The organism is Halomonas kalidii (genome assembly GCF_030010475.1).
Lineage (GTDB): Bacteria > Pseudomonadota > Gammaproteobacteria > Pseudomonadales > Halomonadaceae > Halomonas > Halomonas heilongjiangensis.
The window spans coordinates 279677-320886 of the sequence record NZ_JASCQN010000040.1; the positions used below are offsets into that span (position 1 = coordinate 279677).

Here is a 41210-nt window from a genome sequence, read left to right on the forward strand (position 1 = left end):
GAACAGCCCGGTCCGCATCAGCACACTCCCGGCATCAGCGAGTGCCCAGCGTCTTGCCACCCGAGGCGCGCAGCAGTGGCATCCAGGCGTCGCCGCTGCGATAGGAAGAGCCCTCGGCGTGACGATCGAGGTAGGACTGCAGCAGGCGTGCCTGCTCCTCGTCGGCCCGCAACGACTGGCGGGGATTGGGCGCCATGAACATGGGTGACTCGGCCCCCGCGCCGACGGTCATCAGCCCCTGGCCGCCACCGGAAGCCCCCATGGGCGCCTGGAACAGCGGCAGGTCGACCAGCGACGGGCGCGCCGAAGTGCCGGAGCCCCCCTCGGTCGTGGCAAGCGAGGCCGGCGCCGATTGACTGGTCGGGCCGGAAGCCAGGCCGGGATCGTCGCCTCCACCGCCCTGGTAGAACTGCACCCCGGAGATCACCATCAGCGACACCGCGGCGGCGATGCCGGCACTGCGGGCAAACGGCAGCGAGCGGCGAACCGCCGGTGCCACGGACTCGAGGCGTGGCGCCTGCTCGTCCTGGAGTCGCGCCATGATACCGGCGGAAAGATCGGTGGCGAGATCGACGCCCGGCTCGCGTCGCATCAGGCTGCGCATCAGATGGTAGCGTCGCCAGGTCTCGGCCGCGTCAGGAGAGTCGTCCAACGACTTCATCACCCGGCGCAACTCGAGCTCATCACCTTCGTTGTCCATCAGGGCAGAAAGCGATTCCCGTGCGTTCTGACTCATTCTTCACACCCTCGCACTCGCAAGGCGCCCTGCCTTGCGTCCATTGACAGCCTGGAAGATCGGCATTCCAGGCCACGGCCTGGCGATACCGACATGTTAGAACCCACTACCGGTGGGCCGGTCACTGCTTCTGACGCCGTAAGCGCCGGACAGTTCAGCAATTCGTCAAAAACCTTGATCGAGTCGCTCATTCGGGAATCGGCTCACGGTTGCGCGACGTGGTCACCAACGGCTGGATATGCTGATCCACCGCCTCCCGGGCACGAAAGATGCGCGAGCGCACCGTCCCCACCGGACACTGCATGATCTGGGCGATGTCCTCGTAGGAGAGCCCATCGAGTTCGCGCAGGGTGATGGCGGTGCGCAGGTCGTCGGGCAGGTTCTCGATCGCCTCGAAGACGGCGGCCTCGAGCTGGTCCCGGGCGATCGCCGCCTCCGGCGACTCGATGTCGGCCAGGCGGCCACTGTGATCGACGATCTCGGCATCGACGATGTCGAGGTCGCTGCCCGGGGGACGACGCCCCTTGGAGACCAGGTAGTTCTTGGCGGTATTGATGGCGATCCGGTACATCCAGGTATAGAAGGCACTCTCGGCGCGGAACTTGCCCAGCGCCCGGTAGGCCTTGATGAAGGCCTCCTGGGCCACGTCCTGGACCTCGGCATGATCGTGCACATAGCGACCGATCAGCCCGATGATCTTGTGCTGGTACTTTCTCACCAGCAGGTCGAAGGCACGAGTGTCCCCCTTCTGGGCGCGCTCGACGAGTTGCTGATCGGTCTCCCGAGTGCCCATTCACGCCCTCCCCGGCCGAGAGAAGCATGACGGGTTGCCAGGGAGTCGCCGCGAGCGGACTAGTAAAGCATGCATAGTGTCAACCTGAAGCCCTGAGGCAGCTGATAGTCGAAGGCCGGAGCCGAAGTGGCACAAGTGTTCCCGTTTCTGGCGCGTGCATCAAGCCGAATCCCTCGCCGACGATGCCCGCGCTGGGACACGCCGGGATCTCAACGGTTCCCGGCGCGATTGATTTTTGCCATGCCCACGGGCGATAGTAGAGCCCACTATTCTTATTCATCGCCATCAGCGCAGACACGACACAGGTAGCACAATGTCAGAGCAGCAGGTCAACAACCTCAACGTCCTCGCCCAGGACGTCCTGATCTCTCCCGAGGCCCTGAAGAACGAGATCCCGCTCACCGAGGCCGCCGAACGCACGGTGATCGAGGGCCGCGAGACGATCCAGCGGATCCTCGACGGCAGTGACCCACGCCTGCTGGTGGTGGTCGGCCCCTGCTCCATCCACGACGTCGATGCGGCGCTGGACTATGCCCGCCGCCTGCGCCGCCTGGCCGATGAGGTCAAGGATAGCCTCTATATCGTGATGCGCGTCTACTTCGAGAAGCCGCGCACCACCGTGGGCTGGAAGGGGCTGATCAACGATCCGCACCTCAATGACTCCTTCGAGATCGAGGAGGGCCTGCACATCGCCCGCCGGCTGCTGGTGGAACTGGCCGAGATGGGCCTGCCGCTGGCCACCGAAGCTCTCGACCCGATCTCGCCCCAGTACCTGCAGGACTGCATCAGCTGGTCGGCGATCGGCGCCCGCACCACCGAGTCCCAGACCCACCGGGAGATGGCCTCGGGCCTCTCCTGCCCGGTGGGCTTCAAGAACGGCACCGACGGCAGCCTCGACGTGGCCGTCAACGCCCTGCAGTCGGTGGCGCACCCGCACAACTTCCTCGGCATCGACCAGGCCGGCCAGGTGGCGATCATCCGCACCCGCGGCAACGCCTACGGCCATGTGGTGCTGCGCGGCGGCAACGGCAAGCCCAACTACGACAGCGTCAGCGTGGCGCTGGCCGAGCAGGAACTCAAGAAGGCCGGGGTCAAGCCCAACATCATGATCGACTGCTCGCATGCCAACTCCAACAAGGACCCGGCCCTGCAGGCGCTGGTACTGGAGAACGTCACCAACCAGATCCTCGAGGGTAACCGCTCGATCATCGGCCTGATGGTGGAGTCCAACATCGGCTGGGGCAACCAGAAGATCCCCGAGGACCGCAGCCGGCTCCAGTACGGGGTATCGATCACCGATGCCTGCATCGACTGGGATACCACCGTGCAGACCTTCAAGCAGATGCACGACAAGCTGAGCCCGGTACTGACCCGCCGTACCGCGGCCTGAGCAGGCACCGCTCCGCAACCGCACAGGCCCGCCGATCTGAACCGGCGGGCCTGTTGCGTGATGGGGCGAACGCTCAGGCGTCCTGGCGCACCCCGTCGATCTCGCGCACGAAGGGCGGCAACGCATCGAGCAGCGCCCGGCCATAGCGACGGGTCAGCACCCGGCGGTCGAGCAGGGTGATGCGTCCGGCATCGGCCTCCTTGCGGATCAACCGGCCACAGGCCTGGACCAGCTTGATCGAGGCATCCGGCACGCTGATGCGCATGAAGGGGTTGCCGCCGCGACTCTCGATCCACTCGGCGAGGGTCGCCCCCACCGGGTCGTCGGGCACCGAGAACGGCAGCCGGGTGATCACCACATGGGTCAGGTAGTCACCGGGCAGGTCGATCCCCTCGGCGAAGCTCGCCAGGCCGAAGATGATGCTGCCCTCCCCGGCGTCGATCCGCGCCCGGTGGCGGGTGATCAGCTCGCGCTTGGGCAGCCGGTCCTGGGCCAGCACCCGCTCGCGACGGGGGGCCGACAGCGCCTTCTCCACGCCGCGCAGCTGGGCCCGCGACGAGAACAGCATCAGTACCGCCTCCTGCTCGCCGAGGGCCTCGACGAAGTCGACGATGGCCCGCTCGTGGCCCTCGCGGTCGGCCGGGTCGACCGCCTCCCGGGGCACGCTGAGCACCGCCCGAGAGTAGTCGAAGGGGCTCGGCAGGCGCTGGTAGCGGTAGCGGTTGGCCAGTCCGGCGCGCTCCTGCAGGCGCTCGAAGCGCCCCAGGGCCGTCAGCGTCGCCGAGGTGACCACGGCGCCGAAGCTGCTGCCCCAGAGCGTCCTGGCCAGGGTATGGGCGGCGGAGACCGGGCTCGCCGAGAAGGTCAGCTCGGGATCGCCACCGAAACGCTCGAGGGTCAGCCAGCGCGCCCGGGGCGGCTCCCCGGGATCGTCCTGCTCACCGAAGGCCAGCCACAGGGCATGGGCCTCGAGCGCACGGCCATGCAGCAGCGCCACCAGCGGCAGCCAGGCCTCGGCCTGCTCGCGGGGCAGCCCGGTGTGCTTGTCCGGGTCGAGGCTCTCGCGCAGGATGTCGCCCATGCTCTCCAGGGTGCGCGCGAGCTCGGCGAAGATCACCACCAGGGCGGCGGCGAGTTCGCGCAACGCCTCCGGCGCCCGGCCCATCTCGAAGCGGTGGTGGCGGCCCTCCTCGCCGTCGGCGAGCCCCTGGGGACGCTCGGCCAGCTGGTGGCCCAGGGCGAAGGCCTCGCCGAGCCTCGGCTCCAGGGCGTCGATGGCCTGGGGCAGCCCGGCCAGCAACCGCGCCAGGGTCGGCTGTACCGCCAGGGCGGTGTTGAGCTCGGTGAGCGACTTCTTGAGGGTGCGCAGCCAGCGCAGTGCGCCGCCCACGGCGAAGCGGTGGGTGAAGTGCTGCAGCGCCTTGTCGGGCAGGTGGTGCCCCTCGTCGAACACGTAGATGCAGTCACCGGGGGCCGGCAGCACCACCCCGCCGCCCAGGGCGAGGTCGGCCAGCACCAGGTCGTGGTTGGCGACGATGACGTCGGCACTGTCGAGGTGGCGGCGGGAGCGGAAGAAGGCGCAGGCCCCGAAGTGGCCGCAGCGGCGGTTGGTGCACTGGCGATGGTCGACGGTGAGGCGCCGCCAGTGGCTGTCGTCGATGGCCTCGGGCCAGCTGTCGCGGTCGCCCTCCCAGCGGCCGTTGCCGTAGGCCTCGCCCAGCGACTGCGCCAGGGCCTGGAAGGCGTCGCCGCCGCTGGCGAGCGACTGCTCGAAGAGCGACAGGGTCGGGTTCTCCTCGCCGCCGTCGAGGGCCTGGTCGAGGCGCGCCACGCAGATGTAACGCCCCCGCCCCTTGGCCAGGGCGAAGTCGAAATCGAGGCCGCTGTGGGCCTTGAGGGCCGGCAGGTCCTGGTGCAGCACCTGCTCCTGCAGCGCCACAGTGGCGGTGGCGATCACCAGCCGCTTGCCGCGGGCCTTGGCCACCGGCAGCGCGGCGAGCAGGTAGGCCAGGGTCTTGCCGGTACCGGTGCCGGCCTCGAGCACGCAGACGTGTTCGTCGCTGGTCCGCCGGCCGGCCTCGTCGCTCTCGATGCCGGCCAGGGTACGGGCGATCTCGGCGATCATCAGCCGTTGGCCGTAGCGCGGCGTGAGGTCGAGCCCCTCGAGCACGCGGCGGTAGGCGGTCTGGATCTCGCCCTTCAGGACCTCATCGAGCATGCTGGCGCCTGTATCATTAGGGGGACCACGAGAGAAACGCGGCTTTCCCGGCGACAGGCCTTCGCGGAGGCGCTGTGAACCCTTCCCTGGGCGCTACATTCTTCATCCATGAAGAATGACCTCCGCTCCGACCCGTCCCCGACGCCGCTCAGTGGGGTGGCTTCTCGGGCGCAGCCCGAGCGGTCCTTTCTTCGAGCGGCGCAGCCGCGTCTTCCAGCTTCCAGGCGCGGAGCGCCGCTCTTACCACTTACAGCAGCCCTTCGGGCGGATGCTCGCAGGGCAGCTTGGCGTTGATGAAGCGCTCGATCTCGGGCAGCGAGAAGGCGTCCTCCTCGCCCACGAAGCTGATCGACACCCCCTTGGCCCCGGCCCGGCCGGTACGGCCGATGCGGTGCACGTAGTCCTCCGGATCTTCCGGCAGGGTGTAGTTGATCACGTGGCTGACATCCTCGATGTGGATGCCGCGACCCGCCACATCGGTAGCCACCAGCACCTGGATCTCGCCCTCGCGGAACTGCTCGAGGGTACGGATGCGCTGATTCTGCGGCACGTCACCGGAGAGCATGGCGGCATTGATGCCGGCCTTGCGCAGCAGGTCGTCGAGCCGGCGCACCAGGTCGCGGCGGTTGCCGAACACCATCACCCGGTCGAAGCTCTCCTGCTGCAGCAGCTTGACCAGCAGCCGCTGCTTGTCCTCGTCGCTGACCATGTAGACGCGCTGGTCGATGTCGGCGGCGTTTTCCACCGTGACCTCGATCTCCACGTGGGCCGGCTCATGGGTCCACTGGCTCGCCAGGTTGAGGATGTCCTCGGTGAAGGTGGCCGAGAACAGGAAGGTCTGACGCTCCTCCTTCTTCGGCGTATGACGGATGATGCGCTTGACGTCGGGAATGAAGCCCATCGACAGCATGCGATCCGCCTCGTCGAGCACCAGCACCTCGACCTGGGTCAGGTCGACGTCGCGCTTCTGGTGGAAGTCGAGCAGGCGCCCGGGGGTGGCCACCAGGATGTCGAGCCTCTTGCCCAGCCCTTCGCGCTGCTTCTGGTAGTCCATGCCGCCGACGACGCTGGCCACGTTGAGGTCGGTGAAGCGCGCCAGCGCCTTGGCGTCCTTCTCGATCTGCAGGGCCAGCTCACGGGTCGGGGCCACGATCAGCGCGCGCGGAGCGCCCGGCTTCTGGCCGTTGGGCACCTCCTCCTCGAGGAAGTAGGCAAGGATCGAGATCAGGAAGGCGGCGGTCTTGCCGGTACCGGTCTGGGCCTTGCCGACCACGTCGCCACCCAGCAGGGTGTGAGCCAGGGCCTCGGCCTGAATCGGCGTGCAGTACTCGAAGCCCTGGGCGTGGATGGCCCGCATCAGCGGCAGCGGCAGGTCGAAGTCGTGGAAGCGCCACTTGCCGGCCACGGCCGGCACCTGGAACTGGCGCAGGTCCCAGCTCGACGACTGACGACGCCGCGGCTTGCGGCGGCGACGCTTGGGCTTGCGATCCTGGGCCGGTGCCGGTGATGTGATCTGTTCCGACTCGCTCATAGGCTTGCTGTCTAGTCCGTTTCAGTGGATAGGATGCATGACACAAACGCGTATTGTACCAGTCTACGGCGCCGAGGGCCCGTCTCGCGCATGCACCGCGCACGGATCGCTGTCGAAGCACGCGGACCGGCTGGTAGAATGCCCCCGGATACGCAAGGAGTCTGCGTCATGACACGCCGCAAGAAGACACGCTCGCTGGCCGACAAGGTGCAGATCCGCACCGGCAAGCGCAAGGATTTCAAGAAGTGGCGCCACGAGAATCCCGACCAGGTGACCTCGTCGACCCGTTTCACCCAGAAGAAGCGCCAGCAGCGCAAGCTGCAGGCGGCCCGCAAGCTCGCCCGTCAGGAGGCCGGCGAGAGCATCGCCATTCACCCCGACGAGAAGGACGGTGGAACCACCGGCGAGGAGAGCAACGACTGATGCGCCTAGTCTCGTTCAACATCAACGGCATCCGCGCGCGCCTCCACCAGCTCGAGGCGCTCGTCGAGAGCCACCGGCCGGCGGTGATCGGCCTGCAGGAGACCAAGGTCCAGGACAGCGAGTTTCCCCGCGAGGCGGTGGAGGCGATGGGGTACCGGGTCGACTTCCACGGCCAGAAGGGGCACTACGGCGTGGCGCTGATGGTCGACACGACCCAGTGCGGCGAACCGGAGGCGGTGCACTTCGGCTTCGCCGACGACGGCGACGAGGCCCAGCGGCGCATGATCGGCATGCGTCTGCGCCCGGCCGGCGGCGACCCCCTGACGGTATGGAACGGCTACTTCCCCCAGGGCGAGAACGTCGACCACCCCGTCAAGTTTCCTCACAAGCGCGAGTTCTATGCTCGGCTCAAGTGCCTGCTCGAGGAAGACCACCGCCCCGACGAGCGTCTGGTGGTGATGGGCGACTTCAACATCTCGCCCGAGGACATCGACATCGGCATCGGCGAGGCCAACCGTCGGCGCTGGCTGCGCGAGGGCAAGACCAGCTTCCAGCCGGTGGAGCGCGAGTGGCTCGAGGGCATCAAGGCCTGGGGGCTGACCGACAGCTACCGGGTCCGCTACCCCGAGGTCGACGACCGCTTCAGCTGGTTCGACTATCGCTCCCGCGGCTTCGAGCGCGACCCCAGGCGCGGACTGCGCATCGACCATATCCTGGTCACCGCGCCGCTCGCCCAGCGGGTGATCGACGCCGGCATCGACTACGACCTGCGCGGCATGGAGAGGCCCTCCGACCACGCCCCGGTATGGACCGATTTCAGTCTCTAGCCGGCTCCCGCGCGGCGGCCTCAGCCACCAGGGCCTCGAGCCAGGCGTCGGCCTCCTCCCGGCCTCGGGCGCGGGCCGCCCGCAACGCCCGGATGGCCAATTCCTCTTGCCCCCAGGCATGGGCGAGTTGGCCCAGGCGTAGCCAGTCATCGCCGGCGTCGCTGCGCTCGGCCACCGCCTCCCAGGCGGCCAGCGCCCGCTCGCGATCCCGGGCCGCTTCCCAGGCCTGGGCGAGCAGCCGACGGTTCTCGCCGTCGTCGTCCAGGAGCTCCTCGGCGAGCCCTGCCTCCAGGTGCTCGGCGGCTCGGGCCGGGGTACCACCGGCCAGGTGCAGGCGTACCAACTGGCGCAGGTCGTCTCGCTCCGACAGGATCCCCCGGCGCCAGCCCGCCTCCCAGATCGCCGCGGCACGCCCGGGCTCGCCGAGTCGCTGGGCCAGGGCCGCGGCACGACGCCATGACGCGGGCGACTCGTCCCCCTCGAGCCTCGCCTCGAGCAGGGCCAGCGCCTCATCCGACTGGCCGGCCCGCTGGTAGACCGTCGCCGCCAGCGCCTGACGGGAGGCGTCCGGCGGGTCATCGCTTTCGAGCGCTCGCGCGATCCACTCGGCCGCCGCCTCCCAGCGCTGCAGTTCGGCCAGCTGCCGCGCCATGCGCCAGTGGTCATCGGCCTCGCCGGCATGCTGTGCCAGCCACTCGCCGAGCAACTCGACGGCGCGCTCGGTCTGCCCCGCCGCACGGCGCAACTCGGCCTCGTCACGCAGACGCGCCGCCCGCCAGTCGCCAGGGGCCGCCTCGATACCGCGGGCGTGGCTGAGCAGGTCGGCGGCGGTGGCCGGCCGCCCCCGGCGCGCTTCCGCGCCGGCCGCCAGTTGCAGGTAGAGGGCGCGTGCCCAGCGGTCGGCGGCATTCCCGCCCTCGAGGCGCATGGCCTGGGACCGGGCCCGCTCGGCCACCGCCTCGCCTTCGCCTTGCCGGAGCCGTTGCTGGAGCGACTCCAGGTCGGCGATCCGATCCCCGGGCAGGGCCGGCCCGCTGTCGGCCATCGACGGCACCGCCAGCAGGGAGCCGGCGGCAACGAGCACGGTCAACAGGATCGCGAGTCGACAGGGTCTCATGGGGTTACCTCAGCTGGAATTCGAGACGCTGCTGTGCACGGCGAAGCTCCCCGGTCGCTTCGAACCGCCACTGCGCCACCGCCCGCTCGGCGGCCTGCTCGAAGACACGCCGCGGGCGGGCCTCGACCACCCGGATCGAGGAAGGATCGACGCTGCCGTCGGGGCGGATCAGGAACTCCAGTTCCACGTGCCCCTCGAGACCACGGCGCTGGGCACGCACCGGGTACTCCGGCGGCACCCGGCTGGTCGGCGTCGCGGCCCCCACGTCCACCGGCCCGGGTTCGGGCGCGGCCTCGTCGGACGCCCCGTCGCGCGCCTCGCCCCCCTCCGTCGATGGCTCCGCCGAGGCCGTCTCGGCGGGTGCCGGGGGGGCCGGCTCAGGGCGAGGCTCGGGGCGAGGCTCGGGTTCGGGCCGCGGCTCCGGCACCGCCTCGCTGAGTTCCGGCAGCGAATCATCGAGTGCCGGAGACTCGGGTACCGCCTCGGGCAGTTCCGGTTCGGGCAGGGAGAGGGTGCTGTTGGGCAGCGGCGCCGGCTCGGGGGGAGCGGGCGGAGGTGTCGGCTCCGGTGGAGGTTCGGGCGGCGCCTCGGTAGGTGGCGCCGGCTCCTCCTCGGCGGGCGCTTCGATGCTGCTCAGCTTGATGGGCTCATCGACCAGCTCGTACGTCTCCTCGGGTGGCGACACCACCAGGGCCAGCAGCCAGAACAGCACCAGCGCCATGAACGTACCGGCCAGGGCCGAGACGGGCCCTCGGATCATGGTGCCCCCCGGATCGCGGCCACCGCGACGTCCTCGACACCGGCCTGGCGGATACGGTCCATCACCTCGATCAGCAGCCCGGTGGTGGCCTCGCGATCGGCCTGGATCACCACCCCGCCATCGCCACTGACCAGGGCGGCCACCTCCTCGCCCACCCGATGGGCGTCCACCGGCCGACCCTCCACCCAGACGGCCCCCTCGGGGGTGATCGCCACCATCAGTTGGGCGTCCGGCCGGGGACTCGCTGCGCTGGACTCCGGCCGCTGGATCTCCACCCCGCTCTCCTTGATGAAGCTGGTGGTGACGATAAAGAAGATCAGCATGATGAAAACCACATCCAGCATCGGGGTCAGGTTGACCTCGCCGGTGTCGCCTTCGTCGGCAGTGAAACTACGACGTCTGCGCATGAGTGTCCTCCACGGCTTCGGCCATGCGGTCGTGGAGCCACTGGTCCTCGCGCCGAATGACCTGTTCGAGTCGGCTGGTGAAGAGCAGCCCGACCACCGCCACGGCCATGCCGGCCAGGGTCGGCAGGGTCGCCCGGGCCACGCCATCGGCCATGGCGCGGGCCTGGCCGGTACCGGCCATGGCCAGGCTATCGAAGACCGCGATCATGCCGGTCACGGTGCCCAGCAGCCCCAGCAGCGGGCAGAGCGTCACCAGCAGCTTGAGCCAGGGCAGCGGACGGCGCAGCCGGGTGATCAGCTCCCGGGTCCAGACCTCGCGCAGGGTCAGAGCGCTCCAGCTCAAATGGTCGGGGCGTGCCACCCAGCGTGTGATCAGCCGCTGGCGAGCGCGCAGGTAGGTAATGTGGAAGAAGAGCCCCCGCTCCAGCGCCAGGCTGAACAGCAGGGCCGCCACCAGGGCGATCACCACCAGGATGGTGCCGCCGGCCTCGACCAGCCATTCCAGGGGCTCGAGCCAAAGCGGTAGCATGGCCGTCACTCCCGTTCTTCCCCGAGGCGGGGCCCACGCCGCTCGAGCCGTCCGGCCAGGGCCTCGCTGGCCTGCCCTTCCACTACACAAGCCAGCTGGCGGCTCCGAGCGACCATGGCGGTATAGGCGAACAGCAGGGGTACGGCGGTGATCAGCCCCAGCACGGTGGTGACCAGCGCCTGACTGATACCGCCGGCCATCAGTTGGGGATCGCCGGTGCCGAACACCGTGATCGCCTGGAAGGTGACGATCATGCCGAGGACGGTGCCGAGCAGGCCCAACAGCGGCGCCACCGCGGCCAACAGCTTGACCAGCGCCTGGCCGCGCTCGAACCTGGGCAGCTCGGCCAGCACCGCCTCGTCGAGGCGTGCCTCCAGCGCCTCCGGCACCGGGTCATCGAGGGACTCGAAACGCTGCAACACCCGCCCCAGGGGGTTGTCGACGCGCAGCTGCCTCAGGTCACGCAGCTGGCGACGCATCGTCCAGCTGACCCGCAGCAGATAGGTGTACTGGGCCAGGGCCACCAGCAGGCCGACGAGCCCCAGGCCCACCACCACGTAGCCCACGACCCCGCCCTGGTGGAAACGCTCCACCAGGCTGGGGCGCTGGGACAGCGCATCGATCACCTGGCCCCGGGTCGGATCCAGCGCCAGGGTACGGCTCTCGCCGGCCTGGAAAGCGGCCAGGCTCTGCGACACCTCCCGTGGGGTCCGCGCGACGGTCGACAGCACGCCCTCCTCGGCGCCGCGGCGCAGCAGTTCGCCGTCGCTGAAGGCGACCAGGTCGCCCAGGCGCACCACCTCGCGCGTGGCGATATCGCCGCTGCCGTCGGCCACCGACACCTCGAAGCGCATCACCCGGCCGGTCTCGGCGGTGAGCGCCACCAGGGCATCGCCCAACGTTTCGAGATGGCCGCGCTCGAGCACCTCGGCCTCGTCCAGCCGGGGCGGCAGTTCCGTGCCGCCCACCGTCACCCAGCTCTCGGCCAGGCCGTCGCGCAGCTCACCGCTATGCCGGGCCAGCACCGAGAGCACCGCCGAGAGGTCGTCGCCCTGCTCACGCTGGCGGGCATCGAGTTCATTCTGGCGTTCGGCCTGCTCGGCCTGTTGCGCCTGCAGCGCGGCGTGGTGAGCCTCGGCCTCGGCGTAAGCGGCCTGGGCCTCGTCCAGGGCGGCCTCCAGGGCCTGACGATCCCCGAGCAGCGCATTCAGGCGTTCCAGATCCCGCGCCTCGGCGGCCTCGCGCTCGGCGCGCAGCGTCATCAATGCGTCCGTACCGGACCCCGTTTGGTCCTGGGCGAGCGGGGCCGTTCCCGGCAGTGAGCCGAGCAACGCCGCCAGCAACACGCCGGTTATCCACCGCCTCATGAGCGCTCCCCCCTGTCAGGCTCATCGGCCGACTGCAGCGGCTGCGAGACCGGCAACCTCAGCAGTTCGGGCGCCCGCTGGTCGCGGGCGATGCGCAAGCCATGGCGCACCTCGCGGCGCGCCTCCTCGTCGAGTTCCGCCCAGCGCCCTTCGTCAGCCTGCCAGACGCCGCCTTGACGGCCGTCCGGCGTCAGATAGTAGTAGCCCACCCGGCCGAGACGCAGGAACTCCACCTCGCGACGCGAGCCGCCCTCCTCGAGGTTGCCTCGCCAGGCATCGAATTCACGGCCGTAATCGAGCTCGGCCCGCCAGGCGGACAGGATACGGTCCAGGCGATCGGCCGCCGACGCCTCTGGATCGGCCAGACCACTTTCCAGGCTGGCGACCCGGGCCCGGCGCTCATCCACCAGGAACGGCAAGTCCTGGTTCACCCAACTGGCGAGACGCTCCACCAGGCCCCGCTCCAGCGCCGGCAGCGCCTCGCGGGTCTCGGCCAGGGTGGCCAGGGCCGCCTCGCGGCGCTCCAGAGTCTCGGCCTGGCGCGCCAGGCGAGGGGCCAACAGGTCGTTCTCGGCGTCGAGCCGGCGCGTCTCGCGCTCCAGCCGGCGCAGCTCCTCGAGCCGCTCACGCATCTCGTCATCGGCGGCATCGATGCGCGCCTGCAGCTCGGCCTGGGCACGCTGTGCCTGGCCAGCCTCCTCCAGCAGCGTCTCTGCGGACGCCATCGGGGCGACCACGAGCCACCAGAGGGCTGCACCACACAAGAGTGGATGTCGAAACGTCATTACGACCGGGCTCCCTTGATGTTCACACGATTCATTGATTAGACGAGTGGCTGGCCTGGAAGGCAAGCGGCCAAACGATGCCACCAATGAAAACAATTATCAATCATACCCCCCCTTGAGCGTCTCCGGACAGCCGAGTCGGGGTGCCGGATCCGCCCTCTCACATCACAAACGCAAATCAATCTCATTGAGATTATTCTTCATGATGCTATTCTTGCCCGCGCTCGGCCGGAGCACGACAAGCCATCCAGCAAGGGATCCACAATGAAGAAACGAGTCAGCCTCGGTCTCGCCATGATCGCCGGCTCGGCCACCATGGCCCTCCAGGCCCAGGACGTACAGGACACCATGGTGGTCGTGGGGTCACGCACACCGACCCAGATCAGCCAGATCCCGGGCGCGGTGTGGGTGATCGAGAAGGAGGAGCTGCAGCAGCAGGTCGACGCCGGCGCCGACCTCAAGACCGCGCTTGGCAAGCTCGTGCCCGGCCTCGACATGGCCCCCCAGGGACGCACCAACTTTGGCCAGAACCTGCGCGGCCGCACGGTGCAGGTGCTGGTCGACGGGGTGTCGCTGAACAGCTCGCGGGGCCTGTCCCGCCAGTTCGACGCCATCGATCCCTTCAACATCGAGCGCATCGAGGTGCTCTCGGGTGCCAGTAGCCTCTACGGCGGCGGCGCCACCGGCGGCATCATCAACATCATCACCCGCAAGGGCCGGGCCGGCGGCCCGGACTGGCGCACTGAGGCCGGCATCACCACCGGCGTCAACCACAGCGACGACCTCGACAAGCGCATCGCGCAGTCGGTCGACGGGGGCAACGACCGGGTGCAGGCCTATCTCGGCACCGCCTTCCAGGACAACGGCCGCCAGTTCGACGCCGGCGGCAACGAGATCTTCCCCGACATCGCCCAGACCGACCTGCAGGACAACCGCAGCATCGACGTGCTGGGCAACCTTACCTTCAACCTGGATACCAATCAGACCCTGGAACTCGGCGCCCAGCTCTACCGGTCGGGCTACGAGGGCGACCGTGGCGTCTACTTCCCGCACCTCGCAGCCGACAGCCCCAGCCTGGAGGAGGCCGAGATCCGCGACGGCTATCGCTCCGACCGCGACCCGGCCACCGACCGCAAGATGGTCAACCTGCAGTACCATCACGGCGACCTGCTGGGCCAGAACTTCTACCTGCAGGCCTTCCATCGCGAGGAGGAGGCCAGCTTCCAGGCCTTCCCCTACCCCGCGCCCAACTGGCAGACCCCCGTGGCCCATGACTTCGCCGCGTCCAAGCAGAACACCCGTCTCAGCGGCCTCAAGGCGCTGTTCGACGCCCGCTTGACCGACAGCGTCGACCTCACCTACGGCCTGGATCTCGACCGTGAGAGCTTCGATGCCAGCCAGATGACCTTCGACCGGGCCGTGTCAGACGCGACCGGCGGCCTGGTACAGGAGCAGGCCAGCATCGCACCACGCTATCCCGGCTACCGGGTCGACAGTCTCGCCGCCTTCGCCCAGACCGACTGGCAGGCGACCGACGCGCTCAAGCTCTCGGCCGGCGTCCGTCGCCAGCACTCGGATGTCGGGGTCGACGACTTCAACGGCATCCCCGGCGGCGAGAACGATTACGACGCCACCCTGCTCAACGCCGGCGTGCTCTACGACTACGGCAACGGCCACCAGAACTGGCTGCGCTACAGCCAGGGGTTCGAGCTCCCCGATCCGGCCAAGTACTACGGCCGGCCGGGCATCAGTGTCGATGACAACCCGCTCTCCGCCATCGAGACCGACCAGGTCGAGCTCGGCTGGCGCTACCGGGGCGGCGACTGGGTGGCCCAGGCGGCGGCCTACTACGCCTGGTCCGACAAGGCCCTGGAGATCAACAGCGGTGATCTGAGCGTCGACGTGATCGACGACAGTAAACGCGACTACGGCCTCGAGGGCGCCCTGACCCACTACTTCGACAATGGCTTCGAGGCCGGCGGCACCCTGCACCTGGTGCGCTCCGAGCGGGAGAACGACGCGGGCAAGTGGGAGAAGCGCGACGCCCGCGATGCCTCGCTGTCCTCGGCCACGGCCTTCGTCGGCTGGCGAGATCGGGTGCGTTCGGCACGCCTGCAGGCCAACCATGCCTTCGACCTGGAAGATGACGCCGATCGCAAGATCGACGGCAATACCACCCTGGACCTGTCGCTCAGCCAGCGGACCGAGGTCGGCACGTTCAGCCTCGGCGTGCAGAACCTGCTGGACGAGAGTTACTCCACCGTCTGGGGCCAGCGCGCGGCGATGTTCTATTCGCCCTACTACGGCCCGGAATACCTCTACGACTATCAGGGCCGCGGCCGTACCTACACCCTGACCTGGTCGATGGACTACTGACGGGACCGTGCGATGCCATCGCCCCTGGATCGCCTCTATGTCGGCTGCCTGGCGGCCCTGACGCCTCCCGAGGTCGCCACGCCGCCCGCCGACGCCCTGCCGGCGGTGGCGCTGCTCGACCCCGGGTGCCTGGACCGGGTGCTGACGGGCTTCGCCGCCCAATACGGGGCGGGCGACCGGCGGGCGGTGGCATCGCTGTGGTCGAAGTGGCACTTCAGCGCCCTGCTCGCCCCGGGACTCGCCGCCAATCTGCTGCTCGAGCGCGACCTGCCCCTGGGCCTGCCGGACCTGCACCTGGGGCTCGCCCCCGACGGCCATACCGCGCGGCTCTGGCTGGCCCACGAGGGGCGGCCCCTGGCCTCCCTAGACGCGGCGGAGCGCTTCGCCACCCTGATCGAGCACCTGGCACCGCTGATCGCGGCCCTGGCCGACCTCAGCGGCGCCGCGCCACGGGTCTTCTGGAGCAACGCCGGCAACTACTTCGAGTACTTCGCCCGTGCCCTGGCCGAACACCCCATGGCCCTGCCGGGCACCAGCGACGAGGCCCTCGACCTCCTGGAACGCCGCCATACCCCGGATGGCGCGCGCAACCCCCTCTACCGGCCGGTACGCTATCTGGAGGCCGGGCAGGACACGCCCTGCCGCATGCGACGCCTGTGCTGCCTGCGCTACCTGCTGCCCGAGCTGGAACTGTGCGGCAACTGCCCGCTGACCCGACGCGACGATGCCCCCCGAGCGGCCCAATGATCGGAGATCCGCCATGGCGCCAGCCTCCACACCACGTCAGCATACCGTCGGCGACTTTCTCGGCTATGGCCGGCGCCACCATATCGACTACCGTTTCCTGACCGGCGAGCGCGAGGAACGCGCCGGCGACTCCCGGCGCCCCGTGGCCCGCGGCCGCGTGGACGAGTTCGGGCCGGCGCGCGGCGCCCGGCTGACCGCCTCCGACCTGGAGATCCTGACCCCCTATGCCTCCCGTTCCCGCGGCAGCACCGCCCTGCTGCTGGTGGCGGTGCTCGAGGGACGCATCCGCCTGGGACTCGACGACGACCTGCGCTGGCTGGGTGCCGGCGAGGCCTTCACCACCCGGCTGGACGGCGACCTTCCCCTGCAGGCCCACCAGGGTGACGGCCAGCGACTGCGCACCCTGAGCCTGGCCCTGGACGCCGAGGCCATGGCCTGCTGGGTCGGTTCGACCGCCTCCGCCGGCGCCCCGCATGCCTGGCGGCTCGGCCCCGTGCTGCTCGCGACCCTGGAGCAGGCCTTCTCGAGCCCGCTCCAGGGACAGGCCAGGTGCCTGCTTCACCAGGGACTGGCCCTGCAACTGCTGGCCCATGGGCTGGCCGGACACACCGGCCCCGGAGCGGTCGACTCCGCCCGGCGGCGTCTCGAGGCAGTGCGCCGCCGGCTGGACGAGACACCGGCCCAGGCGCACCGCCTCGATGACCTCGCCCGGCAGGCCGCCATGAGCCCCAGCACCCTGGTGCGTCGCTTTCGCGCCGCCTATGGGCTCCCCCCCTTCGACTATCTGCGCCGCCGCCGGCTGGCGTTGGCCCGGGAGCTGCTGCTGACCGGCCACAGCGTGCAGCAGGCCGCCCAACTGTGCGGCTATGGCCATGCCAGCAACTTCATCACCGCCTTTCGCCGGGCCTACGGCGTCTCACCCGGTTCCCTCGGCTGAGCCGGTTCGCGCCCCCGGCATAATCACGTGCGTGGGGTGCATAACGTCTTGCGACCGCAAAGATGGAACAATTCTCACTATCATCCACATCGCGACGAGACCGCATGCCATGCCCCGCCCGCATCGCCTTCCACCCATCATCGCCCTGCTGGCCGCCGGCCTGTCCGTACCGACCGCCTGGGCCGTGGACAACACCACAGGCCTGGAGACCCTGACGGTGACCGCCAGCGCCGCCACCAAGACCGAGACGCCCTTTATCGAGACGCCCCAGGCGATCTCGGTGATCGAGCGCGACGACTGGGAGCCACGAGCCGCCGAGACGGTGCAGCGGGCCGCCGACTATACCCCCGGGGTCTTCACCAACCAGATCGGCGCCTCCAACCGCTACGACTACCTGGTGCTGCGTGGTTTCGCCGACGGCAGCATCAACAACACCTTCCTCGACGGCCTCAAGGTGATGAGCGATGGGGGCTCCTTCAGCTCCCTGGTGATCGATCCCTGGTTCCTGGAGCACATCGAGGTGGTCAAGGGCCCCGCCTCGGTACTCTATGGTCGCGCCTCCCCGGGGGGCCTGGTGGCCCAGACCAGCCGCCGCCCGGCGTTCGAGCCCGGCGGCGAGCTGCGCCTGCGTCTCGGTAACAACGATCAGCGGGGTGCCGCCTTCGACCTCACCGGCCCGCTGGATGCCGAGCGTCGCCTGGCATTCCGCCTCACCGGCCTGGCACGCAGCGCCGACATCCAGTTCGGCCCGGTGGAGGAGGAGCGCTACGCCATCGCCCCGCAGCTCACCTGGGACATCACCGATGCCACCAGCCTGACCCTCCACGCCTATCTGCACCGCGACCCGCAAGGCGGCTATCACGCCGGCCTGCCCTTCGAGGGCAGCGTGGTGGATCGCCACGGCCGACGCATCGCCAACGACTTCTTCGAGGGCGAGGAGGCGTTCGAGCGTTTCGAGCGTGACCAGACGATGCTCGGCTACGAGTTCGAGCACCGTTTCAGCGAGACGCTGAGTGCCCGCCAGCGGCTGCGCCGTACGGAAGCCGATGTGCAGCTGGCCCAGGTCTATGCCTATGGCTGGGCCTCCGCCACCGAGCTCAACCGTTTCTTCTCCGGCGGCGAGGAGTCCCTGGAGGCGCTGACCGTGGATAACCAGCTCGAGGCACGCCTGACCGCTGGCGGCGTGGATCACACCCTGCTGCTGGGCCTGGACCATCAGCGGCGTGACAATGATGTGCTCTGGACCTCGGGGGCCTTCCCGCCCATCGACGCCTTCGACCCGCGCTACGGGGCCCAGCCCACCATGATGTTCCCCGAGGTGCGTCAGCATCGTGAACTGGAGCAGAGCGGCGTCTATCTCCAGGATCAGTTGGCCTTCGGCAACTGGCGCGCCAACCTGGGCGGCCGCCACGACTGGGTCGATATCACCAATACCGACCCGGACAGCGGGGCGGCGAGCGCCCTGGACGACACCCAGTTCAGCGGACGCGCCGGGCTGCTCTACCTGTTCGATAATGGCCTGGCCCCCTATGCCAGCTACTCCACCTCCTTCAGCCCCAACAGCACCACCGACCAGAACGGCGACCTGCTGTCGCCCACCGCGGGCGAACAGCTGGAATTCGGCCTCAAGTACCAGCCGCCGGGTACGCAGGATCGCTACAGCCTGGCGCTGTTCGATATCACCCAGGAGAATGTCTCCACCAAGCTGCCCAACGAGACCTTCTATCGCGCCACCGGCGAGATCGCCTCCCGGGGCCTCGAGCTGGAGGCGCATAGCCAGCTGACCGAGGCCCTCGCCGTGCAGGCCGCCTACAGCTATACCGACGTGACCCTGGAGAAGACCGGCGATGCCACCCAGGGCAACCACGACAACCAGGTGCCGCGTCACCAGCTCGCGGTGTGGGGCAACTACGCCTTCCAGTCCGGGGCCCTGGCCGGCCTGGACGCCGGACTCGGCGTGCGCTATCACGCCGATATCCATGCCGACGATGCCAATACCGAGCAGGTGCCGGACTATACCCTGGTCGACGCCACCCTGGGCTATGACCTGGGCCGGGTGGGCCTCGAGGGCGTGTACGCCCGGCTCAACGTCAACAACCTGCGGGACGAGGAGTACGTGGCCTCCTGCTTCGACCTGAACTTCTGCTACTTCGGCGCCGAACGCAGCGTGACCGCCAGCGTCAGCTATTCCTTCTAACCCCCGAGTCTTCGCAGTCCCGACAGCGCGATGCCGCCAAGGGCCGGGCATCGCGCCTTGCCGGGCCCACCGGGCGCGACATCATTGATACTGCAAATAATAAGGATTATCATTCGCTTTGGTTTCGACTGACCTGTCCCGTCGCCTCGTCGAAGCCTCCAACGTTCACTGCCAACTCCAAGCAAGGGAACCACTCGAGATGTCCCATCCCGTCAAGACGCGCATCGCCTGGCTGATTCCGGCAATGCTCGGCTCCACCCTGCCGTCCCTGGCCATCGCCCAGTCCACCGGCGACGAGACCGCGACCTCCCGCGACCTCTCGCCGCTGGTGGTGACCGCCACCCGCAACAAGAGCCAGGCCGGCCAGACCCCCCAGAAGGTCACGGTGATCACCCGCGAGCAGATCGAGCAGCAGCTGGCCATCACCCAGGATCCCGGCCAGGTGCTCAGCAACCTGATCCCGTCCTACTCCCCCAGTCGCCAGAAGCTCTCCAACGCCGGCGAGAGCTTTCGCGGCCGTTCGCCGCTGTTCATGATCGATGGCGTCCCGCAGTCCAACCCGCTGCGTGACAGCGCCCGGGACAGCTACACCATCGACCTGTCCATGGTCGAACGCATCGAGGTGATCCACGGCGCCAGTGCCGAGCACGGCCTGGGTGCCACCGGCGGTATCATCAACTACGTCACCAGGCGTGCCGACACCGGTGAGCTCAACCAGCACGCCGGCGTCAGTCTGACCACTGACGATGACTTCGAATCCGAGGGTTTCGGCCACAAGCTGGACTACCGCATCAGCGGCCAGAGCGGCGACTGGGATTACCTGGGCGCCGTCAGTCGCCAGGAGCGCGGCGTCTTCTTCGATGGCAACGACGAGATCGTCGGCATCGCCTACCCGGGGGAACTGCAGAACTCCACGAACTACGACCTCTTCGGCAAGCTCGGCTACTGGATCGATGACAATCAGAATCTCGAGTTCTCCCTCAACCATTTCGACCTGGAAGAGGGCGACGATTACGTGCCGGTGATCGGAGATCGCGCCGCGGGTATCCCGACCACCGCCCGCAAGGGCGACCCCGATGGCGACCCCGGCTTCAACGAGGTCACCACGGCACGGTTCGCCTACTCGCATGCCGACTGGTTCGGCAACGAGCTGGATGCCCAGGTCTACCGTCAGCGCTTCCGCGCCCGGTTCGCCACCACCCCCTTCTTCCCCTACCTGGATGGGGCGGGCAACACCCAGTTCGACCAGACCCGCAACGAATCCGACAAGCTGGGTGGCAAGTTTACCCTCAGCCGTGACGGCCTGCTCGACGACCGCCTGAAGCTGACCACCGGCCTCGATGTGCTGCAGGACGAGACCCGGCAGATGCTGGTCCACACCGACCGCACCTACGTGCCCGAGACGCAGTTCCGCAACTATGCCGCCTTCCTGCAGGGCGACCTCAGCCTGACCGACTCGCTGACCCTGCACTCCGGGGTGCGGCACGAGTACGCCGAACTCGATGTCGATACCTTCTCGACCATCGATCGCAGCAATGTCACCCAGGACAACGTCACCGTCGAGGGCGGCACCCCAAGCTTCGACGAGACCCTCTACAACCTGGGGCTGGTCTACCAGGTCACCGACTGGGCGCAGCTCTATGCCAATTATTCCGAGGGCTTCGGCATGCCCGATGTGGGTCGGGTACTGCGCGGCATCGGGGAGCCCGGCCAGGACATCGACACCTTGCTGCAGCTGCAGCCGATCGTCACCGAGAACCGCGAGATCGGGGCACGCTTCGACTGGGACCGCTACGGCCTCGAGCTGAGCTACTACGAGTCGGATTCCGATTTCGGCGAGCGTCTCACCGAAGAGAACGGCGTCTTCGTCGGCAGTCGCGAGAAGACCGAGATCCGGGGGGTGGAGGCCACCGGTGAGATGCGCCTCGGCGATGCCCACGACCTGCGGCTCTCATACACCCATGCCGAAGGCAAGTCGGATACCGATGGCGACGGCCGCGTCGACACCAAGCTGACCGGGCTCAACATCGCCCCGGACACCCTGCGCCTGAGCTGGAGCGCGGCCTGGAGCGACCGGCTCTCCTCGCACCTGCAGACCAGCTACTACTTCGACCGCAGCGTCGACGATCCCGAACTCGAATTCGACGGCTACCCCCTGGTCGACGCCTCCCTGGCCTATCGCCTGCCGGTGGGCCGTGCCACCTTCGGCATCGAGAACCTGACCGACGAGGATTACGTCACCTACTACTCCCAGTCGGCGCGGATCAGCGACGAATATTACTTCAAGGGCCGCGGACGCACCTTCACCCTCGGCTACCAGCTGGATTTCTGATCGCCGGCCCCAGCGGGGCCCGGCTTACTGTGTGACGGCGCCTGCGGGCGCCGTTCTTTCGTCACGGCAGTCAACGCCACCAGTCGGGATACGCGGCCATGAGTTCCCCACGCCGCGCCGCTTCGCCGGCCTGCTTGTCGAGGGCGGGCGCCAGCAGTGCCGCGGCGCGCTCGGGCGCAAGCGCGAAGAGGCCGTCGTCATCGCCGATCATCAGGTCACCCGGGCGGATCGCCACGCCATCGATGGCGACCGGCACATTGACCTCGCCCTCGAGGTCCAGGGCGCGGGTGGTCAGCGGGCTCGCGCCCCGAGAGTAGATCGGCAGCGACAGGCGAGTGAGCTCGGCCGTATCGGTCACACACCCCGAGGTCACCACCCCCGCCAGTTCCTTGCGCAGCGCTGCGTAGGTTCTGAGCTCACCCCAGCAGGCGCGACGCTCGTCGCCGGCCACGTCGATCACCAGCACATCGCCCGGTGCGGCCAGCTGCAGCGCCCGGCGTATGACGCTGCCGTCGAGATGCGGAATGCGCACCGTCAGCGCATTGCCCAGCAGTCGCACCGGGCGCCGCACGGGAATAAGACCGGATATGGCGCCGAAGTCGGTGAAATGCCCCAGGGTGGAGGTGGCCACCTCCCGGTAGCGCGCCTGCAGCTCGGGCGAAGCCCCCACCACTCGGGGACGAATATCGAACATGGTCAGGTTCTCCAGCGATGGAGCAGATAGACGAAGAACGGTGCCCCGATGCCGGCGACGAAGATACCCGCCGGCAAGTCACGGGGCAGAAAGGCGAGGCGGCCGAGCAGGTCGGCATGCAGCAGGATCAGCGCGCCGACCAGCGCACTCGCCGGCACCAGGCCGGTATGGCCGCGCGCCACCAGTCGCCGCGCGATATGGGGCGCGATCAGGCCGATGAAGCTCAGCCCACCGGCGAACGCCACCGACGCACCGGCCAGGGCCACCGCCAGCAGCAGCAACGCCAGACGGGTCCCCCCCACCGCGTTGCCGAGCCCTGTGGCCAGGTCGTCACCGAGCGCCAGCACGTCCAGGCGTCGCGCCAGCCCCAGCGCCAGGGGCAACCCCAGCACCACCCAGGGTGCCAGTGCGGCCACCTCACGCCACTGGGCGGCATAGAGGCTGCCGGTCAGCCACACGTAGGCCTGCATCGCCGTGGTATCGGGGCTGAGCACCAGCACCAGGGTGGTGGCCGCGCTCAGGGCGGCGGCGATGCCGATACCGACCAGCACCAGCCTGGCTGGCATCATGCCGCGGCCGGCCAGGGCGACGATGCCCAGCGCCACCATCAGCGCGCCGCCCAGCGCCGCCAGCGGTAACCAGGCCTCGCTCAGGACCGTCCCGCCCAGTGCCAGGAAGGTGACCGCTGCCAGGGAGGCGCCGCCGGTGATGCCGATCACGTCCGGCGAGGCCAGGGGGTTGCGCACCAGGCCCTGCAACAGCAGCCCCGCCACGCCCAGGCAAGCCCCCACCATGATCGCCAGCAGCACCCTCGGCAGGCGAATCTCGTGAACGATCAGGGCGATGTCGCTGCGTTCGGGGAACAACAGCGCCTCCAGCACCGCCGCGGGCGGCGTGGTCTGGCTGCCGAGACTCAACGAGACCAGGGCGCTGATGGCAAGTGCCAGGGCCAGCAGCAGCGTCACCGTCAGGGTTCGGCGCTCGAGGGACAGCGACAGCCGGCCACCGGCGGCACGCAGGACAAGGGGATGGCTCATGGCGCCAGGCTCCGGCGGCGGGCGAGAGTGAGAAAGAACGGGGTGCCGAGCAGTGCCGTCATCACGCCCACCGGCACCTCCTGGGGCGGCATCAGGAAACGCGCCAGGGTGTCGGCGCCGAGCAGCAGGCCGGCCCCCAGCAGGGCGCATCCCGGCAGTACCCAGCGATGGTCGCGACCGAACAGGGCACGCACCATATGCGGCACGATCAGCCCCACGAAGCCGATCATGCCGGCCAGCGCCACGGCACCACCGGCCAGTACGATGACCACGGCCCCGGCCAGCAGCTTGACCCGCCCGGTGCGCTGCCCCAGCCCCTTGACCACCTCGTCGTCCAGCACCAGCAGGTTGAGCTGGCGCACCAGCAGCAGGCAGACGCCGGCGGCGATCAGGAAGAACGGCAGCAGCGGCGTCACCACCTCGAGGTCGCGTCCCGCCACGGAGCCTGCCAGCCACAGCAGCAGGCTCTCGAAGCGCTCCTGATCGATGATCAGCAGCCCCTGGGCCAGCGAGACGAACAGCGCAGTGACCGCCACCCCGGCCAGCACCACGCGCACCGGCGAGATGCCCCCGCTCCGATCGCGACCCAGCAGGGCGACCAGCAGAGCCGCCACCAGGGCGCCGAGGAAAGCCACCCAGACCAGGGCCAGCGGCGAGCGCAAGGCGAAGAGCGTGCTGCCCAGCACCACGAAGCACATGGCGCCGGCGTTGATGCCGAGAATGCTCGGGGCCGCCAGGGCGTTGCGGGTCAGGGTCTGCATCAGGGCGCCGGCCACCGCCAGGCTAGCCCCCACCAGCGCGGCGATCGCCGCTCGGGGCAGGCGTTCGGTCAGCAGGATCAGCTGCGGCGTCGATCCCGGGTCGGGGGCGAGGAAGGCCTCCACCAGGGTGGCCGCGGGGATCTCGGTCACGCCCAGTGCCAGGCTGGCCAGGCCGGTGACGAGCACCAGGGCCACTGCCAGCAGCAGGCCCACGAGCTTGGCGGCAGGGCTCGTCAGCACGTCTCGCCCTCCCCTTGTCGCCGATCGTCGCCTTGCCGGTCCCCGGCCAGCGCCAGCGAGTCCCGGCTCTGCCGGCTCGATTCCTGCAAGTCAGGATTGTGCAGACCATAGTGGGCGTAGAGTTCGTCGAGCAGCCGATTGGCCGCCAGAATCCCGGCCCCCATGCTCCAGAGTACCGGATCGACCCGGTAGACCCGCCCCCTCTCGACCGCCTCGAGGCTCTGCCACAGCGGATGCGACGTCCAGTCGCGATGGAGTTCGGCCACTGCCGGGTCGTCGCGCATGAAGACGAAGATGGTGTCGGCGTCCATGGCCGGCAGGCTCTCCCGACTGACCAACTTGATGCCCCAGCCGGGGCCGTCCTGGCCCGCGGGCCGGCGCAGGCCCAATTGGTCGAGGATGCGGCGGGCGAAGCCGTCGTAGTAGAGGCGCGCATGGTCACCGCGGAAGCTGACCACCGACACGCTCTGCGGCCAGGCATCGCCCAGCGCGGCGGCGGCCCGGCAGCGGAAGTCGACGACCCGCGCCTGCCAGGCGTCGAGCAGCGCCCGGGCCCGGGTCTGGCGTCCGGTGGCCTCCCCCATCAGCTCGAGCATGGACTCGAAGTCGTAGGCGGTGTCGGCGATCACCGTCGGGGCGATACGCGACAGCAGGGGGTAGACGGCGGCGTGGCGATAGCGGGCGCCGACGATCAGGTCGGGGGCGAGGCCCGCCACCGCCTCCAGGTCGGGCTGGGTCTCCAGCCCCAGGTAGCGTACGTCCTCGGGGAGAGCCTCGCGCAGGTAGCGGTACATGGGCCGCTCCAGCCAGGACTCGACCACACCGACGGGCGCAAGTCCCAGGGCCAGGGCGCTGTCCGTGGCCCCCTGGTAGAGGGTCACGATACGTTCGGGTCGCTCGCCGACCCCGGCACTCGCCGCCCCCGCACTGGCGACCAGCGCCAGGCAGGCCCCCAGCAGCAGGGGGCGACACAGGCGTTGGAGACAGGAAAAGCCCATGAGAAGCATTCTCTGTTATAAAAGCACGGCGCTCGTTATACAGGTTCGGCGGGGGCAACGCACGCCCCATTCCTCTCCCTGGCCGCCAGGGCTTGGCTGTGGAAGGGGTTGGGCAGGCTCGACTTGCCCGAGGGCATGCTGCCGGGTACGCCCTGCTGCTCGAACAGCGGACCCAGCACGCACTTCAGCGGCCAGCGCGGGGCGTCGAACAGCACCCGCTGCAGGGTACGCCGCTGCTCACCGTCGAACGGCAGGGCCGCGATCCGCGCCTCGAGACGGGTGCGCAGCTCGTGCCACAGCGCCGCCTCCGTCAGGGCATAGTGCTCGGTCAGGGTCTCGATGATCGCCAGCAGGTTGACCTGGATGCCCAGGGTCTGAAGATAGAACAGCAGGTCGCTCGGGGCCTCGTTGTAGAGGCTGTTCGAGTAGCCGGGACGGATCCGGTACTGCGGGTCGTCGATGCCGTGGCGGTCGAGCCAGGGTCGATGCAGGCGTACCGAGTCGTGGTCGCGCAGCAGCAGCCCCTCGAGATGGCCGCCTCGCCACACCAGCACCGCATTCTGGCCGTGGAGCTCGGGCATCAGGCCCAGGCGGTAGAGGCGCAGCACGATGTCGAAGAAGGTGGTGCACACCTCGCCGAACAGGGTGACGACGGCCTCCGGCCCCTCGGCCAGGCCGCGGTGGCGCCGCCACTCGTCGAAGGGATGCCCCGCCTCGGTGTTCGCCACCCCGAGCGCCGCCATGGGGATCAGGCGCACCGCCGGATCCTCCAGCAGCGCGGCCGGGTACTCCCGCACCAACGCCCCCAGGTGGCGAGGCGGATCGTCGAACAGCCCGCTGCCCTCCGGCAGGTAGGACCACCAGCGACGCTCGTCGCAGAGGTGCAACCGGCCCTGCAGCACCGGGTCCAGCCGCCTGGCCTGCTCGAGCATGGTCTGCCCCTGCTCGCCGTTGATCAGCTTGACCGCCGGCAGGTAGCGGGCGGCTCCCAGCGAGAAGACCGCCATGGGCAGCTTCAGGTAGTAGCGGCCGCCGTCGAGGGGTGCCAGGGAGCGCAGCGACGAGGTGGCCTGGAAGTCGCCCGCGGCGACCTCCAGCACCACGCCCTCCCCCGCCTCCAGCATCCCGGCGAGGTGGCGGGGCAGCCCGTGCTCCAGCTGCCAGGGATGCACCGGCAAGGCCAGGTAATCCGCGCTGGACAGCCCGCGCCGCGCCATTTCCGCCTCGAGCTCACCGCGCTCCGCCTCACTCAGCACCAGCGTCAGCGGCGCCGGCGCTCCGGCACCCCCGCTGCCGCAGGCCAGACAGTCCCGCCGCATGGCGAGCCAGCGCAGCCGGATGGGCCGGTCGAACTCCGCCGCGTAGCGCCGATGACCGGCCTCGTCGAGCCCCTCCTTGGCCTTGGCCAGGGGATGAAAGGGGCGATCGCGCAGGGCGGCGCGTCGCTCCAGGGCCTGGAAGCCCGCCGCCATCGGCATCGCCAGCGGCGCCTCCAGCGATGCGCTCTCGGCGATCGACTGGCGGGTCTGCCACAGGGTGGTGGCCAGCAGGCGCCGTACATTGGCCACCCCCGGCTGCCGACGCTGCTGCGCGTCCAGGCAGTGGGCCACCACCCGCTCCAGCAGTTCACCCGGCGTCAGGCGACACCACTCGGCGATACTGCCGTCGGCCCGCCAGCGCGCCGTGAAGACCCCGGCGGCAGCGACATGCCGACGCGGCGGCAGGACGGCGGCGCGCACCGGGATGAGCACCGCCTGTCCCGCCTCGTGCGCGGTCCACCAGCGCAGGCACTCGGCACCCGGCGGCCAGGCCAGGTCCGCGGGCAGGGTGTCGGGGGCCGGCCGGTCGTGGGGCTGGTCGTCGAGGAAGCCCTCGGCCAGCAGGGTGTCGACGAGGTCACCGAGGACGCGCGCCTCGGCGAGCCGTCCGGCCTGGTCGGCGGTCGTCGGGGACGGTGATGGGGTCGCGTTCATGAGGCACACTCCTCCTCGCCGGAACGGCGGTCGATGTACAGGTGCAGGGGATGGGGATGTCCCAGGAAGTCGTGGTGCGAGATGGTCCAGCCGTAGGCGCCGGCGCGATGGAAGAGCACCAGGTCGCCCACCTGCAGTCGCCCCACCGGCACCTCGCTGGCCAGCACGTCCTTGGGCGTGCACAGCTCGCCGGCCAGGGTCACGCGCCGGCCGGCGAGCGCGGGGCGCGGAAAGGGATAGGGCCAGTGGTCGATGGGCATTACCTCGAAGGGGTGGTCGTGCCGCCAGGAGGCGGGCAGGCGGAAGTGGTGGGTGCCGCCGCGCAGGATGGCGAAATGCCTCCCGTGGCTCTGCTTGAGATCGATGACCTCGGCCGCGTAGTAGCCGCAGAAGGCGACGAGGTAGCGGCCGGGCTCGAAGAGCAGCGTCGCCCCGGGCAACGGGTCCGCATCGAGCACCATGCGCAGCTCGTCGAGGAAGGCCGTCCAGTCGAAATCCGGGCGTTCGTCGTAGGAGACGCCGAAGCCGCCGCCGGCGTCGACGCAGCGGATCGTCAGGTCGAAGCGTTCCACCCAGGCCTTGACCCGCGCCAGGTAGGTGGCCACCAGCCGTGCGTGCAGGCGGGCGTCGAGGTTGTTGGAGATCGAGTGCATGTGGAAGCCGTCGAGGCGCAGCGCCGGGCTGCGGCTCGCCTCCTCGATCGCCTCCGCCACCAGGGGCTCGTCGATGCCGAATTGGGTGGCTCGCCCCGCCATGGTGACGGTGGCCTCGGGCAGGGCATCATGCAGGTTGACCCGCAGCAGGATGGGCACCACCTGCCCACGGCGCTCGGCGATCAGGTGCAGCCGGCGCAGCTCGTGCAGGCTCTCGACGTGGATCCGCTCCACGCCGAGCTCGAGGGCCTCCTCGAGCTCGGCGTCCTTCTTGCCGGGACCGCCGAAGATGATCGGGGCCGCATCGCTCACCCCGCGGATGCGGCGAATCTCGCCGATCGAGGCGGCCTCGAAGCCCGCCACCAGAGGCGCGAGGACCGCGATGAGGCGGGGATCGGGGTTGGCCTTGACGGCGTAGTAGAGCCGACAGCGCGCCGGCAATCCCGTCAGCATCGCGCTCACATGCTCGCGCAGCGCCGCGAGGTCGTAGAGGTAGGCGCAGACCGGCTCATGCCGGCCGTCGGAGGCCGGCTCGGCGAGAGCCGCCAGGCGCCGGACGAGCGCCGCCGAGGGCGGGCACCAGGGGGCCGCGGCCCGAAGCTTGGTCAGACTCGTCATGCGCTGGCCTCCCGATAGGGCGCCAGGGCGGCCTGCAGGGCACGGAAGGCCGTGCCGCGCTCGTCGCCCAGCACGAAGGCCCGTACGCCCCGTTCGCACCAGTCGCCGCGGCGTGCGTCACTGCGGGGAATGGCGCAGAACGGCACCTCGGCGCGTCGGCAGGCGGCGTGGATCCGGTCCAGGGCCTCGGTCACTGCCGGCGCCTCGGTCTGCCAGGGCAGCCCCAGCGACTGCGACAGGTCCGCCGCCCCCTCGAGCACCATGTCCACGCCCGGGACCCGCAGGATGGCCGGGAGGTTGTCCACCCCTTCCCGGCTCTCGATCATGGGCACCAGCATGAGTGCCTGGTTGGCACGCTGCAGGTAGTCCGTCAGGTCGTCGGCGCCGAAGCGGCCCGGACGGCCGCTGTTCATGCTGCGCCGGCCCAGCGGGTGGAAGCGCAGGCAGTCGTGCAGCGCCTGCACCTCCTCGGGGCCCTGGACGTCGGCCAGCACGATGCCCCGGGCCCCGCCATCGAGTAGCGGCACCACGATGGCCGGATCGGGACGCGCGACCCGCACCAGGGCGGTGAGCCCGGCGAGCTCCGCGGCGCGCAGCATGTGCTCCAGGGTCTCGGGGTTCACCAGGCTGTGCTCGGTGTCGAGGATCACGAAGTCGAAGCCGGCCTGGCCGATCATCTCGACGGTCACCGCCGTGGGGATCGAGGCGAACAGGCCGACGACCGTCTCGTCCCGGGCCAGGCGCTGTTTCAGTCGGTTGGGGGTCAGCATGACGGCACCTCGGATACGGGACGATGGACATGGAGCGGGTTGTCACGGGTGGCGAAGCGCTTGTCGGCGTCGCCGAACAGGCGCCGCTTGGTCAGCTCCTCGATACTCACCGTCGGCGCGAAGAGGTCGAACAGCGCGAAGCGCTCGGCCAGCGCCGGATGCGCCGCCTGGTAGGCAAGGATCGTCTCGGCGGTCATCGCCCAGAAGGTCGCCTCGGGCAGGTCGTAGTGCTGCTCCAGGCAGAGGCAGAGCTCGGTCAGGCAGATGAACACGAAGGCGTCGTAGGTGAAGTCGCGCACCTCGTCGGCGACGTCGGTCTGGATGTAGGAGTTGCGGTTGACGGCGGCGTGGCTGGCCGGCTCCGGCACCAGGTTCGGCGCCCGCTCGGGCTCGGCCAGCAATGGCACGCTGTAGCGCACGCCATCATGGAAGTCCTTGAGCGCGATGCGCTCCGGCCAGCCGTCGCGATGGATCAGCAGGATGTTCTGGCCGTGGGACTCCAGGCCGATGCCGTGGGCGTAGAGCAGATGGATCAGCGGCGTCACCGTGACCTCGAGCAGCCGCCGGGCCCAGGCCGCGACGCCGTAGCGGCGCACCCAGCCATCGAGCATCGGCGCTCCCGAGGCCGCCAATTGGGTCAGGCCGTTGAAGGCCAGGGCGCGCTCGCCCGGGCGAAGGTGGCGGTGCAGGCTCTCCCGCCATACGGCGCCCAGGGCGCCGTAGGCCACGGAGCGGCGCGGCTCGCCCAGGCGCGAGACGTCATGGGCCACGCCCAGCACCTCGCGCAGGATGACCACGTCGCAGTGCCCCGCCGTGGCATCCCGGGCGACCAGGTCGTGGAGCCAGTCGCTGATCCGCGCACTGTTCTCCACGGTGTGGGCGGCCAGGATGCGACTGGTGGAGGTATTGGTGATGCTCAGCGCCAGCTTGAGATTGGCGCGCCGCGGTCGACTGGCGTTGGCCAGGGTGCGGATCGACTGCTGGGCGCGATAGGCGTCGTCGGCCGCCCCCAGATGGAAGAGGCGTCCGGCGGCCAGCTCGGCCTGGAAGGTCGGCAGGATGACATGGGTCCACTGCCAGGGGTGCACGGGCAGGAAGGCGAAGTCCTGGGGGCGCCGTCCCGCCGCGACCAGTTGGCGACGGAAGCGGGCCACGACTGCCTCGCCCAGTTCGTCACGCAGGAAGGCACCGAGCCGGATCGAGTCGGAGGCCGAGACCCGGCAGTCGTCCCGGGCCACGGCCAGCCAGACCGGGTGGATATCCCGGCAGAACTCCGGGCCGTAGGCGGCGTTGTCGTCCAGGGAGAAGCCGAGCCGCGACTTGTAGCTGGGATGGTAGGGGTGGCCCTCCTGCAGGCGGCCCTCCCAGGCATCGTGGTCCCAGTCCGGATCCGGAACGGTCGGCATGCCGCTCATCACCCGCGACTGGACGTCCTTGAGCAGGGTCTGCTGCAGCTCCTCCATCAGGGCCGGCAGGCGCTCCGCGGGGACGATCTCGGCCATCACCTCGGCCATGAAGCCCGCCAGGGTCGCCTCGCCGCGGCGGCCGTCCGCCGTCTGCCGCTGCACCGGTTGCGGCGCCAGGCGCAATCGGCCGAAGCTCGCCTTGCGCACGCCCAGCGCGGTGTAGTGCACTGCACGTCCCTCGGCGTCGCGTCCGACGAGCGTCAGCGGGCGCCATTCGCCCGCCCCCGTCGACTCGCCTTCGGTGACCGGCAGCACGGCCTCGAAGAGCAGGCCCTGGATCAATTGGCGCAGCACGCGCTGCTCCACACGGGCATATTCCGGTGACGTCGGCAGCTGCCAGTGGCCGACGCCCGTTCTGGGGGGGTGAAGGATCGCTTCCATGGGTCTAGCGGGCTCGCTTGATGGGGTTGATGACGTCGATGAACAGCGGGGTGTCGCCGCGCTGCCGGAAACAGCTCAGGAAGTTGGCCTTGGCCGGCCAGTGGTCGGCCTGCAGCAACTCCTCGGCATAGCCGGCCAGTCGAGGGTCCGGGGCCTCGCGCAGGCGCGCCAGGCGCTCGCCGGCCAGGCGCCAGAACTCGCCCTCGTCGACGCCGAGATGACTGGCCAGGGCATGCACCACGCCGCCCAGATGGTTGACGAAGAAGTAGTACTGGGTGCGCTGCCAGGCGACCTCGGCGGGATAGAGCAGCGGGCTGTCCGCGGCGATGCCCAACCCGGGCCACCAGGCCGCGCCGGTGACCCGCTCGCGGTCCAGGCTGACCCCCTCCAGGTCGCGCACGAAGAGGGTGCGGGGCCAGCCGCCCTCCAGGCGCAGCTGGGTGTTCTGCAGGTGCGCCTCGAAGCTGACGCCGGTGCGCGCCAGGACTTCCAGGATCGGCACCATGGCGACCTCCAGGTAGGCCGCGAACCAGCGATGCAGGTCCGGCTCGCACCCCGCACCCTGGCGGATCGCCGCGATCAGCTTGGGCTCGTCCTCGCCGGGATAGGGTTCCAGCAGCGACGCCACCACGCAGGCCTCGCGCGCCTCGGCGGGCATCGGCCGACAGATGACCGTGAAGGCGGGCACGCGGTGGGCGGCCAGGGCCGGGTGGTCGCCGTCGAGGGTGCGATAGCCGGTCTCCATCACCACCCGGAAGGCATCGCTCTCCAGGTCGTCGTGCAGGTGGTGGATGACCCGGGCCGCATCGAGGGTGCGGCGCGACTGCTCGAGGGTGTTCTCGCGGATCAGGTTGGTGATCCGCACCTGGAGCGGCAGCTTGTAGCCGTGGCCGGTCTCCGGCACCCAGACCGAGCGCACCGAGGAGGTCGCATGGGCCAGCGGCCCCAGGAGGCCGAGATCGACGAGCAGCCCCGCGTCCAGCAGCGGCCGGACGTCCGGCTGGGGCAACAGGTAATCGGCCTGCCAGGGGTGCATGGGCAGCACGGCGTAGTCGACGTGACGCTTGCCGAGCCGCTCCCGGGCGGCCTCCAGCACCTCATCGGCCAGGCCGGTATCGGGGGCCTCGAGCCAGGCCTCCACCAGCAGGTCGCGACGCACGGCCAGATAGTGAAGCCGGAAGCGTGCCCCCCGTTCGGGGCTGAAGTCGTCGAAGACGCGCCGCTCGACGCCCTGGGAGCACTTGGGGAAGGGATGGAAGGGGTGCCCCAGGTAGAGCGACTGCTCGGCCCCGATGAAGTCCGGCGCCGATGGCGTCTCCCCGGCATGGCGGCGTCGAAAGTCATCGAGGTGGGAGGCCATCCGGGTGAAGCTGTTGTGAATCTTGTCGCGCATGTCCCAGAGCCTCAGCTCATGGGTGTTGTCGGCACCGGGCGTGCTCAGCGCCTCCAGCAGCCGCTGGATGATGTCCTGCATGTCCAGCGGCACCACCCGTCCCCGCTCGTCGCGCAGGTAGAAGGCCGAGCCGTAGCGATGCTGCCCCGACAGAGAGAAGTAGCGCAGCGTACCGATCAGCTCGCCCTGGGGCAGGGGCACGCGAAAGGGCTCGCCGGCGTCGAGCAGCGACGACGCCAGCCCGGGCGCAGCGTGGCGCGGGTCGTGGCACCCCGTCTCGCGCAGGTAGCTGTTGAGCAGGGCGCGCAGGGTGGCCTCCTTGGCCAGCAGGTGACTGGCGTAGGAGGGACAGGTCGCGTGCGGAGTCGGCATCATGGCCTGGCCTGGCTCCCCGTCAGCGACGGGGATTCTGGGTAGCTCGAAGTGGGTCATGGTCTGGCGTTACCTCACGGCGAGTGGAGGAAAGCGACGACGCCAGGAGCGTCGCCAGGAGAATCAGGAGCGCCAGGGCGACGAAGGCCTCCCCCAGCGCCGCCAGGCCGGCCGCGCGGACGGAGGCGCCCTGGGCCAGCAGCTGGGCGGTGCGCAGGTCGTGATGCAGGGCGAGGACCACGACGCCCAGCGACGAGGCGAGGCGTCGACACAGGTTGTTGATGGCCGAGGCCTGGGCGACACGAGCATCGGGCACGGCGTTGAGCCCCACCGTGGTCACCGGTAGATAGCCGCAGCCCAGCCCCGCCCCGCGTGCCGCCATCAGCACGACGATCAGCCACAGGGGCGCCTCGGGCCCCAGCGCGGCCAGGCCCAGCAGGGCGGCGGCCGTCACCACCAACCCCAGGGTCACCACGCCGCGCGGCGCCCGGCGATCCACCAGGCGGCCGGCCCAGGGCGAACAGGCGGCCGCCATCAGGGCGGTGGGCAGGAAGATCAGGCCGGTGGTCAGGGCGTCGTGCCCCTGGACATGCTGCATCCAGATCGGGATCAGCAGCAGGCAGCCGAAGGTGGCCACGGCCTGGGCGCAGGCGACCAGTACGCTGGCGCGGTAGGTACGGACGGCGAACAGCCCGAGATCCAGCAGCGGATGGGCCACTCGACGCTCCAGCCGGACGAAGGCGATCAGCAGCAGCGCCCCGGCGGCCAACGGCCCCCAGCGCGTCGCCTCGCGCAGGTCATCCGGCGAGGAGATCGCCCCCAGGGCAAACAGCACCCCGCCCACGCCCAGGGTCACCAGCAGGAAGCCGCGCAGATCGAAGCGCCGCGCCCGATCCCGTCGCCCCGCCTCGAGATGGCGATGGCCGCTCCACAGGGCCAGGACGGCAACCGGCAGGTTCATCAGGAACAGGGCCTGCCAGCGGCTCAACTCCAGCAGCAGGCCGCCGACGCTCGGCCCGATGGCCGGCGCGATCATCACCGCAAAACCCCAGATGCCGGTCACCCGACCACGTCGGTCGGCGGGCCAGACGGCGAAGATCAGCGGCAGCGACAGCGGAATCATCAGCCCCGCGGCGATCCCCTGCAGCCCCCGGGCCGTCAGCACCCAGGCCAGGTTCGCGGCGACGGCACCGAGCAGGGAGGCGCCCAGGAACAGCCAGAGGCCCAGTAGATAGAGACGGCGCCCTCCCCAGCGATCGGCGAGGAAGCCGGTCAACGGCATGGTCATGCCCATGGCGACCAGGAACAGGGTCATCACCCAGCTCACCCGGGCGGCACCGGCGTCGAACACCCGCATCAATTCGGGGATCGCCAGGTTCAGGGCGCTGTTGTTGAGGCTGACGGTGAAGGTCCCGAGCAGCACGGTGACCAGTATCCGGCGAGCGGCGTGATCCTTCGACGACATGAGGCTCCATCCTCGTATCCGAGGGCCCCATCGATCACGGTGGGGACCCGACAACGCCAGTGAGGCTGACACAACAAAATCTCATATGCAAATGGTTCTCAAAATCATTCGCATGAAGTCATGCCGGCATCGCAATGCAAATGAGAAATGCTTATACTCCCCCCACTCGACATGCAGGACGCGGCACTCTCGATGAACACCCCTCTGCCTCCCCATACACCACGCCTCCAGGGCGAACGCCTGACCGCCGGCTACGAGGGCAGGCGGGTTCTCGACGGCGTGGACTTCCGGGTCGAGGAGGGCCGGGTCACGGTGCTGCTGGGCCCCAACGGCAGCGGCAAGTCGACGCTGCTCAAGACCCTGGCCCGCACCCTGATGCCCGAGGATGGCCGCGTGCTGCTCGACGGCCGCGACATCCACCGCTACCGGACCCGGGAGGTCGCCCATCGGCTGGGCATCCTGCCCCAGAGCCCCACTGCGCCGGAGGGTCTGACGGTGCGCGAGCTGGTCGGCATGGGACGCTTTCCCCACCAGCGACTGTGGCGGCAGTGGTCGACGGAGGACGAGCGAGCGGTGAACGCGGCCATGGCCACCGCACGGGTCGCCGACTTCGCCGCGCGTCCCGTGGACGCCCTGTCTGGCGGCCAGCGCCAGCGCTGCTGGATCGCCATGGTGCTGGCCCAGGAGACCGACCTCATCCTGCTCGACGAGCCCACCACCTTCCTCGACCTCAAGGTCCAGGTCGATCTGCTGGAGCTGCTGGTCAAGCTGGCCCACGAGCGCGGCCGTACCCTGCTGGTGGTACTCCACGACCTCAACCTGGCCGCGGCCTACGCCGACGTCCTGGTGATGATGCATGAGGGACGCATTGCGCACTGCGGGCCGCCGGAGACGGTGTTCACCGCCGCCAACCTCAAGCGAGTCTTCGACCTCGATGCCGAGGTGATGCGCGCCCCGGGTACCGGCCGACTGGTCTGTGTGCCGGCCATGGGGGGTGTCCGCGGGGCCGCCGTCGGCCCCNCCCGGCCCCACCCGGAAGTCCTGGCATGAGCGTGGTCCAGCGCTTCTGCGCCCGCGAGAGCGCCACGCTGGGCGATCCCCTGGCGGGCAGCGCCGCCCACGCCGAGCGCAACCTGCTGCTCAGTTGGCCGCGAGCGAAGTGGCGACGCAGCCTGCGCCAGGCCAGCGATATGCCCGAGGCGGTGAACGCGCGTCTCGAGGCCATCGCCGAGTCGGGGCGACGGGTCAACCTGATTCACCGACGCGACCAGAGCCCCGACTGCCACCGCCTCTACCTGATGCCGGAGAACCGCCGCTACGAGGTGCCGCGCGACGCCCTGCCGGCCTTCCTCGCGACTCTCCAGGAAGGCGAGTCACTGGCCCGCTGGGAGATCGCCCCGCCGCCGGGTCCGCTGCTGCTGTGCTGCACCCATGGCAAGAAGGACAAGTGCTGCGCCAAGTTCGGTTACGCCACCTACCGGGCGCTGGCGGCGGCCGTCGCCGACCGGGGCCTGCCCTTCGAGGTGTGGGAGAGCACTCACCTGGGCGGCTGCCGCCTCGCCGCCAGCGCCGTGGTCTTCCCCGCCCTGCGCAAGTATGGCCGCATCAGCGACGCGGATGTCGTACCGTTGCTCGAGAGCGAGGCCGCGAATCGCCCCTACCTGCCCTGCTACCGTGGCGACTCGCGACTCAGCCCGTTGCAGCAGTGCGCCCAGGTCGCCGCCCTGGAATGGCTCGCCGGGCAGGGCCTGCGTCCCGAGGTCCGGGTGGCGGAGGATGCCGCCACCGAGACCGCCGACCGCCGGTGTCTGAACGTGCACTGGCGGCACGGCGAGCAGAAGCGGCGCCTCGCCGTGACCTGCGAGGCGCGAACCCTGCGGCGCCACGACACCTGTGCCGATATCGCGGCGGGCCCGCCGACACCCAGCCGGGTCTGGGTGGCCACGCACCTCGAGGCGATCGCCACGCGACATTGATAGAGATTATCATTCGCCTTATGGTAACGCCCTCGCCCCATCCGCCGGAGACACTCCCTATGTTCGAGCTCAGAGGCGCCGCCTTCGAGATCGATGGCAAGGCATTGCTCGCCCCCACCGACCTGACCTTCGACGAAGGGCGGGTCCATGGGCTGATCGGTCACAACGGCTCCGGCAAGTCGACCCTGCTCAAGCTGCTGGCCCAGCAGCAGCCACCCAGCCGTGGTGAGGTGTGTTTCGACGATCGCCCCCTGTCCGCCTGGGGCAACCGCGAGTTCGCCCGCCAGGTGGCCTACCTGCCCCAGCACCTGCCCAGCGCCGAGAACCTGCTGGGCCGCGAGCTGGTCGGCTTCGGCCGTTACCCCTGGCATGGCCTGCTGGGTCGTCATACCCGCGAGGACCGGGACCGGATCGACCGCGCCATCGAGTTGACCCACACGCAGGCATTCGCCGACCGCCTGGTCGATACCCTCTCCGGTGGCGAACGCCAGCGCATCTGGCTGGCCATGCTGCTGGCCCAGGGCAGCCGTTTCCTGCTGCTCGACGAGCCCCTGGCGGCACTGGACATCGCCCATCAGGTGGAAGTCCTGGCGCTGGTGCGTCGGCTCTGCCGCGAACTGGGCCTGGGCGTGATCATCGTCCTCCACGACGTCAACATGGCGGCCCGCTACTGCGATCACCTGGTCGCTCTTCACGGTGGGTGCCTGCTGGCCCAGGGCTCGCCGACCGAGATGATGGACGACGAGACCCTGGAAGCCATCTACGGCATTCCCATGCGGGTCATGCCCCATCCCGGTGGCCGATATCCCGTCGCCGTCGTGCATTGAGCGACCGTCACGCCCCGATCCTGTCAGCCCTCGAGCCACCCGCGGAGCCCGCCTTGTCCAGCCTCGCCACCCCACCCCGCCATGCCCTGATGGCCGGCCTGTTCGGCCTGATCATGCTGCTGGTCTCCGTTGACGATGCGCACGCCGACTCCCCCGCCATCGCCACCCTCGACTGGACCATCGCCGAGACCCTGGTCGCCCTCGGCACCATGCCCCGGGCCGTGGCGCAGGTCGATGCCTACCGGGAGTGGGTCGGCGAACCGGCACTGGCCACTGATGTCATCGATCTCGGCCTGCGCACTCAGCCCAATCTCGAACTGCTGGCAAGCCTCTCGCCCGACCGGATCCTGATCTCGCCGATGTTCGCCAACCTGACACCCCGGCTGTCGCGCATCGCCCCGGTGGACAATCTCGAGCTCTATATCCCGGACACCGACACCTGGCAACAGATGCGCCGGCTCACCCGTCGCGTCGCACGGCTGGTCGAGCGTCCGGCAGCCGGCGAGGCCCTGATCGAGGCGACCGAAGCACGGCTGGCGCAACTCCGGGAACGGCTTCCGGGGGAACCACGGCCTCTGCTCATCGTGCAGTTCATGGATGCCCGCCACGTGCGGGTGTTCGGCGCGGGCGGCCTCTACCAGGCCGTGCTCGATCGCCTGGGGCTGGCCAATGCCTGGCAGCGCCCCACCAACCCTTGGGGCTTTTCACTGGTAGGCATCGAGGCGCTGGTCGACCTCGACGCACGGCTGGTGGTGGTGGAACCGCTGCCGGTGGGCGTCGCAAAGCGGCTCGCCGGCAGCGGCCTGTGGCAGGCCCTGCCGAGCGTCCAGGACGGCACCTCGATCCGCCTCCCTCCGGTCTGGAGCTTCGGTGCCCTGCCCTCGGCGCGGCGCTTCGCCGAGGTGCTGACCACGGCCCTGGAGGGCAACGATGGCGTCTAGGCCCTTCCCGCTGCCGGCCCCCGGTCGCCTCTGCCTGTTGCTCGCCCTCCCCCTGCTGGGGCTGATCCTGGCCACGCTGCAGGCCCACGAAGGCCCGTTCCAGGGCCTCCAGGCCCTGTTCGGCTCGTCCGAGCGGAGTCGCGACGCCTTGCTCCTGCACTACAGTTGGTGGCCACGCCTGGTCATCGCCCTGCTCGCCGGCAGCGGCCTGGCCCTGGCCGGCGTGCTGATGCAGCAGGTGCTGCGCAATCCGCTGGCCGCTCCCACCACGCTCGGGGTGGCCAGCGGCGCCAACCTGGCCCTGATGGTCGCCACCCTGATGGCACCCGGTCTGCTGCTGCTCGGGCGCGAATGGGTGGCACTGCTCGGCGGCGGCCTGACCATGGGTCTGGTGTTTCTGCTCGCCTGGCATCGCGGCCTGGCGCCGATGGTGGTGGTACTGGCCGGCCTGGTGGTCAACCTGTATGTCGGCGCGTTGGCCATGGCCCTGCTGCTCTTTCACCAGGAGGCCCTCAAGGGCCTGCTGATCTGGGGTGCCGGGTCGCTGTCGCAGACGGGGTGGGACGGCGTCGTCTTCCTTGGACCGCGTCTCGCGATCGGCGCCCTGCTGGCCTGGTTGCTGCTGCGCCCGCTGGCGGTGCTCGAACTCGACGACGCCAGCGCCCGAAGCCTGGGCGTCTCGCTCAAGTATCTGCGCCTGGCCGGGCTGGGCCTGGCGGTCTTCATCACCGGCTGTGTGGTCAGCGTGGTCGGGGTGATCGGTTTCATCGGCCTGGCCGCGCCCAACATCGTACGACTGGCGGGCGCCCGACGCCTGGGCCAGCGTCTGCTCTGGTCGCCCCTGCTCGGCGCCCTGCTGCTGGCCACCACCGACCTGCTGCTGCAGCGCTTCTCCGGCGCCCTGCCGACGCTGATCCCCACCGGCGCCACGACCGCCGCCCTCGGCGCCCCTCTGCTGCTGTGGCTGATTCCACGCCTCAAGCTGACCGGCGACCAGCCACCCGGCACGGCCCATGCCCTCGGCCACCGCCACCCCGCGCCCGGACGACTGGCGACCGGGCTCGCGCTGCTGCTGTCGCTGACGGCCGCCGCGGCCCTGCTGGTCGGTCAGACGGCGGCGGGCTGGCAATGGCTGTCGACCAACGACTGGGGCGTTCTGGAGTGGCGGCTGCCGCGCCTGCTGGCCGCCGCCGGCAGCGGCGTGATGCTGGCCATCGCCGGCACCATCGTCCAGCGCCTCGCCGCCAACCCCATGGCCAGCCCCGAGATCCTGGGGATCAGTGGCGGCAGCGCCATCGCCCTGATGGGCGCCATCTTCCTGCTCCCCTCTCCCGGCAACCTGACGCTGGTCACCGCCGGCACTCTGGGGGCACTGATTATCCTGGCGCTGCTGGTCATCCTGAATCGGCGCAGCGGCTTTCTCCCCGAACGCCTGCTGCTGACCGGGGTGGCGATCACCGCCCTGTTCGATGCCGTGCGCGGCATCGTGCTCAGCGGTGGAGACCCCCGCGGCCAACAGGTCATCGCCTGGCTGTCCGGCTCCACCTACTATGTCGATCTGAACAGCGCCCTCATCGTCGCCGGCCTGGCCGTGGCATTGGCCGTGGCGGCACACCCCTTCTCCCGTTGGCTGGATATCCTGCCGCTGGGGGCCGCCACCGCTCGAGCCCTGGGCATGCGACTCGATCGTGCGCGCCTGGCCTTGCTGCTGCTGGTCGCCCTGCTCACCGCCTGTGCCACCCTGGTGGTCGGACCGCTCTCCTTCGTCGGCCTGCTGGCGCCGCACATGGCGCGGTTGCTGGGCTTCAGCCGGGCACGCATGCACCTGCGCGGCGCCGCCCTGGTCGGTGCGCTGCTGATGGTGCTCGCCGACTGGCTGGGCCGCCAGTGGCTGTTCCCCCAGGAGATCCCCGCCGGGCTGGTCGCGTCACTGCTGGGTGGCGCCTATTTCATGTGGGGCTTGAGGAGGCTGTGAGGTGCCCACACCACGCGAAGGGCCCCGCCTCGAGCGGGGCCCTTCGCACCGTGGATGACTCCCGACGGGGTGCCATCCTTGCAATCGGCGAATCAGCCAGTGGCCTGCTGATAGCGCCGCTCGACCTCGTCCCAGTCGACCACGTTGAAGAAGGCGGCCACGTAGTCCGGGCGCTTGTTCTGGTACTTCAGATAGTAGGCGTGTTCCCAGACATCCAGCCCCAGCACCGGTGTATTGCCGTGAGAGATCGGACTGTCCTGGTTGAGCGTGTTTTCCACCACCAGTTTCCCGCCCGGCGAGACACTCAGCCAGGCCCAACCGCTGCCGAAGCGACCCAGTGCCGCCTTGGTGAAGGCTTCCTTGAAGGCATCGAAGCCCCCCAGTTCGGCGTCGATGGCAGCCGCGACCCTGCCCCTGGGCGCACCACCACCGCTGGGTGACATCATCCGCCAGAACATCGAGTGGTTGGAGTGGCCACCGCCATTGTTGATGACCGCCTGGCGCTTCTCCTCGGGCACCCGGTCGAGGCTGGCGAGCAGCTCGTCCACCGGTACCTCCTCGAGGCCGGTGCCTTCCAGGGCCCCGTTGAGGTTGTTGATGTAGGTCTGGTGGTGCCGGGAGTGGTGAATCTCCATGGTCATCGCATCGATGTGCGGCTCCAGGGCATCATAGCCATAGGGCAGCTCGGGTAATGTATGCGGCATAGTGACTCCTCCGTGAATGAACTGAGCGAGGCAGTTGCCTCGTGACCTCAACTACTCAGGATGGCAGACACCCGCCCCCGACGCTAATAATTCCCGTTATCGCTCATATAGACAGAGGTTATGGAGGCTGCTGACACGACGACGCCGGCCCCTGGCGGGGCCGGCGTCGTGACCGAGATCGGCTGGATCACGCTGGTCGTTACAGCTTCTGCTCCAGCTCGGGCAGCGCCTCGAACAGGTCGGCGACCAGGCCACTGACCTTGTGGAGAGCGCGACCTGGAAGATCTCGATCTTCCCTACAGCTTGCTCTCGAGTTCCGGCAGCGCCTGGAAGAGGTCGGCGACCAGTCCATAGTCCGCGACCTGGAAGATCGGCGCCTCCTCGTCCTTGTTGATGGCGACGATCACCCTGGAGTCCTTCATCCCCGCCAGGTGCTGGATGGCGCCCGAGATACCCACGGCGATGTACAGCTCCGGGGCGACGATCTTGCCGGT

36 protein-coding genes (1 of these 36 cut by a window edge) are annotated in these 41210 nt (G+C 69.5%); 13 read left to right on the forward strand and 23 right to left on the reverse strand.

The features are described from left to right. From QLQ85_RS12340 to rpoE, 3 genes are all read right to left on the reverse strand, one after another. Window positions 1–18: the beginning of a MucB/RseB C-terminal domain-containing protein gene (locus tag QLQ85_RS12340; protein WP_282739256.1), read on the reverse strand. 1041 nt of this gene lie to the left of the window's left edge; 18 of the gene's 1059 nt are visible here — the first part of the coding sequence; it begins with the start codon at window positions 16–18; its stop codon lies off the left edge, out of view. Between the two features lie 16 nt (window positions 19–34). Then, window positions 35–736 carry a sigma-E factor negative regulatory protein gene (locus QLQ85_RS12345; protein WP_282739257.1) on the reverse strand — a complete coding sequence of 234 codons (702 nt, stop codon included), beginning with the start codon at window positions 734–736 and terminating at the stop codon, window positions 35–37. Window positions 737–923: 187 nt separating this feature from the next. Next, the gene (gene rpoE / locus QLQ85_RS12350) at window positions 924–1529 is read right to left on the reverse strand and encodes an RNA polymerase sigma factor RpoE (protein WP_102626320.1); all 606 of its coding nucleotides are present in this window, start codon (window positions 1527–1529) and stop codon (window positions 924–926) included. 313 nt (window positions 1530–1842) lie between these two features. Between rpoE and QLQ85_RS12355 the strand changes: the two genes are divergently transcribed. Continuing rightward, complete coding sequence (locus tag QLQ85_RS12355; protein ID WP_282739258.1) at window positions 1843–2919, forward strand: 3-deoxy-7-phosphoheptulonate synthase; 1077 nt, start codon at window positions 1843–1845, stop codon at window positions 2917–2919. Window positions 2920–2992: 73 nt separating this feature from the next. Here the strand turns inward: QLQ85_RS12355 and dinG are convergent, their stop codons facing one another. Together dinG and rhlB are read right to left on the reverse strand one after the other, a co-directional pair. Next, window positions 2993–5137 (reverse strand): ATP-dependent DNA helicase DinG, encoded by a 2145-nt coding sequence (dinG, locus tag QLQ85_RS12360; RefSeq protein ID WP_282739259.1) that lies wholly within the window; start codon window positions 5135–5137, stop codon window positions 2993–2995. A 247-nt stretch (window positions 5138–5384) separates the two neighbouring features. Next, entirely contained in the window at window positions 5385–6668 is a 1284-nt protein-coding gene (gene rhlB, locus QLQ85_RS12365) for an ATP-dependent RNA helicase RhlB (protein ID WP_282724030.1), read from the reverse strand. A gap of 168 nt (window positions 6669–6836) precedes the next feature. On the opposite strand from rhlB, the gene QLQ85_RS12370 reads away from it, so the two are divergent. Both QLQ85_RS12370 and xthA read left to right on the forward strand, forming a co-directional pair. After that, a complete protein-coding gene (locus QLQ85_RS12370) occupies window positions 6837–7091 on the forward strand; it encodes a hypothetical protein (RefSeq protein WP_282739260.1) in 255 nt (84 codons plus the stop codon). Continuing rightward, window positions 7091–7918, forward strand: a complete 828-nt coding sequence (xthA, locus tag QLQ85_RS12375; RefSeq protein WP_282739261.1) for an exodeoxyribonuclease III — start codon at window positions 7091–7093, stop codon at window positions 7916–7918. The genes QLQ85_RS12370 and xthA overlap by 1 nt, the downstream gene beginning before the upstream one ends. On the opposite strand, the gene QLQ85_RS12380 is transcribed toward xthA, so the two are convergent. From QLQ85_RS12380 to QLQ85_RS12405, 6 genes are read right to left on the reverse strand one after another with little or no spacing between them, the layout of a single operon-like run. Beyond that, the gene (locus QLQ85_RS12380) at window positions 7908–9035 is read right to left on the reverse strand and encodes a tetratricopeptide repeat protein (protein WP_282739262.1); all 1128 of its coding nucleotides are present in this window, start codon (window positions 9033–9035) and stop codon (window positions 7908–7910) included. The genes xthA and QLQ85_RS12380 overlap by 11 nt on opposite strands. A gap of 4 nt (window positions 9036–9039) precedes the next feature. After that, window positions 9040–9795 carry an energy transducer TonB gene (locus QLQ85_RS12385; RefSeq protein WP_282739263.1) on the reverse strand — a complete coding sequence of 252 codons (756 nt, stop codon included), beginning with the start codon at window positions 9793–9795 and terminating at the stop codon, window positions 9040–9042. Next, window positions 9792–10202, reverse strand: coding sequence for an ExbD/TolR family protein (locus tag QLQ85_RS12390; protein ID WP_282724036.1), 411 nt, complete (start codon window positions 10200–10202; stop codon window positions 9792–9794). The genes QLQ85_RS12385 and QLQ85_RS12390 overlap by 4 nt, the downstream gene beginning before the upstream one ends. Further along, window positions 10186–10731: a MotA/TolQ/ExbB proton channel family protein gene (locus QLQ85_RS12395; RefSeq protein ID WP_282739264.1), complete on the reverse strand. Its 546-nt coding sequence runs from the start codon at window positions 10729–10731 to the stop codon at window positions 10186–10188. Before QLQ85_RS12395 ends, QLQ85_RS12390 begins: the two co-directional genes overlap by 17 nt. Window positions 10732–10736: 5 nt before the next feature. Next, window positions 10737–12098 carry a MotA/TolQ/ExbB proton channel family protein gene (locus QLQ85_RS12400; protein ID WP_282739265.1) on the reverse strand — a complete coding sequence of 454 codons (1362 nt, stop codon included), beginning with the start codon at window positions 12096–12098 and terminating at the stop codon, window positions 10737–10739. Continuing rightward, window positions 12095–12883 (reverse strand): DUF3450 domain-containing protein, encoded by a 789-nt coding sequence (locus QLQ85_RS12405; RefSeq protein WP_282739266.1) that lies wholly within the window; start codon window positions 12881–12883, stop codon window positions 12095–12097. The genes QLQ85_RS12400 and QLQ85_RS12405 overlap by 4 nt, the downstream gene beginning before the upstream one ends. A 264-nt stretch (window positions 12884–13147) precedes the next feature. Here QLQ85_RS12405 and QLQ85_RS12410 point away from each other — a divergent pair, with 264 nt between their 5' ends. The 5 genes from QLQ85_RS12410 to QLQ85_RS12430 all read left to right on the forward strand — a co-directional run bounded on the left by QLQ85_RS12410 (window position 13148) and on the right by QLQ85_RS12430 (window position 21472). Continuing rightward, the gene (locus QLQ85_RS12410; RefSeq protein ID WP_282739267.1) at window positions 13148–15259 is read left to right on the forward strand and encodes a TonB-dependent receptor; all 2112 of its coding nucleotides are present in this window, start codon (window positions 13148–13150) and stop codon (window positions 15257–15259) included. 12 nt (window positions 15260–15271) lie between these two features. Further along, on the forward strand, window positions 15272–16006 hold the full coding sequence (gene fhuF / locus QLQ85_RS12415) for a siderophore-iron reductase FhuF (RefSeq protein ID WP_282739268.1): 735 nt from the start codon (window positions 15272–15274) through the stop codon (window positions 16004–16006). A 13-nt stretch (window positions 16007–16019) separates the two neighbouring features. Beyond that, window positions 16020–16943, forward strand: coding sequence for a helix-turn-helix transcriptional regulator (locus QLQ85_RS12420; protein ID WP_282739269.1), 924 nt, complete (start codon window positions 16020–16022; stop codon window positions 16941–16943). Between the two features lie 109 nt (window positions 16944–17052). Further along, window positions 17053–19140: a TonB-dependent siderophore receptor gene (locus QLQ85_RS12425; RefSeq protein WP_282739270.1), complete on the forward strand. Its 2088-nt coding sequence runs from the start codon at window positions 17053–17055 to the stop codon at window positions 19138–19140. A gap of 199 nt (window positions 19141–19339) precedes the next feature. Next, window positions 19340–21472, forward strand: a complete 2133-nt coding sequence (locus QLQ85_RS12430; RefSeq protein ID WP_282739271.1) for a TonB-dependent receptor — start codon at window positions 19340–19342, stop codon at window positions 21470–21472. Window positions 21473–21542: 70 nt separating this feature from the next. Here the strand turns inward: QLQ85_RS12430 and QLQ85_RS12435 are convergent, their stop codons facing one another. Genes QLQ85_RS12435 through QLQ85_RS12480 form a run of 10 tightly spaced genes read right to left on the reverse strand, consistent with a single transcriptional unit; the run spans window position 21543 to window position 34293 of the window. Next, window positions 21543–22166 (reverse strand): RraA family protein, encoded by a 624-nt coding sequence (locus tag QLQ85_RS12435; protein WP_282739272.1) that lies wholly within the window; start codon window positions 22164–22166, stop codon window positions 21543–21545. Between the two features lie 2 nt (window positions 22167–22168). After that, window positions 22169–23203 carry a FecCD family ABC transporter permease gene (locus QLQ85_RS12440; protein ID WP_282739273.1) on the reverse strand — a complete coding sequence of 345 codons (1035 nt, stop codon included), beginning with the start codon at window positions 23201–23203 and terminating at the stop codon, window positions 22169–22171. Continuing rightward, complete coding sequence (locus QLQ85_RS12445; protein ID WP_282739274.1) at window positions 23200–24204, reverse strand: FecCD family ABC transporter permease; 1005 nt, start codon at window positions 24202–24204, stop codon at window positions 23200–23202. Before QLQ85_RS12445 ends, QLQ85_RS12440 begins: the two co-directional genes overlap by 4 nt. Further along, on the reverse strand, window positions 24198–25202 hold the full coding sequence (locus QLQ85_RS12450) for an ABC transporter substrate-binding protein (RefSeq protein WP_282739275.1): 1005 nt from the start codon (window positions 25200–25202) through the stop codon (window positions 24198–24200). Before QLQ85_RS12450 ends, QLQ85_RS12445 begins: the two co-directional genes overlap by 7 nt. Window positions 25203–25237: 35 nt before the next feature. Then, entirely contained in the window at window positions 25238–27175 is a 1938-nt protein-coding gene (locus QLQ85_RS12455; protein WP_282739276.1) for an IucA/IucC family protein, read from the reverse strand. Then, window positions 27172–28446, reverse strand: a complete 1275-nt coding sequence (locus QLQ85_RS12460; protein ID WP_282739277.1) for a type III PLP-dependent enzyme — start codon at window positions 28444–28446, stop codon at window positions 27172–27174. Before QLQ85_RS12460 ends, QLQ85_RS12455 begins: the two co-directional genes overlap by 4 nt. Beyond that, window positions 28443–29216, reverse strand: coding sequence for an HpcH/HpaI aldolase family protein (locus tag QLQ85_RS12465; protein WP_282739278.1), 774 nt, complete (start codon window positions 29214–29216; stop codon window positions 28443–28445). Before QLQ85_RS12465 ends, QLQ85_RS12460 begins: the two co-directional genes overlap by 4 nt. After that, on the reverse strand, window positions 29210–31063 hold the full coding sequence (locus QLQ85_RS12470) for an IucA/IucC family protein (RefSeq protein WP_282739279.1): 1854 nt from the start codon (window positions 31061–31063) through the stop codon (window positions 29210–29212). The genes QLQ85_RS12465 and QLQ85_RS12470 overlap by 7 nt, the downstream gene beginning before the upstream one ends. Window positions 31064–31067: 4 nt before the next feature. Beyond that, the gene (locus QLQ85_RS12475; protein ID WP_282739280.1) at window positions 31068–32831 is read right to left on the reverse strand and encodes an IucA/IucC family protein; all 1764 of its coding nucleotides are present in this window, start codon (window positions 32829–32831) and stop codon (window positions 31068–31070) included. A gap of 19 nt (window positions 32832–32850) precedes the next feature. After that, complete coding sequence (locus tag QLQ85_RS12480; protein ID WP_282739281.1) at window positions 32851–34293, reverse strand: DHA2 family efflux MFS transporter permease subunit; 1443 nt, start codon at window positions 34291–34293, stop codon at window positions 32851–32853. A 192-nt stretch (window positions 34294–34485) separates the two neighbouring features. On the opposite strand from QLQ85_RS12480, the gene QLQ85_RS12485 reads away from it, so the two are divergent. From QLQ85_RS12485 to fhuB, 5 genes are all read left to right on the forward strand, one after another. Beyond that, a complete protein-coding gene (locus tag QLQ85_RS12485) occupies window positions 34486–35343 on the forward strand; it encodes an ABC transporter ATP-binding protein (protein WP_282739282.1) in 858 nt (285 codons plus the stop codon). Continuing rightward, window positions 35340–36269, forward strand: a complete 930-nt coding sequence (locus QLQ85_RS12490; RefSeq protein WP_282739283.1) for a sucrase ferredoxin — start codon at window positions 35340–35342, stop codon at window positions 36267–36269. The genes QLQ85_RS12485 and QLQ85_RS12490 overlap by 4 nt, the downstream gene beginning before the upstream one ends. A gap of 59 nt (window positions 36270–36328) precedes the next feature. Beyond that, window positions 36329–37096, forward strand: coding sequence for an ATP-binding cassette domain-containing protein (locus QLQ85_RS12495; protein WP_282739284.1), 768 nt, complete (start codon window positions 36329–36331; stop codon window positions 37094–37096). An 89-nt stretch (window positions 37097–37185) separates the two neighbouring features. Next, window positions 37186–38037 (forward strand): ABC transporter substrate-binding protein, encoded by an 852-nt coding sequence (locus QLQ85_RS12500; RefSeq protein WP_407650387.1) that lies wholly within the window; start codon window positions 37186–37188, stop codon window positions 38035–38037. After that, complete coding sequence (fhuB, locus tag QLQ85_RS12505; protein WP_282739285.1) at window positions 38027–40012, forward strand: Fe(3+)-hydroxamate ABC transporter permease FhuB; 1986 nt, start codon at window positions 38027–38029, stop codon at window positions 40010–40012. The genes QLQ85_RS12500 and fhuB overlap by 11 nt, the downstream gene beginning before the upstream one ends. A 92-nt stretch (window positions 40013–40104) precedes the next feature. On the opposite strand, the gene QLQ85_RS12510 is transcribed toward fhuB, so the two are convergent. Continuing rightward, window positions 40105–40716, reverse strand: a complete 612-nt coding sequence (locus QLQ85_RS12510) for a superoxide dismutase (protein ID WP_282739286.1) — start codon at window positions 40714–40716, stop codon at window positions 40105–40107. A gap of 296 nt (window positions 40717–41012) precedes the next feature. Further along, a partial coding sequence (locus tag QLQ85_RS12515; protein WP_282739287.1) for an FAD-binding protein occupies window positions 41013–41210 on the reverse strand: 198 nt, incomplete at its 5' end.

What these genes read in the sequence shown, in the direction of transcription:
- QLQ85_RS12345 (WP_282739257.1), bottom strand. Translation starts at nt 736, where the DNA reads ATGAGTCAGAACGCACGGGAATCGCTTTCTGCCCTGATGGACAACGAA.
- rpoE (WP_102626320.1), bottom strand. Translation starts at nt 1,529, where the DNA reads ATGGGCACTCGGGAGACCGATCAGCAACTCGTCGAGCGCGCCCAGAAG.
- QLQ85_RS12355 (WP_282739258.1), top strand. Translation starts at nt 1,843, where the DNA reads ATGTCAGAGCAGCAGGTCAACAACCTCAACGTCCTCGCCCAGGACGTC.
- dinG (WP_282739259.1), bottom strand. Translation starts at nt 5,137, where the DNA reads ATGCTCGATGAGGTCCTGAAGGGCGAGATCCAGACCGCCTACCGCCGC.
- rhlB (WP_282724030.1), bottom strand. Translation starts at nt 6,668, where the DNA reads ATGAGCGAGTCGGAACAGATCACATCACCGGCACCGGCCCAGGATCGC.
- QLQ85_RS12370 (WP_282739260.1), top strand. Translation starts at nt 6,837, where the DNA reads ATGACACGCCGCAAGAAGACACGCTCGCTGGCCGACAAGGTGCAGATC.
- xthA (WP_282739261.1), top strand. Translation starts at nt 7,091, where the DNA reads ATGCGCCTAGTCTCGTTCAACATCAACGGCATCCGCGCGCGCCTCCAC.
- QLQ85_RS12380 (WP_282739262.1), bottom strand. Translation starts at nt 9,035, where the DNA reads ATGAGACCCTGTCGACTCGCGATCCTGTTGACCGTGCTCGTTGCCGCC.
- QLQ85_RS12385 (WP_282739263.1), bottom strand. Translation starts at nt 9,795, where the DNA reads ATGATCCGAGGGCCCGTCTCGGCCCTGGCCGGTACGTTCATGGCGCTG.
- QLQ85_RS12390 (WP_282724036.1), bottom strand. Translation starts at nt 10,202, where the DNA reads ATGCGCAGACGTCGTAGTTTCACTGCCGACGAAGGCGACACCGGCGAG.
- QLQ85_RS12395 (WP_282739264.1), bottom strand. Translation starts at nt 10,731, where the DNA reads ATGCTACCGCTTTGGCTCGAGCCCCTGGAATGGCTGGTCGAGGCCGGC.
- QLQ85_RS12400 (WP_282739265.1), bottom strand. Translation starts at nt 12,098, where the DNA reads ATGAGGCGGTGGATAACCGGCGTGTTGCTGGCGGCGTTGCTCGGCTCA.
- QLQ85_RS12405 (WP_282739266.1), bottom strand. Translation starts at nt 12,883, where the DNA reads ATGACGTTTCGACATCCACTCTTGTGTGGTGCAGCCCTCTGGTGGCTC.
- QLQ85_RS12410 (WP_282739267.1), top strand. Translation starts at nt 13,148, where the DNA reads ATGAAGAAACGAGTCAGCCTCGGTCTCGCCATGATCGCCGGCTCGGCC.
- fhuF (WP_282739268.1), top strand. Translation starts at nt 15,272, where the DNA reads ATGCCATCGCCCCTGGATCGCCTCTATGTCGGCTGCCTGGCGGCCCTG.
- QLQ85_RS12420 (WP_282739269.1), top strand. Translation starts at nt 16,020, where the DNA reads ATGGCGCCAGCCTCCACACCACGTCAGCATACCGTCGGCGACTTTCTC.
- QLQ85_RS12425 (WP_282739270.1), top strand. Translation starts at nt 17,053, where the DNA reads ATGCCCCGCCCGCATCGCCTTCCACCCATCATCGCCCTGCTGGCCGCC.
- QLQ85_RS12430 (WP_282739271.1), top strand. Translation starts at nt 19,340, where the DNA reads ATGTCCCATCCCGTCAAGACGCGCATCGCCTGGCTGATTCCGGCAATG.
- QLQ85_RS12435 (WP_282739272.1), bottom strand. Translation starts at nt 22,166, where the DNA reads ATGTTCGATATTCGTCCCCGAGTGGTGGGGGCTTCGCCCGAGCTGCAG.
- QLQ85_RS12440 (WP_282739273.1), bottom strand. Translation starts at nt 23,203, where the DNA reads ATGAGCCATCCCCTTGTCCTGCGTGCCGCCGGTGGCCGGCTGTCGCTG.
- QLQ85_RS12450 (WP_282739275.1), bottom strand. Translation starts at nt 25,202, where the DNA reads ATGGGCTTTTCCTGTCTCCAACGCCTGTGTCGCCCCCTGCTGCTGGGG.
- QLQ85_RS12455 (WP_282739276.1), bottom strand. Translation starts at nt 27,175, where the DNA reads ATGAACGCGACCCCATCACCGTCCCCGACGACCGCCGACCAGGCCGGA.
- QLQ85_RS12460 (WP_282739277.1), bottom strand. Translation starts at nt 28,446, where the DNA reads ATGACGAGTCTGACCAAGCTTCGGGCCGCGGCCCCCTGGTGCCCGCCC.
- QLQ85_RS12465 (WP_282739278.1), bottom strand. Translation starts at nt 29,216, where the DNA reads ATGCTGACCCCCAACCGACTGAAACAGCGCCTGGCCCGGGACGAGACG.
- QLQ85_RS12470 (WP_282739279.1), bottom strand. Translation starts at nt 31,063, where the DNA reads ATGGAAGCGATCCTTCACCCCCCCAGAACGGGCGTCGGCCACTGGCAG.
- QLQ85_RS12475 (WP_282739280.1), bottom strand. Translation starts at nt 32,831, where the DNA reads ATGATGCCGACTCCGCACGCGACCTGTCCCTCCTACGCCAGTCACCTG.
- QLQ85_RS12480 (WP_282739281.1), bottom strand. Translation starts at nt 34,293, where the DNA reads ATGTCGTCGAAGGATCACGCCGCTCGCCGGATACTGGTCACCGTGCTG.
- QLQ85_RS12490 (WP_282739283.1), top strand. Translation starts at nt 35,340, where the DNA reads ATGAGCGTGGTCCAGCGCTTCTGCGCCCGCGAGAGCGCCACGCTGGGC.
- QLQ85_RS12495 (WP_282739284.1), top strand. Translation starts at nt 36,329, where the DNA reads ATGTTCGAGCTCAGAGGCGCCGCCTTCGAGATCGATGGCAAGGCATTG.
- QLQ85_RS12500 (WP_407650387.1), top strand. Translation starts at nt 37,186, where the DNA reads ATGGCCGGCCTGTTCGGCCTGATCATGCTGCTGGTCTCCGTTGACGAT.
- fhuB (WP_282739285.1), top strand. Translation starts at nt 38,027, where the DNA reads ATGGCGTCTAGGCCCTTCCCGCTGCCGGCCCCCGGTCGCCTCTGCCTG.
- QLQ85_RS12510 (WP_282739286.1), bottom strand. Translation starts at nt 40,716, where the DNA reads ATGCCGCATACATTACCCGAGCTGCCCTATGGCTATGATGCCCTGGAG.